The sequence below is a fragment of the Candidatus Defluviilinea gracilis genome, assembly GCF_057138825.1.
In genome coordinates this window covers 1-57,671 of record NZ_DBNHEF010000068.1, presented here as the reverse complement: position 1 = coordinate 57,671, position 57,671 = coordinate 1, and the positions used below count along the sequence as shown (strand labels likewise).

The following is a 57,671-nucleotide window of genomic DNA, read 5'->3' as shown; positions in this document are numbered from 1 at the left end:
TTACCGATAAAGTCTAGTATCCTGACACCGCTCCCCAGGGAACGGTAATTTTTCGGAGGTATTTGTGGCAAAGAAACAAGACACCGGCTACGATGTAGGGTCGATCCAGGCGCTCGAGGGAATCGAGCATGTGCGCAAGCGCCCCGGCATGTACGTGGGCGGCACCGACATCAAAGCCTTGCACCACCTCGTGTATGAAGTGGTGGATAACGCCATCGACGAAGCGTTGGCAGGGTTCTGCACAGCGATCAACATCACCATCCATGCCGATAGCAGTGTGACCGTGGAAGACAACGGGCGCGGTATCCCCGTCGGTCCGCACCCGACGAAAAAAGACGCCAAAGGCAAGGCGATGGAAACGGTCGATGTGGTGATGACCGTGATCGGCGCGGGCGGCAAATTCGGCGGCGGCGGATACAAAGTCTCCGGCGGTTTGCACGGCGTGGGTGTGAGCGCCGTCAACGCGCTTTCAGAGTGGATGACCACCGAGATCAAGCGCGATGGCAAACTCTGGCAACAACAATACAAACGCGGCGTGCCGCAAGGCGCCATCAAACAGATCGGCAAGGTATCGAAGGAAGAAAGCGGCACCAAGCAAACCTATAAATTCGATAAACAGATCTTCACCGAGGATATCGATTACCGTTTCGACACGCTCGTACAGCGCTTCCGCGAAATGGCGTTCGTGACGCGCGGCGTAACCATCCGATTCGTGGACGAACGCAACGACCGCGAGATGACCTTCTACTTCGAGGGCGGCATCACCTCGTTCGTACGCTACCTCAACCGCAACCGCGAGAACCTGCACTCCGTTGTGTACGTGGAAAAAGAGATCGAGAACATCGGCGTTGAAGCCGCCATCCAATACACAGACGCATACACCGAATCGGTCTATTCGTTTGCGAACACGATTAACACCATCGACGGCGGCACGCACCTGACCGGCTTGCGCTCCTCGTTGACGCGCGTCATCAACGATTATGCCCGCAAGAACGGCTTGCTCAAAGACGCCGACCCAAACTTCTCCGGCGACGACACACGCGAAGGACTCACCGCCATCGTTTCGGTCAAGCACCCGGGGCCGCAGTTCGAGTCGCAGACCAAAGTGAAATTGATGAACCCCGAAGTGCAGACGTACGTCACACAGGTGGTGGGCGACGCGTTCGGCACATTCCTCGAGGAAAACCCGCAAGCCGCAAAAGCGATCGTGGCGAAATGTCTCACCTCGGCGCGGGCGCGCGATGCGGCGCGTAAAGCGCGCGATCTCGTCATCCGCAAGTCTGCGCTTGAGTCGCTGACCCTGCCCGGTAAACTGGCAGACTGCTCGGAGCGCGATTCATCGAAGACCGAACTCTACATCGTGGAAGGCGATTCCGCAGGCGGATCAGCCAAACAGGGGCGCGATCGCCACTTCCAAGCCATCCTGCCACTGCGCGGAAAGATCATGAACACCGAGCGCGCCCGCCTCGACAAAATCCTATCAAGCAATGAGATCAAGGCGCTCATCTCCGCGTTGGGCACCGGCATCGGCGATAACTTCGATCTCGAGGGTCTGCGCTATGGGCGCGTGATCATCATGACCGACGCCGACGTGGACGGTTCGCACATCCGCACGCTCTTGCTCACGTTCTTCTTCCGGTACATGCCGCAACTGATCGATGACGGGCATCTCTACATTGCCCAGCCCCCACTGTATCGCATCGCCTACAAGAACAATGTCAAATACGTATACAGCGACAAGGAAAAAGACAAAGCCTTGAAAGAGATCGGCGACAAGGCAAACCTGCAACGCTACAAAGGTCTCGGCGAAATGAACCCGTCTCAACTTTGGGAAACCACCATGAACCCCGAGAACCGCACGTTGCTTCTAGTGACCGTGGACGATGCCGCCGAAGCCGACCGCACCTTCGACATGCTGATGGGCGACGCGGTAGACCCCCGCCGCAAATTCATCCAGACGCACGCCAAGGCAGTGCGAAACCTGGATATTTAGCCAGCGTCTAACGTCCCGCAGGGTCAAACCTGCGGGACGTTTTCTTTTCCGGTCAAGGCTCCACCTTTCCTCTTTGTTATGAAAGTACCATAGTGATAGCCGGGGGAGGTGGAGTAAAATTTTAGAAACGGTCCGTTCATGAACCAAACTCAAAGCCCTAACCAAGTATTCAATCGTATCCTGCAAGCCACCGTCCTGTTCTACCAGGGCGTGGCAGTTGTGGCGTTCATTCTAACCATCGTTTTCGCTGTACGCTGGATGAACCAACCCTTCATCGGCGGATTCTTCGAAAGCACGCTCATCCTCAACGGAACCGGAAAAAACAATCCCGAACAACAGCCCTGGGCGCTCTACAAACAAGGATTCAGCTTCGGCGACCAACTGATGGCGGTGGATGGCAAACCGGTCAGATCCTCCGCGGACATCCGCGACGCGCTCGCTTCATTTCAGACGGGGGATTCGGTCGCCCTCCTGATAAAAACATCCACCGGGGAAACAAAGACCGCCGATATCGTCCTTCAGGTATTTTCCTCCGCTGACCGTTTTGCCTACTTCATTATACCGGCGTTGATCAGCGGCGTATTTCTCTTCGTCGGCTTGTGGATCTTCGGCTTCCGCCGCAATGAACCGGCCGGGCGCGCCTTCTCCATTTTTTCCTCCTCCCTCGGAATTGCCATCGGCACCCTGTTCAACCTCTACACCACGCACGAATTTTCGCCCTTGTGGACTCTCTCCGTTGCCCTCGCCGGCGCATCGTTGATCGACCTCAGCCTGGTCTTCCCACAAGAGGCGCGTTTGGTGATCGGGCGCGCCTACTTGCGAAGCATTGGGTATATCGTCGCCATTGTCCTTTCCCTGCTGGCATTCACGACGCTGTTCGATAGGGTAAACGCCCTGGCGTATGTGGGCGCATGGCAAAAGATCTACTCTTTCACCGGTTTCTCCGGATTGTTTTACTTCGGCAACCTCACCTATCGCGGCTTCTGGACGATCTCACCGGTGGTCAAGAGTCAAGCGCGTACCATCCTGATCGGTTCCTTGTTCGCATTCGTCCCCATTGTTTCCTGGCTGCTACTTTCTTCGTTTAACGATACACCCTTCAACCCCTATTTGTTCCTGTTCATGGTCGCGTTCCCGCTCGTGAACGGATTCGTGATCCTGCGTTACCGGCTCGTACGCACCGATTATTGGATTCGCCAAGGGATCGTATACAGCATCCTGACCGGACTCGTCATCGCCATATACGGCTTGCTGGTCAGCGGCATTGGGTTGATCTTCACCGACCAAATGCCATCGGACAATCCGTTTCTGATCGGCGGGCTGGTCTTTGTGGTAGCCGTCTTCCTCGACCCGGCGCGTACCCGCCTGCAAACCCTGGTAGACAGCGCCTTCTTCCGCGGGCAACGCGCCTACGAAGAACGATTGCGGACCTTCAGCCACGAACTCACCAGCGCGGTGGACTTGTATTCCATCGGTCGCGTCCTGCGCGAACAGATCGCCAGCAGTCTCGTCCCCGATCGCCTGCACATCTACATCTACGATTCATTGAACGATCAATATGCCGCCCTGCCCGGTGTCGACAGCCGCCCCACCAGCGACATCCGCTTCACCTCCGTCAGTCCGCTCGCGCGTCATCTTCAAGCGGAAAAAATTCCGCTCTATTTGGATTCCATCCACGAACCGGTCAATTTAAAAAGCGAAGATTCGCGCCTCGCCATCTTAGGCGCGCGGCTTTTTGTGGCGCTACCCGGCGAGGAGAAACCTGTCGGCTGGTTGGCGCTTGGCAATACGCTCTCCGGCAACGCATACACGCCGCGCGACCTCGACTTTCTCGAAAACCTTGCAGACCAGGCTTCGTTAGCCATTTCGCGCGTGCAAACCGTTCTCGACCTGGAACGGCGCGTGCAAGAGATGAACGCCCTCACTCGCGTTTCGCAAGGCGTGAACATCACCCTCACCTTCGACGACGTGCTCGAGTTGATCTTTGCGCAAGCGACACAGATCATCCCCTCCACACACTTTCACATCACCCTGCACAACAAAGCCGCCAATTATTTTTATTACGGCTTCTGCGTGGATGACCGCGAGCGCGCGCCACACCGTGAAAACAGACCCCTGCCGCCCAGTTTTGGTCTGGGACAAGAGATCATCCGCCGCGGCGCAACCATCCTCACGCAAGATTACTCGCGCGAATGCCAGGCGCGCAACATCACCGCCGCCTCGCCCGGCGTCTACGCATGGATGGGCGTGCCGCTGAACGCCGGCGCGGAGACCATCGGCGCATTGAGCGTCGCCAGCCGCGACGCCACCGTCACCTACACACACGCCCAGCTCGAACTCCTGCAAGCCATCGCCGACCAGACCGTAGGCGCCATCGTCAAAGCGCGCCTGCTCGAAGAGACACAGGAACGCGCCCGCCAACTTTCCACCTTAAACGAAATCACGCGGCAACTCACCTCCACGCTCGAACAGGAACCGTTGCTTCAATATATCCTCGATAACGCCGTCAGCATTTTAAACTGCGAATCGGGCTCGCTTTTCCTCATGGATGACCAGACCGGCGACCTCGTCTTCCGCGTCACGGTGGGACCTGCGGCTGGGAACCTGCTCGGTCAACGCATTCCCGCCGGGGCGGGGATCGTCGGGCGCGCCGTGCAAACCCGCGTGCCGGTCATCGAGAACGATGGGCAACGCTCCGCCATGCGTTTCGATGCCGCCGATAAACAGACCGGGTACCTCTCGCGTTCCCTGCTTGCCGTGCCCATGCTCATCAAAGACCGCGTGCTTGGCGTGATCGAAGTGATCAACCGCAACGACGGGCTTCCGTTCGTGGCAGACGACCAGAACCTGCTCACGGCGTTTGCGGGCCAGGCGGCGGTTGCCATTGAAAACGCCCGCCTGCTCGCCCTCACAGACCAGGAGCTTTCAGCCCGCGTGGAAGAACTCTCGATCATGGGTCGCATCGTGCGCGAGTTAAACGCCAGCCTCGATGTGGACCGCGCCATGAACATTACCCTCGACTGGGGCATGCGACGCTCGAACGCCGAGGCGGGATTGATCGGTATGTTGGAAGGGCAGGAACTGCGTATCATCGCGCAGGAAGGGTACGATGACTTGCTAAACGACGCCAGTGTTGCCTACACCACACTTGAACTGCCCGCCGTCAAGGAGGCGATCGAAAAAGGTCAGCCGAATCAGGTGTCCCTGGTGGGAACCGGGCATCGCGGCGTCTTCCCCGGCGCGCATACCCAGATCATCGTCCCCATTCGCCGCGAAGCCGGTGTCATCGGCTTGATCCTGCTCGAAAGCGTCAGCGACTCGCAGGGCAACCTTGATTTTCTCAACCGCCTGAGCGACAACGCCGCCATCGCCATCTACAACGCGCAACTATACGGCGAGGTGCAACAGGCGAACACAGCCAAAAGCGAATTTGTTTCGCTCGTGGCGCACGAACTCAAAAACCCGATGACCTCGATCAAAGGCTATTCCGAACTTCTCGCCTCGGGCACGGTGGGGCAGATCAACGAAATGCAAACCAACTTCCTCGGCACGATCCGCTCAAATGTTGAGCGGATGTCGGTGCTGGTGTCGGACCTGAACGATAATGCCAAGATCGAAGCCGGGCGATTGAAACTCGATTTCACACCGGTCAACCTTGCCGCCGTGGTGGAAGATGTGTTGCGTTCGACCCGCCGCCAGGTGGAGGAAAAACACCAGGAAGTGGAAGTCAGCATCCCGCCTCAATTGCCGCAAGTTTGGGCAGACCGTATCCGCGTGGGACAGGTGATGACCAACCTGGTCAGCAATGCAAACAAATACACCACCGACGGCGGAACAATCATGATCGGCGCGGAAGAAACCGCCAATCGATGGGACGAGGCTGGCGCGAGGCGTGTGGCGCACCTGTGGGTGCGCGATAACGGCATCGGCATCAGCGCCGAAGACCAGGTCAAGATCTTCCAGCGATTCTTCCGTTCGGATGATATGAAAGCGCGCGAAGCGCCGGGCACCGGACTGGGATTGAACATTACGAAAAGTTTGGTTGAAATGCAGGGCGGGCGCATCTGGTTCGAAAGCGAATACAGGAAGGGAACCACGTTCCACTTTACGGTTCCGATCGCGGAAGGAATCTCGCAGACATGACGTTACATTTTGCGGTCGGGCAGGCGCACGCGTTGAATGGTCGCGAAGCCAGTTTGCAGGCAACCCATCAGGCGTTGAACCGACTCGGTCCCGTCACGCCCACGTTTGGCATGGTTTTTGCATCGCACCAATATCAGGCGCGCGATGTGGTGAGCGGCATCTCGGGTTTGCTGGGCGATACGCCCATCATCGGCATGAGCAGTCCCGTTGGCATCACCAATGAGGGTGCGCATCCGAACTCGGTGGTGATCGCGCTCATGGCGGGCGATGTGCAAGCCGAAACGCACTGGATCCCCGGCTTTGCCCAGTCGGCGCGCGAGGCGGGCGCGAAACTGATGAAAACCGTCATCGATCACAAAGATAACCGCGCCCTGTTCTTTTTTGCCGATGGCTTCAACGGCGATGCCGACCAGTTGTGCAACGCGATCCCCAATGTGACCTTTCCGCTGACGGGGGCGCTCTCCTCCGGGGATATGCATACGGGTCATTCCTACCAGCTGGCTGGTCCGCAAACCGGAGGCGGCGCGCTCACGGCGGCGTTCCTGCGCGGCAACTTCCGCGTAGGTATCGGCGTGGCGCACGGGTGGAATCCGGTCGGCGCGCAATTCCGCGTGACACGTTCGCGCGGCTTTTGGTTGCGCACCTTGGATGGCAAGCCCGCCTCCGAAACCTATGCGCGTTTGTTCGGCTACCCGGCGCGTGATTGGGCATTCCCTCCGCTGAGCCACCTGGCGAGGCTGTATCCGCTGGGCGTGGAACAAGGCGACCAAATGACGATCCGCTCCCCCATCCGTGTGGAAGCGGATGGCAGTTTCCGCATGAACGCGCCCGTCCGCGATGGCACAGACGCGTATTTGCTGGTCGGTAGTCGCGTCTCGTGTGAGAACGCCGCCCACTCCGCCGCGCAACAAGCCTTGAAAGCGCTGGATGGGGCAAAGCCGGTCTTCGCTTTTGTGATGGTTGACCTTGCCTGGGAGATGTTGTTGAAATCTCATCCGGGCGCCGAGGTTGCCGCCTTGCGTGAAATTTTCGGGTCAGCCCTGCCGATGGCCGGCGGGTATTCGCTTGGGCAGATCGTGCCGGGGAAGATGCCTGTGCCGCAGTTATTGAACCAACATATCGTTGTCGTTGCCTTTGGGGAAGATAGTTAAATACGCAAAGTGAACTTTGCGGCACAGACTCCCAACGGGGTATGATTAGGGGTGGAATGAGGAGTAAAAATGAAATTCAAACCGGTTTTCTTTTTATGTTTCATATTGTTGAGCGCTTGCCTGCCGACGCCTGCCGCTCCCCCTAGCGCCTCGGTTGAGCCATCTTTTACGCCGCTTCCGCCGCCAACGTTGACTTCCCTGCCTCTGATTACCGCAACGCCAACCTTCATTTCCACCGAATCGCCGACCCCGTTACCCGTAGGCAACACACCCATCTCGACATCGACACCGGCTCCCGCCAACGCTGGATTTTGCACAGACCCGCAGGTGATGGCGGTGATCGATTCGTTCAAATCCTCCATGCTCAACGAAGATGGTCCGTTATTGAGCCTGCTCGTAAGCCCGGTCAGCGGCATGGATGTCCGTTTCTTCCGCGCTGGGAACGTATTGACCTATTCTCAAGAGCGGGCAAAATTCCTTTTCATATCAACGTATCAAGCGGATTGGGGAGCGCGCCCCGCCGGCGGCGAGAAGGTGATCGGCGCATTCCACGAGGTGGTTGTGCCCGAGTTGCAGAAATTCCTCCAACAAGCCTACACGTTGCACTGCAACGAACTCCGTTATGGCGGCGCAACTTATCAACCCACTTGGGCGTATAACGGAAATTTTTACGCGCTCCACTTCCCCGGTACCGAGGAATTCGGTTTCCTCGATTGGCAAACATGGGTGATCGGCATCGATGACGTGAACGGCGCGCCATACATCTATGCGCTGACACAGTTTTTTTGGGAGCCGTAGATAATATTCGCCTTGTATCCATCGCCTCTATTTCCCTGGCGGACGTTCCCAAACGTCCGCTATTTTTTTCTTATCAGGCATTCCGCAGTTGGCGGGCAGTTGCACTGCCGCCGCCGCAGTGCAACTACGGCGCAACAGGTTCAACTGCGTAAGTCCTGCTCATGTAAGAATTAGTCCAGCCATGTAGACTAAGCATTAAATTTATTGTAAAAACTTGCAATAAGGATTCGATATGTCTTGTGGCTTAGCATACGCTCCCCAACTTCGCTCGCTGGGTTACCGCATCACCCCGCAACGGATGGCGATCCTGCATGTGTTGTGTCACTCGGGGAAGCATCTTTCGCCGCGCGATGTGTATCAAAAGGCGAAAAAAAATCTTCCGACTCTCACCGAGCCTACGGTCTATCGCACCTTGGATTTTCTTGCAAAGAACGGGCTGGCGCGTCCGACCCAAGCGGGTAAAGGACGTTTACGGTATGAAATGGCAAAGGACGAGCACCATCACCTCGTTTGCCGCGTATGTGGCGACGAGATCGAAGTGGAGCATGAACTGCTCGAAAGTATGTATCGCAAAATGGAATCAACCAGCGGGTATCAACGTATTGATCGTCATGTGACTTTCTTCGGGGTGTGCCCGGAGTGTCTGAAAACCTAAACGAGGAGAATACCATGCACTACTCACCTGTAGCCCTTCATATTCCCGACGGATTCTTGTCGCTGGTAGTTTCGCTGATCTGTTGGGCGATCACGGCAGTCGTACTGGCAATGGCTGTCTCGCGCACGAACAGAGCGCTCGGCGAAAAACAAGTTCCGTTGATGGGTATCATGGCGGCGTTCATCTTCGCCGCGCAGATGCTGAATTTCCCGGTTGCGGGCGGCACCTCGGGGCATTTGCTGGGCGGCGCGCTTGCGGCGATCGTGCTCGGTCCGTGGGCGGGGATGTTGGTGATGACGGCGGTCATTGCCGTGCAGGCGTTGTTGTTCCAAGATGGCGGCTTGATCGTCATGGGCGCGAACATTTTGAATATGGGCTTGATCACCGCGATGATCGGGTATGGTTTGTATCGCAGTGTTTCGAATGCAAGCCGCACGACGAAGCTTGTTGTGGCTGGCGTTGCCGCATGGCTTTCGGTGATGGCGGGCGCGCTCGCCACCGCGCTTCAGCTGTGGTTGAGCGGAACGAGCGATCTGCAAACCGTGACCATCGCCATGTTGGGAGTGCACGCGTTGATCGGGGTCGGCGAGGCGTTAATCACCGTTGCCGCGTTGACATTCATCATGCAAACCCGCCCCGACTTGTTGGATGAAACATCCGCTTCGGCGCAGGGTGGGCGTGGATGGGTGATCCCGGGCATTGCTCTTTCAGTGGCGGTTGTTTTGCTTTCACCGCTTGCTTCCGCTCATCCCGATGGGCTCGAACGCGTGGCGAAGAATATGGGCTTCCTTGAACTCGGGCAGTCTGCGCCGTATTCGATCATCCCCGATTACACGGTTCCGTTCCTCGGCACGACAGCGCTTTCCACGATTGTTGCCGGCATCATTGGCGCGTTGGTTGTGCTTGGGCTTTCGATCCTTGCGGGCAGGTCGTTGCAGAAGAAATCGCAAATGAGCAAGTGAGCAAGTAGGCAAATGAGCAAGTAGGCAAATGTGGTCTTGGTTTCGACACAGCTTCGCTAGTCAACCCAGCGGACACGTCCCGCGATGCTTTGTCTTCATGGCGCGAACATCACGCACCACGCCGCTCAGCACGCGCTGGGCTACTCGACCATCAATCGTCAATCCAAAATCGTAAATCGTCAGTCGTAAATCCAAAAATCGTAATTCGCCATGCATTCCGACGCCTTTGACCGTTATCACCACGGACACAGTTTCATCCACGACCTTGACCATCGCGTCAAGGTCGTGGTGACGGTTGGATTCATCCTCTCGAACGCGCTACTCCCCGACGGCGCGTGGACGGCGTTTGCGCTGGCGTGGATGTTTGTGTTGGTCGCAAGTTATTTCTCAGAGCTGGGGTTTGGGTTCACCTTCCGCCGTTCGTTCATTGCATTGCCGTTCGCGCTCGCCGCGATCACTGTTTTATTTTCCATTCCGGGCAAGCCAGTCACATCGTTTCAATTTTTGATGTGGCATTTCACCATCACCGACGCGGGGCTCTTGCGATTCGCGAGCATCGTCATCCGTTCGTGGTTGTCGGTGCAGATGGCGATCCTGCTTGTGGCGGTGACGGAGTTCCCAAAGATCGTCCATGCGCTTCGGCATTTGCGCGTGCCGGCGGTGTTGACTGTGATCATTTCGTTCCTCTATCGTTATCTCTTCGTGCTGGCAGACGAAGTCTTGCGACTGCTGAGGGCGCGCGAAGCCCGTTCGGCGCGCGCGGCAGGCAGAGGGGCGGGAGGAAGCGTGCTGTGGCGGGCGCGCGTCACCGGGAATATGGCGGGGCAATTATTTTTACGGAGTTACGAGCGCAGTGACCGAGTCTACAATGCGATGCGTTCGCGCGGTTACACAGGCGAGTTGATGACGATCCATTCGCATCATGTTCACGCAAGCGATTGGTTGATTGCTTTGCTGTCGTTCGTTTGTCTTATGATCATGCAGGTCGTCGGGAGGGCGTTGTGACCGATATTGTTTCCGTGCGCGATCTGCAATTTTCGTATCCCGATGGTCACACGGCGTTGCGCGGCGTTACGTTCACGCTGTGTGAAGGAGACAAGGTGGCGCTGGTGGGACCGAATGGCGCGGGAAAATCCACGCTGATGTTGCAACTCAACGGAATTCTCACCGGGCGCGGCGATATCGAGATCGGGAACATGCGCCTCACGCGCGACAATCTGCCGGTCATCCGCTCGAAGGTGGGACTCGTCTTTCAGAATCCCGACGACCAACTTTTTTCGCCGACGGTGTTCGAGGATGTGGCGTTCGGTCCGCTTCACATGAGACTGCCCGAAGACGAAGTATTTCGCCGCGTGGACAGCGCGCTCGAATCGGTGCGCATGTCTTCGTATCGCGACCGCTTGTCGCATCACTTGAGCGTAGGCGAGAAAAAACGGATCGCGATTGCCACCGTGCTTTCGATGAACCCAAGCATTTTGATTCTTGATGAACCCTCGGCAGGACTCGACCCGCGCGCGCGGCGGACGCTGATCAATTTACTGCGCGACCTGCCGATCACGATGCTGGTCTCCACGCACGATATGCGATTGGTGGATGAATTATTCCCGCGCACGATCGTGATGGATGAAGGCTTGATCGTGGCGGATGGCGCGACGAAAGAAATTTTGCAAAATGAATCATTCTTGAACGCGCATGGGTTGGAGAAGCCTTGAGGAGAGGTAAACGAGTAGGCAAGTAAACACACAGACAGGGAGTTGAGTGATGTTTTTCAGACTCTTTTGTTTTCGTAATACTTGAATAATAAATTCTCTACCGTACATGAGAAGATTTTTACCGCAAAGCACGCTAAGGTCGCCAAGTTAAAAAGGTTCTCTTTGCGTTCTTTGCGGGTGTCGCATGGCGCCATGGCGACACGTAGCGGCGCACATGTACGGTAGAGAGATAATAAAAAGATGTCTGACATATTTGTGTATGAAAAATTAATTTGCCCTAACAAGATTTATGAGGGAGGAGTAGAATGCCAAAAGTTATTCCATTGGGGGAAACCCAATGAGGAAAGCCAACAAAAGTTCAGATAAATAAATTAGCACAAGTTTCTGGTTACGGATCAAACTCGGGAGGCATCATGTTTGCAGTGAAACCAAGAATCGAAACTGTTTTCCGCATTGTAGTGATCGCGGCGTTGCTGGCGGGCGCTTCAGCGCGGATCGGACATTTCGATCACGCTGAACAACGGCGACCAGTTGGGGGCGCGCGCCAAAGCGAACGGAGACGTGGACGTGTACAAGAACGGTTCACCCCTCGGGACGGTCAGCGTGACCGAGTGGGCGCCTTACTCCGGCGGCGGCTACATCGGCTTGTGGTACTCCAACGCCAGCGGCGCGATCGTAGATGACTTCGGCGGCGGCAACGTCTCTGCGGCGGCAACCGAGACGCCAACGAATACCGCTACGCCTACGCAGACCAACACACCCTCGCTCACTCCGACGATTACCAACACGCCTACGATCACGAGTACTCCCCCTCTTACCCTTACACCGTCGGACACACCGATTCCTTCCGACACTCCGACTGTTACCTTCACCCCGTCTCAAACGCTCACCCCATCACAGACCTTCACTCCGTCCTTCACGCCTACGCTGACGAATACACCTACTTTCACCTCTACCCCCGGACAGCCGCCGCAAGGACCCGTTACCATCACCTACGAATACGACCCTCTCTACCGCCTCACCGAAGCCAACTACTCGACTGGTGATTACTATCATTACACATACGATGCTATTGGGAATCGTCTTTCGCAAGATACACTCGTTGGCGGTCTACCATCCTCAACTGCCTATTTGTATGACGATGCCAATAGACTCGCTTATGTCAATGGCGTTCCATACACTTGGGATGCCAATGGCAACTTGTTGAACGATGGCGTGAACACGTATACCTACGATTCCGCCAATCGGTTGAAGACCTTGAGTAACCAGTCAACAGTGAGCAGTTATCAGTACAACGGACTCGGCGACCGCCTCTCCCAAAACGGAGTGAACTACACGCTCGATTTGAACGCGGGTCTCACCCAAGTGTTGAACGATGGAACAAACCAATACCTCTACGGACTTGGTAGAATCGCCCAAGTGAACACGACCACTGATTACTTCCTCACCGACGCCCTCGGCTCCATCCGCCAATTGACCGATGCCAGCGGCGCGATCACGCTTGCCAAGTCGTATCAACCGTATGGAGGGACGCTTGCGAGCGCGGGGAGTGGGACCAGTCCCTTCGCGTTTACGGGCGAGCAGGTGGACGCGAGCGGGTTGACATACCTGCGGGCGAGATACTATTCCAGCGGCGACGGTCGCTTCCTGACGCGGGATACGTGGGAAGGGGATGCAGACGCACCAATGTCCTATAATGTATGGGCATATGGATATGCAAATCCAATAAATAATATTGACCCGTCGGGTTTGGCGGCGACCCATGTACAGTGTGACCGCATTAATATACTACTCAATCGCATGAGAAAACTCTGTAAAATCGGAAACGGTGATACGAGTGACCCAAATATTAAGGATGATGTTCTAGATGCTCGAGAAAAGTTTTTCAGAGAGATAGCAAAATTAAGCAATAAGGCTAGCCAAGGCTTTGGTGATGGATATTGGTACGCTGCCATAATGTTAGAAACCTTCCTGGACGGAGGTGGTTCTATGAGCATAAACTTAAGTTCAAATTCCTCCTTCCAATCCGATTCAGGTATTCTGAGAGCAACAAAAATAAAAAAATCTACAACATCTGATGATGCAAAAGAGATAACGCCTTTGCTTCATGTATTTTTGAGGAATGTTCGTTTACTAGGAATATGCAATGGAATACTCCCTAACCAAGAAATACAGGGCGCTCCCTACTACTCGGATCCTAACCCCGCTAACCGGGCGGCTCGCCCTTATGATGTAGGTTGGTGGGGTGCTTTTGGTCATGTAATAATAAATGCGCGATATTCTAACAATCGAATTGTGCCAGGTTCCTATGGTTACTGGGTGTCAACTACCGTAACTTATAGCATTGCGGATGAATACAGATGGGGCGGGAAAGCTGGCACGCCATTGCCGCTTGGTCTCATAAGTTGGCCTTGGTCTTGGCGACCAGATAAACTTACATCCATAGTTGGAATGGTGGAAATTCCACATGAGTGGGAGGTGTCGCTCCGAGATGCTAATTATGCACAAGAATATCCTTTTACTATTACCTGGTCTGAAAATTTACAAATATACGTCAGTGAAACATTTTTATCTTATTCAATACCCGATGACAAGATTTTCGATTTCTTGTTACCTTAGTTGATCCTAGATGTGAGTATGGATGAAATGAATCTCAAACAAAATATTAACCGGCTGATATTTATGCTACTAGCAATTCTTACTAGCTGCAATCAGATGTCGGTTAAGCCAACGCCGTCTCCGGAGGTCGAAGCATCGACTTTACCTACTCCAGCATCAACACTAGCCGATCTTTTAAAGGATCTAAAAAGTGACGATGTGGCAGTTAGGCTTTCATCAATATATGCACTTGAAAAGTACGGAGATGCGGCCACGGTTGCTATACCTGCATTGATTGACAATTTATATATCAATGATGCTGATGTCCGAAAGGCGGCTGCTGATGCACTTGGTAAATTTGGGCCAGGTGCCAAATCCGCTATTCCAGATTTGATACATATGTTGCGTAATGATTCTTATTATCATGCGAGGGCGGCAGCAGCTGACGCTTTAGGGCTTATTGGAGATCCTCAGGCTGTTCCAGATCTTGTTGCTACTCTTTTCGAAGAGCAAACATATCAATTGCACAATTTAGAAATATCTTGCGCCGAATCTATCGCTAAAATAACGGGTGAAAAATTTAGAGAGGCGGGTTCTAAAGGAGTGTATAGCATTGACAACAATGGTCTGCCCTTGATAGTAATAGATGCTCGAGAATGGTGGCTGAATGTGGGACAATTCGAAGATTGGAGTAAAAAGTAGAATCTGATCTCATATCACTAAAAGTGGACGCATATCCGCGCCTCGGCAACAAAGCGTGTCAATAACTATTGACCATCTATACGATTCCCTCTACCGCCTCACAGAAGCCAACTACTCCATTGGCGATTTCTACCATTACACCTACGATGCCGTCGGCAACCGCCTCACACACGTAACCACAGTTAGCTGTCCATCGTCCCCGCTCCCGCAAAACGAACGCGCAATCCTTCGACAATGCTCAGGACAAGTCTCCAGTCTCTAATCTCTAGTCTCCCTCTCCCAATTCTCTAATCCTCTAATTCTCCACACGGACTTGGTAGAATCGCACAAGTGAACACAACCACTGATTACTTCCTCACTGATGCCCTCGGCTCCGTGCGCCAATTGACCGACGCCAGCGGCGCGATCACGCTTGCCAAATCCTATCAGCCATACGGAGAAACGCTGGCGAGCGCGGGGAGTGGGACCAGTCCCTTCGCGTTTACGGGCGAGCAGGTGGACGCGAGCGGGTTGACGTATCTGCGGGCGCGGTACTATTCCAGCGGCGATGGTCGCTTCTTGACGCGGGATACGTGGATGGGGGAGTACAACCGTCCGTTGTCCCCGCTCCCACAAAACGCACACCCAATCCTTCGACAATGCTCAGGACAAGCCTCCAGTCTCCAACCCTCCCTCCAAAACCGTAAACCTCCCCCAATTACCCCGCTTGCCCCATCGCCTCCCCCGTGATACACTCTTGATGGAATGTCTAACAACCTCCTGCTCGTCACCGCCGATGCAAGCTTTGCAAAGGCGCTTCACTTGGGGCTGGAGCGGGCAGGGCGTCGCCTTCACCTCGCCAAAACCAGAGGCGAAGCCGTTGTGCGGGCAGATGAGCACAATTGCGCGCTCGCCTTTCTAGACATTGCCCTGGGAGAGCGCGCCATCCACGAAACTGGAACAGCCCTACGGGCGCTCAAACCGACCATAAAACTGGTTCTGTTTTGTGACGAGGATACCCCGCCCACGCTCGATTCGCTCCGCCCATGGGCGCTCCTCCGCAAGCCCTACTACCTACCGGATGTGTTGACCATGATCAACGAAAAATCCACCCCCATCTCAAGCCCCGTTCAAAATCGCCTTGTGCAAACAAGCGACCCCGCCCTGCCCTGGTTGCAGGATGTGACCAAAGCCGCGCAACACCTCACGCGCCTCACGCTTGAATCGGCCGCGCAAGCCGCGCTCATCACTCGCGGCAATGCGATGTGGGCTTACGCCGGCGGGCTCTCACAAGAAGCCGCGAACGAGATCGCCGTCACTGTCACCCGCCGCTGGGAGGGACAAAAAGGAAGCGACCTGTTGCGCTTCATCCGCCTTGAAGCCACCCGCGCTGAACACATGCTCTACGCCACGCGCCTCGCCGACGACGTTGTGCTTGCCCTCGTCTTCGACGCCGAAACGCCGTTCAGCACCATCCGCTCGCAGGCTGGCAAACTGGCCGATTCGCTGGCGCTTTCGGAGGCTGAGGTTGTGGAAACGCCCCCCATGCCGAGCCAGCCCGCCACCGCGTTCGACGCGCCGACTCAATATCTGGATGAAGACGCGGAAGAGGAAATCCCCTCCATCGCGGATATTCTGTCAGACGTCCCCTCCCCAACCCCCGAACAAAAAGTGTACCCGGTCACAACCGACCTTCCGTTTGAAACCCGCCCGTCCACGCCCATCAAATCGAGGCGCTATAGCCGCGAAAGTTCTCCCGCCATGCATGTGGATGAGTTGCTCGGAACGAATCAAAATTTGGAAGAGACGGTGGAACATGCGACGCAAGATTTCAACGCCACCACGCCATCGAAATCCGCGCCGCGCCCGCGCACCCCAATGAGACAACCCATGCCCGGCGAACTGGATGAGACCCGCCCGCACTCGATCACCGAGGTGGCAAGCCGGGTCATGCTCGAACCGCTCACGCCCGGTTTGTATAACCTGCCGTATGCCTGCCTGTTGTTGCCGCGGTTTAGCTCGCATTACCTGACCGGCGATATTTCGGACCGACTGTCGGAATGGTTGCCGCAAATTTGCATCGCGTTCGGCTGGCGTTTGGAATACCTCGCCGTGCGCCCGGAATATATGCAATGGGTGGTGAATGTGCCGCCTTCGAGTTCGCCCGGTTATCTCATGCGCATCATGCGCCAGCAGTTATCGGAAAAGGTATTCATCGAATTCCCGCGTTTGAAGAAGGAAAATCCCTCCGGCGATTTCTGGGCGCCCGGGTATCTCATCATGGGCGGCACGCAACCGCACCCGCCGCAATTGGTGAAGAATTACATCCGGGATACCCGCACCCGCCAAGGCTATTCAGACCCGCCAAGGATTCGCTGATCGCCACGAATCTACCCACAAGATTATTGGAAATTGTGTTCTAAAAATGCCAAGCGCAGAGTATAATCACTTTGCGTTTTATTTTTTATTGCCTCGTTTTTTTTTCGTGAAAATCGTGTCATCCCTTCGGGATTTGGGTGTTGTTTATCTTGGTTCTAGAATCCTTCCATCCCTTCGGGATTATCCTTTTGGCAAAAGAACCCTGGAAAGCTTATAGATTCTCAACGCGAATACTACGAATTGACATATCGCGCGAATAAACCAATTTGAAAAAAACATGAAACAATATCAAGCCAAACGGTGCCAAGTCTCCAATCTCTAGTCTCCAATTCTCCAATTCTCCTCATCAACTAATTTCAGGGCGGGAAGACCCCGCCCCTACGAGAACCTAAAATGCCCCCCACCCTCTACCTCATTGACGGACACGCCCTCGCCTATCGAATGTACTTCGCGTTGACGGCCGTCGGCGGGAGTCAACGCTGGCAAACGTCGAAGGGCGAGCCCACCGCAGGGATCTACGGATTCGCGCGCGAGTTACTTCGTATCATCGAGCAGGAACAGCCCGAATATCTCGCCGTCGCGTTCGATGTGGGCAAAACGTTCCGCGATGAAATTTTCCCCGAATATAAAGGCACGCGCGACAAAATGCCCGATGACCTGCGTCCGCAGATCAAGCGCATCCGCGAGATGGTGGATGCGTTCAACATTCCACGCCTCGAACTCGAAGGCTACGAAGCGGACGATGTGCTTGGCTCGGTTGCGCGTATCGCCGCCGAACAGGGACTCGGCGTGAAGATCGTCACCGGTGACCGCGACCTTCTGCAACTCGTCAATAAACGCACGGCAGTCTATCTCGCGGGCGATGACAAAACGTTCATCAAAGATGAAGATGTTGCTCAAAAACTCGGCGTGCCGCCCAACCAAGTGGTGGACTACAAAGCGCTCGTCGGCGACAAATCGGATAATATCCCCGGCGTGGCAGGTGTGGGCGAAAAGACCGCGATTGCCCTGCTCGAAAAATACAAAACGCTCGACGGCATCTACAAGAACATTGACAAGGTCGAGCCGCGCTGGAAAACCAAACTCGAAGCGAACAAAGAGAATGCCTACCTCAGTTATACGCTCGCGCAGATCAAAACCGATTTGGATATCAAACTCGATCTCGAACACGCGAAGGCGCGCGACTTGAACGTCCCTGCGATTCAAGCCTTTTTCACCGAACTTGAATTCCGCACGTTGTTGAAGACGCTCGAAAAAGTGACGGGGCAATCAACATCATCCGCTTCGTCTGCGAGTGGGACAAACACCCACTCTCCGCTCAGCGCGAATGCAAGTGGACAGATGTCCATGTTTGCGAATGAGCCGCAGGTGGTTGTCTCTCCCAAAGTGGAATCGAATGTCACCGTCCTCATCGTGGACACCGAGAAGAAGCTGGATGATCTCGTCAAAGCGCTGAACAAGGCAAAGGTCATTTCGTTCGACACTGAAACCACCTCCACCGAAGAGATGCGCGCGGACATCGTCGGCATTTCGCTGGCTATTCAAGCGGGCGAAGGATATTACATTCCCATCGGTCACAACGCGGGGACAAATCTTCCGCTGAAGAAAGTTGTCGCCGCGCTTAAAGCGCCGATGACGAATCCGAAAATCGGCAAAGTGGCGCACAACGCGAAATACGATTACATCGTGCTAGCGCAACACGGACTCACCGTCTCGCCGCTCACCTTCGACACGATGCTCGCCGAATTCATCGTTGACCCTTCGTCGCGCAGTCTCGGCTTGAAGAATCTCGCCTTTGTGAAACTCGGCGAAGAGATGACTCACATCGAAGCGTTGATCGGCAAAGGCAAGAAGCAGATCAGCATGGCGGATGTGGCAATCGAGTCCGTTGCGCCGTACGCAGTGGCGGATGCCGAAACGACATTGCGATTGATGCCGCTTGAAGAAAATGAACTGAAACGAGTGGACGGCGAAAAATTGCTCGCAGAAATTGACATGCCGCTCACGCCTGTGCTTGCAGATATGGAAATGACCGGCATCTCGCTCGATCTTCCATTTTTTGCAGAGATGGATAAAGAGTTGACGAAACGACTCTCGCAGATCGAAAAGAAAGTATTCGATTCTGTCGGCAAGCCGTTCAACATCAACTCCACGCAACAACTTTCGGATGTGTTGTTCAAAACGCTCAGGCTCGAACCACCCGATAAAAACAACAAAACCGCCAGCGGACATTACTCCACGGCGGCGGGCGTGCTCGAAGAATTGAGCGGCAAACATCCCGTTGTGGATTGGGTTCTCGAACAACGCGAACTTTCGAAGATCAAATCAACATACGTGGACGCGTTGCCTGTCGCAATTAATCCAAAGACGAATCGAGTCCACACTTCGTACAGTCAGATTGGCGCGGTGACGGGACGACTCTCCTCGAACAACCCGAATTTGCAGAACATCCCGATTCGCACCGAGACGGGACGCCGGGTCCGCAATGGATTCATCGCGGACAAAGGAAATTGGTTAATCTCTGTAGATTACTCGCAGATCGAGTTGCGCATCGTGGCGCACATGGCACAGGATGAAGGGATGCTCGCCGCCTTCCGCGCCGACGAGGACATCCACGCCACCACCGCCGCGGCAATTTACAACGTCGCGCTCGACGCGGTGACCAAAGACATGCGCCGTCACGCGAAAGCGATCAACTTCGGTCTGATCTACGGCATGTCTGCGTTCGGGTTGATGCGCGGCACAGACCTCACGCTGGCAGAGGCGGAGAATTTCGTCAAAGCCTATTTCACAAAATTCCCCGGCGTGAAAAAATATCTGGACGGCATCCGCAAGCAAGCCGCGCAACAGGGATACGTCGAAACGCTTCTCGGGCGGCGGCGATATTTCCCCGCGCTGCAAGGCAGGACCAACCCGCAGTTGAAAGCGCGCGAAGAACGCGAAGCCATCAACGCGCCGATCCAAGGGACAGCGGCAGACATCATGAAGATCGCCATGTTGAAAATCCCGCCCGCGTTGAAAAAAGCAAAGTTGAGCGGCAAGATGCTCTTGCAAGTGCACGATGAACTCGTGCTGGAATGTCCGAAGGATGAATTGGAAAAAACGGCGAAGGTCGTGAAAGAGACGATGGCAGACGCGTATCCGCTGGACATCCCTCTCTCCACTGAGGCGCGGTATGGAGCGAATTGGGGTGAGATGAAGACGATCTAAATCGGTGATAGGCAGAAGCAAAATAAAAACGGTCCCCGGCGCAATGTCCGCGAGACCGTTTTTGTATCTTCAACGAGATGGGGTCAAGCCTTCAAAAGTTTTTTCACAATCGCGTCCACGAATTCCTCTGCTGAATGCAACACTTCAATCGCTTGTTCTTCTGTAATCACTTTGGACTTCTGGTAATCCCCGGCTTGCCGCATGTCAAACGCATGATGGAGAAGCCTGCTCATTTCCCTTGGGAAAATTCCTGCCGCACGAACAACTCATCGAATTTAGCCAGCACCCCCGCATGTTTGTTCGGCTCGACATCCTCGGTCACCAACAACGCCAGCGCGGCGTAAAAGACCGAATAATAGGCGCGGTTCACAATGCTCACAGCGCTTCCGCCGTTTTCTTTCAAGACTTGCGCATCCCGCAGCATCTCACGCGCCAAATCGAGCCGATAATGGATCAAGTCTCTCTTGTACGACTTCTCCTTCGTCATACCGCGATCCCCTCGGTCTTGATGGCGCGATAAAAGGGCAGGAAGCCGAAACGCTTCATCTGTTCTCTCGTGTCGGGGATAATCGAAATGACGCGCCCAGCGTCAAACCCGACCTCCCAGCCGATCCGCGAAGCCAGACGCGTCGTCCGCGCGTCGATCATCGGCAGGATCACCAGCAGGTCAAAATCCGACTCCTTCGTCGCGTCGCCGCGCGCCTGAGAGCCAAACAGGATCACCTGAATAGGTTGACCAAGTTCAGTAGTCAGCCTTTTCCGGACTTCGCGCGCAAGCGCAAGCGCTCTTACTCGTGGGCGTAACTTTGCCATGTTCAGATTATAACCCGTCTCATAACTCAAGAACGGCGTCATTTATTCGCAAATGCCGCTACGACGACGCCTACAACAGAGAAAATAACAATCCATTTGTAAGGGGAAAGATACAGAATCCCTACGGTATAATTGGCGCATGCCCGGAAACGAAGACATCTTCCAAAAAGCGATGAACGATGGACATTCCGCCGCGTGGGATCAGGAGTGGATGAAAGCCGCGTCGGCGTACCGCAAAGCCCTGCAAGAAATCCCCAACCAGCCCAAGGCGTTGAATAGCCTCGGCCTGGCGTTGTTCCAACTCGGCGAGTTCGATGAAGCTATGCAGGTCTACAAACGCGTGGCGCAGATCTCAGCGCAAGACCCCGTGCCCATGGAAAAACTGGCGCAACTTTTGGAACGCACCGGGCATTTAAAAGAAGCCATCGAGGCATCCACCCGCGCCGCCGAACTCTTCCTCAACCAGCGCGATGTGGACAAAGCCATGGAAAACTGGGTGCGGGTCACATCCCTCGACCCTGAAAATATCCTTGCCCATTCCCGCCTGGCATTGGCGCACGAAAAACTCGGCCACAAACCCCAGGCGGTAACGGAATATGTGGCGGTTGCCAGTCTCGTCCAACGCACCGGCAACGTGGAAAAAACCAACGAACTGGTCAACAAAGCCCTGCAAATCCTGCCCGACAGCGCCGAGGCAAAACAGGCGCAAGCGCTTCTTCGCTCGGGACAACTGCTCCCCAAACCCCTGCGCCCCAAAGGCGGGACGGGTCCCATCGCCATGGCGCAAGTTAAACAGTTGGATAAGCGCAAGACCGAATCCGATTCCGAACTCGACCCTGTGGCTGAAGCGCGCCAAAAGTCGCTCACCCGCCTGGCAGAAATTCTCTTCGAATACACCACCGACGATTCCAACACAGTGCAGGCAAAACGCGGCTTGCAGGCGCTCATGCGCGGCACCGGTCAACTTTCGATGCAATCCTCCGAGCAGACTAAAGTGGTCTTGCACCTCGGCGCCGCCATCGACATGCAATCCAAAGGCAACGACGCCCAAGCCGCCGAAGAGTTGGAACACGCCCTCGAAGCCGGGTTCAACCACCCCGCGCTCTACTTCAATTTGGGGTTGCTCCGCTCGAAGATCGACCGGAACGAATCTGCCCTGCGGAATTTGCAAAACGCCGTCAAGCATGCCGAGTTCGGTCTCGGGGCGCGGTTGTTGATGGGGCAGATCAACCAGAAAATGGGGCGCTTCGGTCCCGCCTCCGTCGAATACCTTGAAGCGTTGAAGATCGCCGACGGGCAGGTGGCGCCAGCCGAACAGGCGGATGAGATCCGTCAGATGTACGAGCCGCTCATCGAAGCGCAGACATCCGTCAAAGAAGAAGGGGTCCTGAATCGCTTGTGCGACAATATCAACGATATGTTGATGCGCAAGAACTGGCGCGATCATCTGCGCAAGGCGCGCGAGGAACTGCAACGGACAAACGAGAGCGATATGCCCCTGCCGCTGGCAGACATGCTCATGCAGGCGCAATCGAGCGCTGTGCTCGAAGTGATCAACCATGTCCATCAACTGGCGCGGGCTGGTCAGTTGCGCACCGCCATGGAGGAGGCATACGGCGCGCTTGCACACGCGCCCACCTACCTGCCGCTTCACATCCTGATGGGCGATCTGCTCGTGCGCCAGGAACATACACCGGAAGCGATCGCAAAATATATGACTGTGGCGCAGGCATATAGCGCGCGCGGCGAAACGGCGCAATCTGCCAAGATGTTACAGCGCGTGGTGCAACTCGCCCCAATGGATATGGCGGCGCGCTCGCGATTGATCGATCAACTCATTTCGCGCGGGCAGGTAGATGAGGCCATCCGCGAGTACATCGAACTCGCCGACATTTACTACCGCCTCGCCGAACTCGATATGGCTCGCAAAACGTTCACCACCGCGTTGCGCGTCGTCCAACAGCACAACGTCGACCGCGCATGGAACATCCACATCCTGCAACGCATGGCAGACATCGACATGCAGAGATTAGACTGGAAACAAGCCATCCGCGTTTACGAACAGATCCGCACACTGCGCCCCGACGATGAGGCTGTTCGCAAAAGCCTGATCGATCTCAGCTTCAAATTGGGTCAACCCGCGCAGGCAAACGCCGAGATTGAAAGTTATCTGTCCTATCTGCAATCGAGCAACCGCGACGCGCAGGCCATTCCCTTCCTTGAAGATGTGCTCAACGAACGCCCCAGCGATATGTTGGTGAAACGCGCGCTAGCGCAAGCCTATCAACAAGCGGGGCGGGTGGAGGATGCGGTGGCGCAACTCGACACCGTCGCCGATTCGTTGTTGAGCGTCGGCAAGAAAGAGGAAGCCATGATGATCGTGAATCAGATACTCCTGCTCAACCCGCCGAATTCGGAGCAATATCGTCAACTCTTGAGTCAGATCCAGCAGTGAGCCAATCCCGCCCGCGCATGAGGCGGGATTTTTTTCGCCTCATCCCCAATGTCAATTTGACTCTGCTCATCAGCCTCTCACACGCTGATGCTATAATCGCCCATCGTAAGGCGCGCCTCGCTTTACAATACTCTCATTTCTGGAGGGGCAAGAATGCCTCACACCCAAAACCGCGCCGTCATGAAGTGGCTGACCTACTTTGCCTCCATTGTGGCGTTTCTCATCGTCTTCGGCGGATTCGTCCGCCTCACCCGTTCCGGTCTTTCCATCGTCGAATGGAATCCCATTAGCGGGACCGTTCCGCCTATCGGCGAGCAAGCCTGGCAGGAGGAATTCGCCAAGTATCAGCAAACGCCCGAATACATCAAGATCAACACCGGGATGACGCTCGAAGAATATCAATATATTTTCTACATCGAGTGGATTCACCGCTTCATCGCGCGCTTTGCCGGTCTGGTCTACGCCTTCCCTGTTTTTTACTTCCTGTTCAAGAAAGCCATCCCCTGGAAGGAATTCGGCATCTACTTTCTCATGGGCATGTTGTTCATCTCGCAAGCCTTCGCAGGCTGGATCATGGTCGCCAGCGGACTCGTCGACCGTCCCGAAGTCAGTCACTTCAACCTGACGATCCACCTCCTGCTGGCATTGACTCTGTTCGGTCTCGCGGTGTGGACGATCCTCGGGCACAAATACGGCTTTCACCCAGCGGGCAAGCAAGCGCGCTGGTCTGCCTCCTCGAAGTTCGCCCTGCTGTATTTCATCCTGCTGGTTTTGCAGATCACCTACGGCGGCATGACGGCGGGTCTCAAAGCCGGTCATGTTTCCAGCACGTGGCCCCTCATGTTCGGCAAACTCATCCCGCCCAACCTGTTCAACTCGTTCATCAACATATTCGAAATGCCGCAGACCATCGTCTTCATCCATCGCTGGTTCGCCTTCGCCGTGTTGATCGCCGCGTTCTTCATGTACAACAGCGCGCGCAAGCAGAATTATCAAGACAAGATCAAAAAAGGACTCTTCCATCTTGCGGGCGCGGTCGTTTTGCAGATCACGCTCGGCGTGCTCACGATCCTGTCGTTCGTGAACATCGTCATTGCCCTGCTCCATCAAGCCACCGCCATTGGGCTGTTCGCTCTCGGCGTCTATTTCATCCACCGCCTCCGCGCGTTGGACGCAAAGGAAATCTAACATGAAAAAAATATCATGGGTCATTGCCGCCCTGCTGATTCTCATCCCTTCCATGTCGGCGCTTGCCAAGGGAGAATTCACCTACATCACCGTCAGCGGACCGGGCATCACCGGCGAACTGACCATCTCGAACCCCGTCTTGACTCAAAGCTTCTTTGCCTTTGGCGATTTTTCCAAAGGCGCGGTTGACGCGCCCGCCGATCCCGGCGAAGGCTACCAAATCATCCGCTCGTACGTGGTGAACAACAAAGAGGCGCCGTTCGACAGCCTGCAATATTATCCCTACACCGGGTATGTCTACTACAATGGTATAGGAGAGGGATCGTCCGAGTATGACAAGAAGTGGTTCTTAGCCGACCCGGCGGCGAAAGAGCCGTTCCTCTCCGCCCTCAAACAACGCGCCTTGTTGACGTGGCTTCCGCTGGCTGTGCTGGTTGTGATCCTCGTCGTGTTCTTTGTGGCGTATCGGAAAAAAGCAACTTCCTGATTTTGCGAAAAACATATGAAGAAGAAATCTAAACTGAGCGATGAACTTCGTCCCGAATATGATTTGAAATCCTTGCTCAAAGGAGGTATGCGGGGCAAGTACGCGGCGCGTTACCGCGCGGGAACCAATATCGTGTTGCTGGAACCAGAAGTGGCAAAAGCTTTTCCGAATGAAAAAGCGGTAAACGAGGCATTGAAGTTGGTCATGAAATTGAAAAAAGTCCAAGAAGAAGCCGGGCGATACACAACCAAGTAAAAAAGAACTCCGAGAGCAAGCTGAACTGAACCCCTAAAAGCGGACACGAAAAGAAAGCCCTCCTGTGAGAAAATGGCACAGGAGGTGCTTTTATGTCAGGTAAAAAAGGAATGAAATCGTATCCCGTGGAATTGAAGCTGGAGGCTGTGCGGCTCTACTATGAGGAGGGCAAAACACGAGCTGAGATTACGGAGTTGTTAGGGATTGCGAATGCATCGGCGGTGAAGGAATGGGGTCAGTTATATCGACGCGGCGGAGTCAATGCCTTGAAGAAGCCGAAAGGGCGACCACGCAAGCGTGACAGTGAGCAATCCGAACTGGAACGTTTACGCATGGAGAACGCGCTGCTAAAAAAATTTCATACCGAATTGCGGAAAGAGGCGCTCGCGAAGCGCAATATCGGATTATCTATCACCAACGAGCACAATACCCCGTGAAAGCGATGTGTGAGTTCTTTGGTGTTTCGCGAGCTGCCTACTATGCTTGGGTGGTCAAGCATGGGGAGGTTTGCGACCCAGATGCGAAACGCAAGCAATTGATCCAGGAAGCCTATGAGAAATCTCATAAGACCTATGGCTATCGTCGGATTACGTTATGGCTCCGCAAACACAAAGAAGTACAGATCAACTCGAAAGCGGTTTTGCGGCTCATGAATAGGATGAACATTCGCTCAGTTGCCCGCCAACGCAAAATCTACAAGAAGGTGACTGAATTGGGCACATACCATCGCTATGAGAATGTGCTCAACCGCGAGTTCACAGCCTGCCAACCTAACCAAAAATGGGTCACCGATATTACCTATATTGCTACTCAACAAGGTTGGTGTTATCTATCCACGATCAAAGACCTGTACGACAACTTTATTGTAGCCCATGGCTGTGCGCTCACTCCTTCGGTGGCTCTGGTCCTGCGCACGGTGCGACAAGCCAAACAAAAAGAAAAAGTCACAGTTGGATTGATCCTGCACAGCGATCAAGGCGCGCAATATACCTCGCAGGACTATCATGATGTCCTGACAAAAGAATGTCAAATCACGCCTTCCATGTCACGGCGGGGCAATTGCTGGGACAATGCTCCCATGGAAAACTTCTTTGGACACCTCAAAGAAGAGTACCTGCGACGCTTCAAAAAACCCACCTTTAAAGAAATGGAGCAGCTCATTGACGAATACATCTACTTTTACAACTACGAGAGGATACAATTGAAAACTCGACAGACGCCTTTTGAAACCAGGTGCCTGTCGAGTTGACCGGGCGGGCTTTCTTTTTTTGTCTTGTCTATTGGGTGCAGTCTAAGCCTCGGAGTTCTTTCATCATACGGCAACTGTACTCTTTATCTCAACACGAACATATCCGTCTTTTCGTCGTACGCCAGAATACTCACCTGTCCCTTTTCAAAATTCACTTCGCCCGAAAACGCCAATCGGTATTCATCTGAATCATCTTTGATAAATACTTCCACGAGGCGCGTTCCAGAGTCCACTTCGACGAACTCGAGCGCGGCGATGCGCCCATTGCCGCTGACGCCGGTCGGTTTGAAGACATCTTCGAAGACGGTCTCGCCGTCAATGACAACGCGCACGCTCATGGGGTAATGCGTGCCGCCGAAGATCTTCTCCGGGTCGGCGCCTTCGGGCAGGGTGATTCCCTCGGGGATTTCGGCAAGTTCCACCTTGCCTTTCGCATCCACCGCAATGCGCAAAGCGGATTCGTCCGCCGCCGCCATTCCCGTGCGGATGTCCAACGGCAGGGCGAGCGCAAACAAGCCCAACAACAAAACTGTGCCAAGCAATCCGCCCACCAGCGACGGCGCAAGTTTGTTGCGTTGCTTGATCTCCGGCAGGATCGGTTGAGGTTTATTTTTCTGACCCGCCTCGCTATGCAACTCATCGAGCAGTTTTTCCACAGGCTTCGGGTCGGTCGGCGTGGCTTCCAGCCAATGCAACCCTTCCCCCACCAACGCGGGACGATTGTTTAACCGATTCAGAATCGAATAGGCGTCTTCACGGTTCACATTGTCGTAGTATGGAGACGACAACAGCACAACGTCGCGCGCGCCTTCGTTTGGCAGGGACTTGATCCAATCGATGTTGACCGCGCCAATGCTCGGCAACACCGCTGTGACGACCCGCGCCGAATCCTCCGACCCCCAATCTGTCACGCCGACTGAGGCTTTCTCCTCATTGACGTTTAACTTCGCGGGCAAGCCGCCCAGCGTTTGGGTTCGCTGGCTGGCAAACAACACCGTCACGGGATGCCCGTCTTTCACTTCGCGTTTCAGCGCGCCCTTCACCACGCCAAAGACCTGCTCGCCGTTATAGCCGCCTTTCAAATCCAACGCGTCGACCGGGCACGCGCCCACACAGATCCCGCAAGCCGTGCATTGACTCGCATTCACCACCGCCAGCTTCGGGTATCCCGAATCGTCGTTTCGTTCCACCATACGGATGGCATCATACGGACAATCGGTATAACACAGCGTGCAACCCGTGCATTTCGCGTCGGTGACGATCGCGGGACCATTGTCACGACCGGAGGCAAGCCACGGGAGGAAGAACAGGCTCCCCACAAGCAGGATCGCCAATCCCCAAAAGATGACGTTCCCCCACATATCCGTTAGAGGCAGAAGGATGAGATACAGGCTGTCCACCGGCACCGATTCGACCATGCGATTGAGATCGGCGGGCTGATACGACATGGCGGGCTTAATCAACGAAAGGACGATCAGCCCAACCAACGCCTGAAACGCCGCCCAGCGCGGAGTCCACCAGCGGGCGCGCGAGAGGCGCAAACTGTGAATATTGATGGCAAAAAACGCAATGAGCGGCACGAACAAATGCAGGAACAGGATGATGACGAAGTTCGAAAATGTGCGCGAGGCGAGGTCGGTCGAGATATACGTCAGACCGGAATAGCCCGCGATATTTTTCATCATGAATTCGGTCATCCATTGGGCGCGCTCGTCCCAGATCATCCAATAGCCGAACGTGCCGGTCAGCCACACCATCGCCAACATGATCCAGCCGCTCGTCCACGCCAGCCAGCGCGGACCCCAGAAACGGTCGCCCAAAAACATGCGGCACAAGTGCAGGACGATGAGGATGATCATCGCGTCGGAGGCGTAGCGATGCACACTGCGGATCAACGAGCCGTACCAGGTGGAACTGATCTTCGCCACCGTATCGTACGCCACTTCCGCGCCGGGGCGATAGAAAAGAGTCAGGTACGCGCCGGTGGCGATCAACACCACCAACATAAAGATCGTGAGCGTGCCGAGATGATGGAACGGATTGAAATCCGATTTGACGAAGCGGCTGACGACCCCCTCCACAGAGATCCAACCTTTTTCAAAGGCGCGTATGAAGCGCCGTTCAGAATAGAGTTTTTTAGTCATCGGTTCCTTTGTATCGTTAATGGTTTCAAGTAGCAATTTCGCCCAGCAGACTCACGATTCGACCACCGGGGTTTCTTCGGTCAATAATGGAAATCTATTCATCTTCATCGCATTCGACGTGACGAAGATACTGCTCGCCACCATCGCAAACGCGGAAAACACAGGTTGCAACAGCCCAGCCATCGCAAGCGCAACACCGACGATGTTGTACACCACAGCCCAGCCGAGGTTTTGCCGCACGCGCCGCATCGCCTCGCGCGACAGATCGAACAGCCACGGGATCACGCGCAGATCGTCGCGCATCAACACAATGTCGGAGGCGGAACGAGCCACATCCGCGCCGTGATTCATCGCCAAGCCCACCGTCGCCGAGGCGAGCGCGGGTCCATCGTTAATTCCATCGCCGACCATCGCGGCATTCTCGGCGAGCCGCTTCATTTTTTCATCGGGCGTCAGCGCCGCTTGCACAGGGATTCCCAACACACTCTGCCAGCGTTCGCCCGCGCTTAACTCATCGCCGGTCAACACGCCGAGGGCTAACCCGCGCGATTGCAGTTGATTCAAAACCTCGCTGGATTCATCGCGGATGGTTTCATCCAAAGACAGGATGCCGCGGACTTGCCCTTCCCACCCCGCATAGACGACGACGCGCCCCGCTTCTTTCCACGCCTCAGCCTGGTCGCCGATTTCGTCCGGCATCTCCAACCCTTCGGCAAACATCAGGCGAGAAGAGCCGATTGTAATTTGGTAATTGGTACTTGGTAATTTTCCTGTCACGCCAAACGCGGGAATGGCTTTGAACGATTCAGGCTTGATGAGTTCAACTTGATTCGCTTTGGCATACTCCACGATCGCCTTCGCCAGCGGGTGTTCGGATTCATTCTCGATAGAAGCAACCACTTCCAAAAACCACTTTCCACTTTCCACTTTCTTATTCGATTCATCTTTTCCCAAAAACACACCATGCACTTTCATCGGCAGTTGAGTCAAAGTTCCCGTTTTGTCGAAGAAGACCCGATTCACTTTCGCCAGTCGTTCGAGCGCGGCGGCGCTTCGCAGGATCACGCCCGATTCGGCGGCGCGTTGGAGCGAGAGCCAAAGAGTCAACGGTGTGGCAAGCCCCAACGCGCACGGGCAGGCGATCAGCAACACAGATAGGGCGACGATCAATCCCTTTTCCGCGCCGCCGATGTGACTCCACACGAGGAACGCGATTGCGGCAAGCGTCAACGCGGCGGGCGTCATCCACGCGGAGAGTTTGTCCACCGTTCGTTCGAGCGGAGAACGCGCCCACAACGCCTCGTGAAGCAGGCGTCCGATCTGACCGGCCATGGTCGACTCTCCAACAGCCGTGGCGATCACTTCAAAACTGCCGTCCAGGCTGATCGTCCCGGCTTTGACCACGTCGCCTGCTCGGTGAGTCACGGGTTTGGGTTCGCCGGTCAGCAACGACTCGTCCACATCGCCCTCCCCGGTGGCGATCAAACCGTCCACCGGGAAACGTCCGCCGGGCTTCGCGCGGACGCGCATGCCGGGTTTGAGATCGGCAACACTCACTTCCTTATCCGCTTCACCGGTGACAACCCAAGCGGTCTCTGGAATTTGTTCGAGCAATTTCATCACCGCGGTGTTACTCGATTTATGCGCTTGCATTTCAAGCCAACGCCCCACTGAAACTAAAAAGATGAGCATGGTAGCGGTGTCGAAATACAGCCCGCCATGACCCACGATCAAATTGCGGACGGATAAGCCGAACGCCGAAAACGTTCCGATCATGATGAGGGTGTGGATGTTGGGTTGCCCACGCAGTAAACTCGCAAAACCCGCGCGCAGAATGGGCAAGCCAAGCAGAAGCAACACGGGGATGCTTGTGACCATCATCATCACTTGGAAGAAATCGACGAGCGGTTGCGATTCGGGCGTTGCCCAGTTGAAAATTTCGCGCGCGTAGATCCCCGCGCCCACGATCATGTCGTGCAGTACCATCACGCCGCCGATGAGCAGGCTTGTGAAAAACGCATCTTCCTCATCGTAGGGTTTTTCGTCGGGAAGCGTGGCTCGATAACCGAGCGAGCGGATCCGTTTTTTGAGCGTTTTGGGATTGGTGATCGCGCCATCGAACGTGATGTTGGTTTGCCCCTGAATAAAACTTGTTTCAGCGTTCACCACTCCTTTGGTCCGTTTGAGTTGTTCACTGACCAGCCACGCGCACGAGGAACACCACATCCCATTGAGGCTGAGGGTGATCGTTTCAGCGTTTTCCGCGCTCGCCGTTTTCGTCACGGGCGTTGATGGAGACTCTGCCAGCAATGCCGCCACTTCTCTGCATGAGGGACAGCAGAAGATGTCTCCTTGCTCGTTGGTGAGCGGATGCAGGGTGGTCAATCCGCACAGGGAGCAGGTGGAGAGTAGTTGCGTGGTGGGGTAGTTGGCGAGTTGCATGGGTGTGTGTTATGTGGTGCGAGTTGCAAGGTACAAGTTACGTGATACGAGTTACGGGATACGTGTCTACTTGTTTACGTGGTTACCTATATACATCCTTTACCATACCATCATCTCACCGATCATCAGATGGTCTACCCAGCCGATCACTGCAAACCCGCGCATGGCAAATTGAAAGCCGAAGAGCATCATGACGAAGGCGGCGAGTCCGCGCGACCAGATGCGCGAGTGAGTTTTATTGGCGAGCCATTTTACTGCGAATAAACTGGGAACAGTGGCAATGCCGAAGACAAGCATGTTGAGCGCGCCAAAGACAGCCGACTTGGATGCGATCGCCGTCACTAGCGCGGTGAGGACCAAGCCGCACGGGAGGAGTCCCCAGAGGAGGCCGAGCAGGTAAGAGGTCGGGAGCGAAGCGGTTTTGAAGGCGCGGATGGCGCGTCCCCAGCGTTGAGTCAAAGAAGAGAATAAAAGTTCGGGCGAGGCAGTTAATCCAATAAATGCGGATGCCATGTAAAAGGCGACGAGGGCAAAGAGGATCGAAAGCGCGGCTTGCAGTTTGTCGAGCGACCAGAGGGCTTGACCAAAGGCGCCGAAGATCAAGCCGAGAACCGAGTAGGTGGTGATACGCCCGGCGTGCGCAAGCGCCCAGGCGACTTTATTTTGAAATACGGGCTGGCGGTCGAATAGAATCACAACAGCGCTGCACATCCCCACACAGTGACCCAGACTGCCTAACAAGCCCAACAGCAACGAAGCCAACATTGTTTACCGCAAATGTACAAATATACACGAGAAAACTTCGGAGGTCTTGCGACCTCCGAAGTTTTTTGATTCAAACTATCGGATGAACCACGTGCGCCCGAGGAGCCACCAATTTGTCAGATAGTAGACCGCAAACCAAACGAGGAAGGCAATGACCAATACAAAAGAGCCTTTCGGTTGATTTTGCTTGCTTTCCATATCGTGTTCGGTCAACTTCGTGGATTCAAGCACGGGGTTGTTGTCGCCGGAAACGAGGAGCAGTTTGCTCGCTTCGAGGCGCGGGCCGGTGAGGATGGAGGTCAGCACGATGGCGACGTACATGATGCCGCCGATGACCGCAATGATCGCGCCGATGCCGAAGATGGCAAGCGATAACTCAATGGTGCCGGGGACGACGCCAGCGAAGGTGATGTCCCAGTTGCGGCGCGAAACGCCTTGCAAGCCGCTGACGATCATGCCAAGGGAGACGAGGAGCATGCCAAAGCCAAACACATAGGGTTGCCAGACCGCCCACTTCTTGAGTTTCAGTTCCTTGCGGAAGATGAGCGGGATCACATAGTAGGTGAAGCCCATGAAGGCGGTTGTCGTTCCAGATACCACTGTGGCGTGGAAGTGACCCGGCAAGCGCATGGTGTTGTGAACCAGCAGGTTGATTTGCTCGGTGCCGATCACCACGCCGGTCACTCCGCCGATCCAGCCGAACATGACCATGGAAACGACCAGGGCGGCGAAGCCCGGTTCGCCCCACGGGGCGTTACGGAGCCAGCCAAACAAGCCTTTTCTGAAACCTTTGGCGCGCAACGCAACTTCCAACGCGGCGGGGATGGAGAACGCGTGCATCATCGAACCAAGCACGGCGAGGTACATAGCGTAGGAGGTGTTGACCGCCTTCCACGAGAACGACAGACCCGGGTCCACCAGCAAGTGGTGAGCCGAACCTAAGTTAATGAAGAACAGGTACAACACGAACGCAAGACGCGAGAACTTTTCGTTCACCGGGCGAATGCCAACGGTGATCTGAGCAAGCGAATACCAGATCGAGATCATCGCCGCGAGGTTCACTTGTTGAGCAGGATGCCCGAAACCCCAGAAGAAGTTGCGGTAGATACCCGGATCAAAACTAGGAAGCACGCCCAACGACCAGAGGAACGCCGGCACAACCGCCGCCGCGCCTTGAAGCAGGGTGTAGGTCGCCAGAATGGCGGCGGTCATGAAACCAAAAGCCACAAGCGGCAACGAACCTTCAAAACGCTTTTCGCGTTTGGCGACCACAATGTTGATGAAGAAGGTGATCACCGCGATCAACGCCCCGACCGCGAACAGAATATAACTCAAGTAGAACAAGGGACTGGCTTTGAGCGGCAGGTAGGCTGTATATGCCACGGTGTTCTTCGCGTCGAACAACACGACGAAATTCGCCATCAGCCCGCCGACGGTCATGAGGATGAAACCGAGCCAGGCGGCTTTGGGCGCGGCGTGCCGCGCATTGAGTAACACGGTCGAACCGAAGTGCAAGCCTGCCATCTCGAAAAAGACCATCCAGGCAATGAGCATGTCGATGCCGTGGAGGGTTAGCAAGCGATAGAACCAGGTAGCATCCAGCAGGTGGATCGCCTGCCAGCGCGTGAGCGCGATCAACAGCGCGGCGATCCCGCCGAGGGTCAAGGTGACGACCGCCATCACCGCGTTGGCGATGATCAGGCGTTCGGCGTGCATATCCACTTTTAGGGTGAGGACCGGGCAGGTGCGATAGTCGTCCTTCGAGTCCTTCGCCCAAGGGAATGTAGGCGCAAGAGTTGCCATTGCATCTTCTCCTATTTCACGATGATCTTGCCCACCATGGTGTGGTGACCAAGATAACAATATTCATTACAAACGATGGTGAACTCGCCGGAAGAGGTTGGCGTGATCGTCGCAACGTAATCATAACCCGGCAGAACTTCCAGGTTGATATTCACGGGCTGCAGAGAAAAGCCGTGCGCGTAATCCATGGAGGAAATATGCAGGCGATATTCTTTGCCTTTTTCCAATTGCAGGATGGGATACCACTGCCAGGCGCTGGCGCGAATGTACACGTCGCTGCCGGGCGGCGGCGCCACCACCGGAACGCTGTTCTCCTCCCCCACTTGATACTGGGCTACAAATTCATTCACCGTTGCGGCATACTGTTGCGGCGTAGTGCGGTACGTCTCCGCGGGCACGTTCTGCTTGCCCATGTAATACCAGAGCGGCATCATCACGGTTAAGAAAATGCACCAGACGAGAGCCACAGTGAGCCATGTCTTCTCGAGGCGACCTAACGGCTTCCACCAATTTTGTTCAGGCGCTAACATGATTTCAATTCTCCTTTTGTGATGTTCGGCTAGGGCGCCGGGGGAATGCTCAACAGGTTCGAAATTCCCCACACATTGTAGATCAATGTGCTGATGAGCAAAGACAGCAGGAACAACAACCAGATATTATCGAATATCTTCTGACCCAGCGATACGGGTTCGTGCTCTTGCTTTTCCTTCTTGGACATGGCATTCTCCTTTAGTAGTTGTTCAACTTCCAAAGCCTAAAAATTTGTCCAATCATAGCATTGTAGGTTACAAAACAAATGTGAAGAATGTCACAGGATGTGATATGACATTTATCAGTATTGGACAAAATGGCTCTAGTTATAAAAATTCGCTTCATGTCTCGATGGACGGCTGATCTTCACCTTGCGGTTTTTCGCCTCCGTCAGCCCACAGACAATCATCATGCCGCAGGGGTAACAATTGTCACTTTGACAATCCCATGTAAATCTCATACAATTTATCCATATTCAACCCGGAGGTTAATAATAATGAAGAAGTTCGCTCTACTACTCTCAATCCTTGTGGTCGCCACAATGATTCTGGCGGCATGCGGCGGCGGTGGGAATTCTGAAGCAACAGCCACCCTGGAACCCGTACCGGCCGATTTCGCCGGCAAGACCAACCCGCTCGGAGCCGATGCGGCAACGGAAGGCGCAAAGGTCTTTCAAGTGAACTGTGAACCGTGCCACGGACCGCAAGGCCATGGCGATGGTCCGGCAGGCGCGGCGCTCGACCCGAAACCGAAGAACCTGGGCGAGTTGCAACAACGCGCTTCTGATGATTACTTGTTCTGGCGCGTGAACACCGGCAAGCCCGGCACCTCCATGGCGCCGTGGGCGGGTATTCTCACCGAAGAACAGATCTGGCAAGCGATTGCGTTCGTGCGCACCTTGACGCCGTAATCGTTTTTCAAACAAAAAAAGAGCGCTGCTTTTGAAGCAGCGCTCCTTTTTTGTTTATGAAACTTTCTTCGAATCCTGGATCCGCAACATCACATCATATTTCGCGTCCAACAAATGCTTTGCGCTTATTACAAATCACCAGCGCCTCACGTAAGTTCAGGCGACTGGTCGAGCCGCCTGCCTTGACGCCGCGCAACTGCGTCAAGAACTATTTCCAACCGAGTCTATTTCCTGATTCGCGCATACAGCGCAAAGCCGATCGTGCCAAACGCCAGCCCGGCGACTGAGGCGCCCCACGAGAAAAAGTTCAACATGAAAGTTGATTCGAGAACGTGAATCACCATGAGGAACGGCAGGACGATACCCGTCAGCATCAGGGTCACGCCAAACAAGAGGAGAAAGCGGGGGTGTGTCATTGCGGTTGATACAACCAACACGCCACAAAATGATGCGGCTCAGGCTCAAAGTCTAGCGGCTCTTTCTGGTCGCATAACCCGGCGATCGCCCTGGCGCAACGCGGGTGGAAGCGGCAACCTTTCGGCGGGTTCACAAGACTCGGCGGCTCGCCGGGCGGCACTTCCTTGAACGAATCAGCGTTACGCGCATCGGGGTCGGAGGTGGCGGCGAGCAACGCATGCGTGTACGGATGCAGGGGGTTCTCAAGCAGGCGGCGCGTATCCGCTTTTTCGATGAGATTCCCCGCATACATCACAAAAATACGCTGAGAAAAATATTTCACCGTCGAGAGATCGTGAGTGATGTAGATCACGGAAAGACCGTGAGATTCCTGCAAGGCATGCATGAGTTTCAAAATCTCGACGCGCACCGAGGCGTCGAGCATCGATACTGGTTCATCAGCCACGATCAACTTCGGTTCGCGCAACATTGCCCGAGCGATCACAATGCGTTGCTGTTGTCCACCGCTGAGCATGTGCGGAAATTTCGGCAAAAAGTCATCCACCGGATGGAGCTTCACTTCCGTCATCACTTTGTGGATGCGCGACAACCGCTCCTCCCTGCCCTTCAACCCGCTGATGATGAGCGGTTCTTCCAAAATCGTTTGCACGCTCATGAACGGCGGCAAGGCGCCATACGGATCTTGTTGCACATACCCGATCTTGAAACGGTATTTCTGCAACCCGCCGCCTTGTAGCTCCGAGAGATTTTCTCCATCAAAAACGATTCCCCCGCTGGTGGGCATGTTCAACCCCAGGATGGTTTTCATCAGGCTGGATTTCCCGCATCCCGATTCTCCGACGACTGCCACCGTCTCCCCTTCTGCCAGCTCAAAACTGACGCCATCCACCGCTTTAACATACCCAGCATGCCCAAAGCCAAACCGGCGCAATTCGTACCACACGCGCAGATCCTGCACAGACAGCAACGGTTGTGCCTCGTTGATTTTTTCAATGCTCATCATCGCCTCGCGCAAGTCGGTAATCATGCCTCGGTACTCCTATGGTTGGTTCCGCGATTCTCAAGCGTGCAACCAGCATTTGACGCTTCGCCCATTCTTTTCAAACACGGGCGGTTCTTCGACACATTTTTCAAATCGGAACGGGCACCGCGCCGCAAAACGGCACCCCTTTGGAGGGCTGATCAGGCTGGGCGGCTGGCCGGTAATAAACATCGGGTTCGATTCGCTGCGCAGGCGCGGCACGCTCGCCATCAACATCTGCGAATACGGGTGAAGCGGCGCGGGAAAGAAATCTCTCGCGTGACCGGTCTCCACGATCTGACCGGCGTACATGATGGCAACCTCGTCCGCCAGTTCGCTGGAGGTGGCGATATCATGCGTGATCAAAATAAAGGATGTGCCAAGTTCGTGTTTGATCCGTTTGAGAACGTTCATGATGTTGGCTTGGGTAAGCAGGTCGAGGGCGGAGGTCGGCTCATCGAGGACGATCAGGCTGGGGCTGGTGACGAGCGCCATCGCCAGGGCCACGCGCTGACGCATCCCGCCGCTCAACTCAAAGGGGTAGCGGCTGACAAAATCCTGCGGCACGCCCACATGCTGGAACATTGTTTGCGCGAGGTGCATGGCTTCGGCTTTGCTCAGTCCCAAATGAATGATGGCGGGTTCCGCCACCTGTTCTCCAACGCGGATGACCGGGTTGAGGGCATTCATCGCGGCTTGCGGCACCAGCGAGATGCCCAGCCAGCGGACATTCTTGCGGAATTCCTCATCATCGAATTCCATCACATCCGCGCCCTGCAAGAATACCTTGCCGTCGTATTTATCCACATTGCGCGGCAGGAGGCGGAGCATGGCTTTCGCCAACGAACTCTTCCCGCAACCCGATTCGCCGAGAACGACGACCGCGCGATTCGAGTCGAGCGTGAAATTGACGCCGTCTACGGCTTGCACCGCGCCGCCGCGTGTTTTGAAATGCAGTTCGAGTTTTTCGATCTGAAGGAGTTTGCTCGATGTGGTTTGGTTCATGCGTCTCTCAATTTGGGGTTGAAGATACGATCCAGGGCAAAGCCCAGCATGGCAAACCCCAGGCCAGTGATCATGAGCAGGATGGTCGGTTCCAGGATCCAGTAGTAATAGCCGCGATACAACGCGCCGTTCATATTGGCATCCTGAATGATCTTGCCCCAGGTCGGCAGGACCGGGTCACCCAAGCCCAGGACCGCCAACGAGGCTTCGAGGAAGACAAAGGCTGGCACAGAGGAAACCAGCCCCGGGATCAGCAATGGGATCATGCGCGGGATCAGGTAAAAGAACACGATGCGGATTCCACTTGCCCCATAGGCGCGCGCTGCCTCAATGTACATGGATTGCTTCACCTGGAGAAATATCGAGCGAAACCCCTTGATGGCGCCGGTAAAAATACTCAGGGCAATGGTTGCGCCGAGGATCACCCACAGACTACGCGAGTAGAACGTGCCGATCATGATGAGAATGGACAGGAAGGGGAGAACAAGGTTCACTTCGGTAATGCGTTGGATCAATTCATCGACCCAGCCTGAATACCACGCGCCCAGCGCGGCGATGATCATCGTCAATACCGAGGAACCGAGCGAGGCGATCAAGCCGAACGTCAACGCAACGGGAGCGCCCCACAATAACGGCACCATCAGATCGCGGCGCGCCTGATCGGTGCCCGCCAACCCATAGACCTGACCATGAAAGACGAATTCGGCATCTACGCGCGAGTCGGGCTCAAAGGTGGTGGCGGTGATGAGGAGACGATACTGCCCCTTGACCGGCGAACCAGTTTCACGGTCCGAGAAGAGCGAGGCGATCGTATCGTCCGTTTTGAGGCGGGCTTTGAGTTTTTCATCCTGGGCGAAACGATAGGTAAATTCCTTGCCGATCGCCATGTTTGCGATGCGTATCGTTTGCCCATCGGGGGTGAGCCATTCGAGCGAAACGAATGGTTGCTTCTCGGCGTAGCTCGATTTGAAATACAGGATCATATCCTGCGGGTAGGTATCATAGGTGAAATCGAAGGCATAGTTGGCGAGCAACTCGCCTGTGCCTTCCGCGCCGGGCGTGAATTCGCCGGTCAGGCTTCCATCTCTGGTAGTGACCGAGAACGATTCGGCGTATTGTGTGGACGAGAAATAATTGATCCATGCGGGCGCGGCAAACTTCGGGTTTTGATACCAGACTTCCTCCCCTCCTCGCCACAGGCGGATGGCTTCGCGATACGGAATCTTCAGCATGGCATACACAGCCAGTAACACAAGCAGGAGAACGACGAACGATCCAAACACAGCGGATGGGTAATAAAAAAACTTTTGAATCGAATTTTTCAGCGCGGTCATCTCAGCCCCCAACTTTTACGCGCGGATCAACGAGAGAGTACGTGAAATCGAGCAGAAATACTGTCATGGCAAGCAGATAGGCGTAAATAATGGTCGAGCCGACGATGATAGGAATGTCATATAACCCGATCGCCTGAAAGAGCGCGCGCCCCAGCCCGGGCCACAGGAAGACCGTTTCGGTGATGGTCGCGCCCGTCCATAGCGTGATGATGAGCAGGGCAAAATTGGTGATGATGTTGGGAAGCGTGGGGCGCAAAATATACTTCCGTTCCACATCGCGGGCGGGCAAACCTTTTGCCTTTGCCATATCCACGTAATCTTCGCTGGAGTAAATCAGGAAGAACGTGCGGTAGTTATAAATGCTCAGAAAAAACGAACTTAGCACAAGAGAGAAGGTGGGGAGGATCAAATGTTTAAGCAGGCTCAAGGAGTAATCGAACGGGTTGGAGGGCGGGGGGGAATCCACCATGCCGCCGAAAGGCAACACTTTCAACAATGCCGCAAAGATCAGAATGAGAAAGATGCCGTAAAACCAGGGCGGCACCGCGGAGGTCGGCGATAATGCAACGACCAGTTTGTCCCAAAAATTTCCATACTTGCGGGAAAGATTTAAAGCGAGCAGAATGCTGGAGAAAAACAGGAATAATTGCGAGATGCCCATTAATAACAGCGTGGCGGGCAGGCGCTCCAGCAAGATGAGGCGCACCTGCTTCGACCCCGAGTCGCTGGTCATATTCATGGCGCGCCCCAGGTTCAAGGTCAGCGCGTTCGCAAGATAGCGCGCATTCCGCGCCGCGATGGGCACATCCAAGCCCATGCGTTTTTCCTCCGAGGCGATCTTGTCTTTAATCAATTGCTGGCGAACTTCGAGGTCCATGGCTTGTCCCGCGGGGCTGTTGATGATCGCCTGCGTGACGCGGTCTCGAATCTCTCCGCGCATGATCTCATCCACATAGCCGCCCATATTGGCGATGACGATGGTGAGATAAATGCCAATGATGACGGTGACGAACAACGTCAACAGGCGCGTGATGGAATATCGCAAGATACGGAGCAACGAGCCGTAGCGCGTCGATCTCTGGGAAACCAACGAATCGGTTGTGGGTTGGGTTATCACTGCCATGCATGCCTCGCTCATTTTCTTGAATGAACTCACAGGGACGAAAACGGATCGTCCCTGTGAGTCTTCAATCGTCAAATCCTACGGAACCGCCACAAAATCAAACGAGGTGAACGAAGGGATCGCCACAGGGATCGGCACCACCGCCACTTCGAGCCTGGCTGAGCCAGTGGAGAGTTTCTTCGTTTCCTCCGCGGTCAGCGTCACTTGATACTGACCGTCGGCGACTGCGGTGGCATCGCCCACCGACACGACCGCGCCGCTCGCATCGTACAGGATGTATTTCACCCGCGCGATATCGGAGAGCAGATATGGCTGATCTTTGAAATTGATCGCCACATCGAACGTCGCTTCATCGCCCGATTTGACCTGCCCTGGCCCATCCAGCAGGGTCGTCGCCAACTTTGGCTCGCTAAATTGCGCCCAACGATCGGCGAGATCGGGGAAATCGGCAAACTGCTTAAGGACAACCGATTTTTCCGTGGGAAACGCCTGGTCGAGATAATAGGGACCCGTGCCAACCATATAGTGACCATGATCCGCAACCCATTGCTTGAGGTTGGCGTAGCGGAGGTCGGCTTCTTCTTTGGTCATAAATTGACTCATGGTCGCGGCGTACGGAATATGCGACTCAGCCGCCGCCTGATCGAGATACTTGCCGAGAATTTCGAGGCTCGGGCCGCCCACCCAGTTGGTTTGTTCCACTTCAAGCGTTCCGGCTTTATCTTCCGAATATGCCAGTTCGCCATTCACTTCTGCGAGGTTAGACACTGCCAGCACGGGCCAACTGTTCTCATACCCTAAACCATAAAGGTCCTGAGGCCAGAGAGTTAAGATGTTGAGTTCCGCGTTGGTGTTGTACGTATCGGAATACGCTTCGATGGTCAACGGGTCGGTGGAAACGATGCGATACCCTTTGAATGCCGCGAGCGTGGCGTTGATGCTCAATGCCAGCGCTTCATCGTACATTTTGCTTTCCGGTTTACCGGGGTCGAAACTCTGGATCATGTTCATCACGAAATCGCCCACAGAAAGCGGACTGCCATCGTGCCATTTCACCGTTTCGAACAAATCATCGGGATACACAACCAGGCTTTTGACATTGGCTGTCAGACCGTCGGGATACTTCTCGCCGACTGTGATGAAGCGTTGCTCGGTCGCGTCCCAATCGATCCAGGCGTCGGCGGGAACATCCACTTGGGGCGCCGCAGTCACGGTCAACCAATCGAGACTCTGATTGATCGGCAAACCTTCCTTATAAGTCAATTCGGCACTGGCAATACGCTGAGGATAGGCAAGCCCGGTATACGGATCAGCCATCAAACCGCCCGCGCCGGTGATATTGGAACTGCCCTGCGTGGTCATACGACTGACAAAACCATCCCAGATCCAGTTGCTTCCGGCGACCGAATTCCATGGCTCGGTGAACAGGTCGTTTGTGCCGATCTTCATCGTGCCGCCTTCTTGATCTTTGAAGCGCAAGTTGTACGGACCGACGTTTGTAGATTCGGGACCGGTCGCGAGATCATATGTCACTTGCACATTGTTGGCGTAAGGCGCATAGGTCTTTTGATCAATGACCCATACAAACAGCGAATCTTCCAGCGAAAGTTCGAGCCCGCGCGCCATCATGGCATCGCGTTCTTCCTTCGAGTCGTAATTGCCTTGCGCGAGGTCATCGCCGAGTTTTTGGAATTCGGGATCAGAGACATTCGAGATAAACGGTTCGCTCGCTTGCGTGCTCGTATTTAAGTAACTTTGTTGAATGTTGCCGCTCTCGTCGCGCAGTGAACCCAAACCAGAAACACCATAACCGGCGGTATATAAATTCCATTGACCTTCCGCCGCAACGGTCCCCTGCCAGATCGGGAAGGCTTCGGAAGCGGTCTTATACTGGCGGTCCACGGTAAAGCCGATGCTTTCGAGTTGATTCGATACGTAATCACCCATCGGCTGGCGCGTGCCATCGCCATCGGAACGGATGAGGAAGATCAACGTTACAGGCGCGCCGTTAAATTGCCATTTGCCATCCGCGCCGAGTTCGGCGCCCATGGCGGGCATTTCAGCGTCGATCACAGCCTTTGCGCGTTCCGTATTGAAAGCGTATTTGCTTTCCAAAGCGCGGGCGGTGTCGATCAGGTTGGTGTATTCGACCAACTCTGTGGTGATCGGGAACAGCCGAGGCAGTGAACCACCGGCGTAAATCTCCTGGTTCACATAATTGCGGTCGATCAACCAGTTCAAGGCTTCGCGGATCTTGCGATTCGAAAATGGATTCAACACAGCCGCATCCTCGAACACCGCCGGGTTCAAACTGATCCCGTAATAACCGCCGAGCGATTGCGTGCTGGAAAGACCCGATTCCTGAATCGCGGGGTACACGTCTGAAGCAAGATTGAACGAGAAGAAATCGATCGCGCCCGCCTGAATTTGCGAAAGGGCAGAATCGCCCGCCACGACGGAAATATCAATTTCATCCAACCAACCGCCGTGGCGCGTAGTGGCAGTCGCCGCGGGTTCTTCGGTTGCGGCTGGGGCTTCGGTTACAACGGGCGCTTCGGTTTCCGCCACAGGCGCCTCGGTCTCCGTTGCTTGTTGAGGAGCGCATGCGGCAAGCGCAAGGCTCAACGCCACCAGCAGGCTGAATAGGTGAAATACTTTACTTTTTTTCATGCTCTTCTCTCCTAAAAAATTTGAGTGAATCTTGATGCGAGGAATCAACATGCGCGATATTCTCGAGCCACCTCCTTTGAACCTATAGCGAGCGAGGCGGAAACCCGGTTGCGTAGACCGGGATCCCGCCTGACGCCGACGTATCGCTTTCTTGTGAGGAGATCGTTGAAAGCAAAGCGGATTAGCATGACTAACCTGCGCACATCATACCTACCCCGGAAAATTCAAGCATCCGCCTCGAAGCGTATTTCCCACCCGCATGAGTGATGGTTTGGGTTCCCTCGCAGAGATCATCGAACGTAGTATTCCCCTCGCGCGCCTGATCTGGAAAAACCCCTCCTCCGAGGGATATGGCGCTGTGCCTCCAGCCGAATAAAATCGGCTTCATACACGATACGGAATACGGGTCTATAATTAACACCATGCGCAGGATTTGGACGAGGCGATTCGGTTTCACCATCGGGATTCTGTTGCTCCTCTCGCAGGCTTCCTGCGCCGGGCGGGCAACGCCTCAAACCGCGCCTCAACCTGAATCGCCTGCGACCAGCCTCCCCGTCCGACCGGACCGCCTCTCCCCCGCCGACCTGCCCGCAATCTGCAATTGTGTCCCGCGCTTCGATACGCTCGGCATCGAGCAGGGACTCTCGCAAAGCTCCGGGCGAGTCATCTTTCAAGACCGTCAGGGATTTCTCTGGATCGGCACCGAGGATGGATTAAATCGTTACAACGGGTACAACTTCACCACCTTCAAGCGCGACCCCGGCAACCCCAACAGTATCAGCGACGGTTGGATCAACGATATTGTCGAAGACCACGATGGGTACCTGTGGATCGGCACGCGCCTGGGCGGGTTGAACCGCTACGATCCGCGCGCGGGCACATTTACTCATTTTCAACATACCGAGGGGAATAGCGCCAGCCTGGCAGACGACCATGTGACCGCGTTGCTGATCGACAATGAAAACCAACTTTGGGTCGGCACCTTGAGCGGGTTGGATCGGTTCGACCGGGAGACGCAAACCTTTCACCATATTCCATACCATGTCCCTCAACCCAGCACAAACGACGATCTGATCGTCACTCCAGAGCTGGATTCAGACGCGGAAAAAAACCAGGATGAAGCAAAGCCGGTGACCAGGTCTAAAAAACTGAGTAGCAAAAACATCAGCGCGTTGTTTCAAGATTCTGAGGGATTCATTTGGATCGGCACTCTCGATGGCGGCTTGAACGTGTTTGACCCGCCCTCCGAAACTTATACAAATTATTTGCCAGCGCCCGATTACCCTGGCAGTATCAGTAGCGGTCGTATCACTTCCATCGCGGAGGGGATCGATGGCGATCTGTGGATCGGCACACAAACCGGGTTGAACGTCTTCGACCCGGTGGAAGAAAAGTTCACCTCCTTTATGCACGATCAGGATGAGCCGCAATCGATCATCAGCGACGCCATTAACGTCCTGCGCATCGACGGCTCGGGAAATCTATGGATCGGCACACCCGAGGGACTGGACCGCATGAGCGCGGATCGTTCCCATTTCATCCACTATCGCAACGATCCAACCTTTCAACGGAGTATCAGCAATAACAGTATCCTCGCCATCTACGAAGACCGGGGAGGCGTGCTGTGGTTCGGGACGCACGGGGGAGGGATCAATCGCTACGACCGGGAACGCGACAAGTTCGCCTACTACCGCCACGACCCAGACGACCCGAACAGCCTGAGCGGGAATTTTATCTTTCCCATTTATGTGGATGATGAAGGCTATGCCTGGATCGGCACTTCAGACGCCGGGCTCAACCGTTTCCAATGGGAAACAGGCGCGAACAAAAAATACTATAACAACCCGCAAAACCCGGACAGTATCAGTTCCGATACGATCATCTCGATCTTCCAAGATAGCGATGGCATCCTCTGGGTTGGCACCACCAACGGGCTGGACCGGTACAACCCGGCGCTGAATTCTTTTACCCACTACCGCCGCGACCCCACCGACCCGGAGAGCATCAGCGCCAACTTCGTATACGCCATTTTCGAAGACAGCCGCAAACAACTTTGGGTGGGCACTTTCGTCGGGTTAGACCGCTTCGATAAGACCACCGGCGTGTTCACGCATTTCCGTTCGGACCCTGCCGACGAATCCACATTGAGCGGCGCCAAACCGCTCGCCATTGCCGAGGATAGCCGGGGCTATTTATGGATCGGCACCGCCGAAGCCGGGCTGAACCGCATGGACCCGGTCACCAACGAGGTAAAACAGTATCAGCACAAACCCACCGACCCGTCCAGTTTGAGCGGAGATTCCATCCTTTCCATCTACCTCGACTCGAAAGACAGGTTATGGATCGGCACCGCCGGAACCGGCTTGAATCTATATCACCCCGAAACCGATTCGTTCACTCACTATGTGGAAAAAGACGGACTACCCAACGGGTCTGTGTACGGAATCCTCGAAGACGGGGATGGGCGCCTCTGGATGAGCACCAATTACGGCATCGCCCGCTTCGACCCGGATACCGAAACCTTCCGCAATTACGATCGCGGCGATGGGCTACAAAGCAATGAATTTAACTCGAACGCGTTTGCGAAAGGAAAAAACGGCGAATTTTACTTCGGCGGAATCGACGGCTTGACCGTCTTCCACCCTCTCGAAATCACGGATAGCGCATACCCGCCGCAAATCTCCTTGTTGTCGCTCGACCAGGAGGGCCAGTCGCTTGCCGGCAACTCAAGCGTGGAAACACTGCGCGAGATCACCATCGCCTACCCGCAAACTTCGTTCGAGTTTGAATTTGCCGCCCTCAGTTTCAACCAACCCGGCAAAAATCAATACGCCTACACTCTCGAAGGCTTCGACACAAATTGGCATTTCATCGGCGCCCGGCGCAACGGGCGTTATACCAACCTGCCCGGGGGAACCTACACCCTGCTATTAAACGCCTCCAACAGCGACGGAGTCTGGAGTGAAACACCCACCCGCATTAAGCTGACGGTCATCCCGCCCTTCTGGCAAACCGTCTGGTTTCGCGCGCTCATCGCGGTATTTGCGGCGTTCGTGGTCGCGGGCGGGGTCCGCTTGCGGACAAAATCCATCCAGGATAGAAACCGCGCTCTGGAGCGTCTCGTAAAAGAGCGAACCTTCGCGCTGGAAACCAGAAACCGCGAAATGGAAGCGCTCTATCAGGCAGACGAGCGCATCCTGCGCAACGTCAGTTTGAATCAAGTCTTTCAAACGCTGGTCGATGTGGCAGTGGACATGCTCAACGCCGACCGAAGCGTGGTCTTTGCCTGGGATGAAAAACGAACTCGCGTGACGCCGCGCGTCAGCCGAGGCTTCGCGCCCGCAACGCTCAACGTCCTTGAATTTGAAAAAGGCGAAGGGATGATCGGCGAGGTGCTTGAGACCGGGCAACCGGTGATCGTGCGACAAATTGAGTTGAACGAATTTCAACCGAATATTCGCCAGGCGCTGATCGACGAGGGCATTCGCTCCTTCGCGCTAATCCCCATCACCGTCGATCGGAAAATCGTCGGCGTGTTCAAGGTCGGTTTCACCTCGCCCAACCTGATCGGCGACGACATCACCCGCCTGTTCTCCGCGATCACCCAGCGGGCGTCCATCTCGATCGCCAACATGGAACTCTTCGAACAGACCAAAGACCTGGCGGTCATGGAAGAACGTAACCGCCTCGCGCGCGACCTGCACGATTCGGCAAAGCAAAAAGCATTTGCCGCGCTTGCCCAACTGGGAACCGTCCGCAGTCGTTTGAACGGCAACGGCGACCCGGTCTCGATGCACCTCAGCGAAGCGGAAAATCTCGTCAGCGATGTGATTCAAGAATTAACCTTCCTCGTGCAGGAGATCTACCCGATCGCGCTACAAGAAAAAGGGTTACCCGCCGCCCTGCGCGACTACATCTACGAATGGGAGAACCGCAACGACACCACCATACAGTTGGTCAACCGTGGCGAGCGTCGCCTCCCCCTCGAAATGGAGCAAGCGCTCTACCGCGTGGCGCAAGAGGCGCTTGCCAACGTGGCGCGACACAGCAAAGCTCGCCGCATGGATATTTCCCTCGTCTATAATCACGACTCAGTGCAACTCTCCCTCGCCGACGACGGATGCGGTTTCGACCTTGAAAAAAAATCATACGGCATGGGCTTGCGTTCGATGCGCGAACGCGTAAGCAGTATTCACGGAACGGTGCAAATCCAAAGCGCGCCGGGACACGGAACAAGGATCCTGGTACAGGCGCCAATCAAAAATTGAGAAGGAAGCGGCTATGGCACAAAATAATCAAAACAACCGAATCAGCGTCATCATTGTGGACGATCACGAGGTGGTGCGGAACGGAATCCGTTCCTACATCGAAACCGTAAAAGAATTTCAGGTGGTTGGCGAAGCCGCCTCCGGCGAAGCCGCGCTCAAACTGATCTCTGATTACATCCCCGATATCGTTCTCCTTGATCTTATCATGCCCGGCATGGACGGCGTGGAGACTACGCGGCGCATCAAACAGATCAGCCCGCGCACGCAGATCGTGGTGCTGACTTCCTATCACGAGGATGTGCACATCTTCCCCGCGTTGAAGGCAGGCGCGATCTCCTATATCCTGAAAGATATGAAAATGGAAAAGTTGGTAGAGGCGTTACACCGCGCCGCGCAAAAAGAAGTGACATTGCATCCGCTGGTGGCGGCGCGCGTCCTGCAAAACATCCGCAGTGAGAACGGCGACGAACAGCCGCTCTTCACCGAACTCACCGAACGCGAACTGGATGTGCTGCGCCTGATCGCCAACGGAATGACCAACAGCCAGATCGCGGAGAAACTGGTCATCAGCGAGAACACAGTCAAGGGACACGTGAGCAACATCCTCAGCAAACTGCATCTCGCCGACCGCACGCAGGTCGCAGTGTACGCCTGGCAAAAGGGACTGGTCAACCGCGAGCAACTCGCGCGAAAATAAAGATGTAGAAAAACAGCCACAGCATAACCTGGGGCTGTTTTTCTATATCCTCCAATACTCTCCCCCACCGCCTTCGCGTTTCATCAAGCCCAATCCTACTAATTCGCGCCGCAACGTCGCTGTATCTTCATGATATTGCGCAAGGATTTCATTGACGCGTTTTTCACTGTAGCGCTTTCCCACATCGAACGCTTTCACCACGTAGCGGAGGATGGCATCGAATTTCTTGCGTTGCGACGGAAACGCCTTCAACGTTCCATCGCGGCGGGAATAATCTTTGATCACTTTTTTATCGTAAGCATCCGCATCCACATCCGCGACGACGGTCGAAAGTTCAGCTTGCGAGAACATGCTCCGCGATCTTGCCTCCAGCGTCTTACGATCCAATTGATACACGGTGTAATAACTTTCAGCGCGCGAGGTGACCAACCCCGCCTCGGCGAGCCGCGCCAAATGATGCGATACGGTGGATGGCTTGAGATTCAACAGCGCGGCAAGTTCCTCCACACTGTATGATTTCTCCGCCAGCAGACCGACGATCTTGAGGCGGTTCGCGTCTGCCAACGCTTTGAAAAATGTGACGAGTTCTTCGCTTGAGTTTGTCATGTTTTTTTACTGCGAAGGCTTGCACTGAGCCTGCCGAAGTGGCACGAAGGTCACTAAGGATGGACGAATGATGAGCGGATCGCCTTCTCATAGGTTTTCCCTTTGTGTTCTTTGTGACCTTTGTGGTTAAAAGCTTTCCTTATGCCTCACGGATCCTTGCATTGAGGTTATAACCGCGCTCGTCAAACGGCTGGAGTTTCTCCAGCCAGATCATCTCCAGGATGGTTAACTCATCTTCCAGATTGAAATTCGGATCATCCCTCCGTTGTACTTCTTCCAATATTTCAAAAGCAAATTTTTCGGCGCCCAGTTCATTCCAATCTTGTTGCAGGACTTTATTGGTATGACTGCCAACCTTCAGCATGAATCGATGCCGGTTGAGCGGTCCTTCCAAATTCAAACTGCTTCCAAGCAAAACTTTTCCATTGACAAGATTTTTCACTTGATACACGCCAGAGGGTTTGACGCGCTCCGCATATTCGCGGTTGAGTTCTCTTCTCGATTTCTTATTGTCCATCTTTAACTCTCCAATATTTCGACCCGTTGCTCTCACGCGCCATGAGACCGTGATCCACAAGATCGCGGCGCAGGGAGGCGACATCCACGTGAAAACGGCGCAGGATGGTGTTCACTTCCTTTTCGGTGTAATTTGCGTCGAAGGCGAAAACATCCACGACAAAGTTCAAAAGGATGACCAACTTTTTCGTTTCCAGCGGAAATTCCTTAATCGTTCCATCCGCATTGAGATACGCCTTCAACACTTTGCGGACATCCTCGGGCTGTTCCTGGTATTGCGGGCGACTATCTTTCAACTGTCCCCGCGCCAAAGACTCGACAGCCTTCTCGTCTAATTCGTACATCCCATCCGTTTCGCGGACAATGCCCGCGCGAACAAGAAAAGACAGATGCTGGAGCACGTCTCGCGCCGGGGCGTGCAATTGTTCGGCGATCTCGCTTTGCGCAGCAGGTCCATGCGCCAGCGCGCCGATCACGCGCAAGCGTTCGGCGGACGCCATCGCTTTGACAAAATCCAAAACTTCGGGCTGGGCATTCATGGTTCCGCTCACTTAATCTAATTCGATATTTATCGAATTAGATTTTAATAGGATTCCGTCACACGTCAAGAGCAGAAATGCCGACCCGTTGAGTCCAGCCCGCTATTTTGAATCAGCCGTAAGGGCGATTGATTCGGAGTCCTCAGGTATAATCCGCCCGTAAGAGTCGGTCCCAATCTCATTTTTTGGAGGCGCACGTGGATCTCTCGAAGCACGCTTATTTTGAAGGCAAGATCGTTCCCCTGTCTGAAGCAAAAATTAGCATCGCCGCGCACGCATTTCTGTATGGCACATCAGTGTTCGGAGGCATGCGCGCATTTTGGAACGAGGAGAAGAAGCGTCTCTTCGTTTTTCGCCCCTACGATCATTTTCGCAGACTGTTGCACTCCGCGAAGATGATGTCTATGAAAACGGGGTACGATGAAGAAAGCCTGATTCAAGTGACACTCGATCTTCTCCGAACGGACAACTGGAAGCAGGATATTTATTTCCGCCCCACGTTTTACAAGGCAGACCTGGGCATTGGCGTGCGCCTGCACGATATCAAAGATGAGTTCAGCATCTTTGTCATGGGGTATGAAAAATACGTGAAGAACGACACCGACGCGCATGTGACCTTCTCCTCATGGCGCCGGGTGGACGATAACGTCATCCCTGCTCGCGCTAAAGTGGCGGGCGCGTACGTCAATTCTTCGCTGATCAAGTCGGACGCCATACAATCGGGGTTTGACGAGGCGCTCGTGCTCGATAACAACGGTCACGTTTCTGAAGGCTCCGCCATGAATGTCTTTATGGTACGCGATGGAGCGCTGGTCACGCCGCCCATCACCGATAATATTCTCGAAGGCATCACCCGCAGAACGGTGATCGAACTTGCCCGCCGCGAATTGGGAATCGACGTGGTGGAACGCTCGATCGATCGCACAGAAGTGTATATCGCCGAAGAAATGTTCTTCGCCGGCACCGCCGCAGGCGTGACCGGCATCACAAAGGTGGACCACCGCCCCATTGGAAGAGGCGTAATGGGTCCCGTCACAACTCAACTGCGCGCGCTGGTGGATGATGCCGTGCGGGCAAAGCTTCCAAAGTACGAACATTGGAATGTGGCTGTGTAATAAAAAGCAGGAGACCCATATGGGTCTCCTGTTTTTCAATGGACAAATCGATCGATTACTTATTCTTCTTGAAACGCACCAGAACAAGATTTTTTCCGCAGTCGGCAGACGTGGGGACGGAAATTTGATCGGAAAGCGGCAAGCCATTTAAGTCTACGAGTTGAACATATAGCGCGGTCGAAGCGACCGGGGCGTTGCCCAACGCAAATTCAAAACCCGATGGGCCATATTCCTTGTTGATGCCGCTGACGGTCTGCATCTCGATGGTCTTGCCGTCCAGTATGCCTCGCAACACGATCACCTGACCGTAGATGTGGCTGTTATTAACATCCACCACCGTGCCGCCAATGCCCGCCCAATTGCACGCAAATTCAGGATGCACTACGGTGCTTTCCACCTGTTGGGTTGTGGCGCCGAAGGGAGCTTTGGGTGTGCGGGTGGCGGTGGGCGGTTTGCGCGTGCGCGTGGGCGGAATGAGCGAGAACGGCGTATTGGTTGAAAATGGGGTGAAGGTCGGGCGCGGCGTATCGCTGGCGGTCAGCGCAATGGTTGGGCTGGCAGTCCATGTCGCTTGCAACTGAAGCGGGGTGACGGTGGGCGTGGCTGTTTTCGGTCCCAATCCGCTGGGAGGCAAAATATTCAACTCTGAATTCGGATCGACGAACACCATGCCAAAGTAGATCACAAGACAAACGGTGGAAAGCAACATAAGGATCGAAAGAAAATCCCATACCTCAAGCTTTCGCCCTCCGCCGCGCGATCCCGATTGTTTGCCGTCGAAATTAAAATCATCACTCATCAAATTGCTCCGTATAGCGAAACTACTGCGTCACGATCACAGCGGATTGACGTTGCTCCGCGACCCAATGCTTCAGCGCAAGTTCCTGCAACGATAACAAGGCATCCGGCGAAAGCGGGCGCGCCGGGTCGCGCGCCAGAATTCTCAAAATATGGAAGCCAACATCTGTGGCGATCACATCCGTGTGTTCGCCCACTGCTAAATTAAACGCGGCGTCTTCGATCTCTTTATTGAGCAAATAGCCTCGCGGCACCCAGCCGAGATCGCCGCGCGTGACCGGGTCGGCTTTCAACGCGAGGTCGTCAAAGTCGCTTCCGCCGTTCAATTGCAGGAGAAAACTTCGCGCTGTGTCTTCATTATAGAGCAAAATCTGCTGGAGGTGGACTTGCTCGGCTGTGGCAGGCACGGATGAAATGATTTTGTCACGCATCCAGGCGGATTCGACCGCGCGCTTCAACGCGGACTGGAAGGCTGGGTCGCTGTACCCATGACTCGTTTTCCACGCTTCGAGCGCGTCGGCTCCGCCAAGTTGTTGTGTCAGCGAATCGATGCGCGCTTGCAGGGCGGCGTCATCGAGGGTAAAGCCCTCCGCGCGGGCGGCTTGCGCAAGGAGCATTTGCGCCACGAGATCGTCGATCACCGCGCTGGTTGCCGTCGCCGAATCGGCCGGGGCGCCGAGCGCGGCTTGCGCGTTGATGTAATCCGCCACGTCCGCGTTGAATTCGACGAGGGTGACTCCTTCGCCGTTGACAGTTAACGCAAGCGGCTCTGGTGTGGAGGTCGGAGGCTCAGGCGTGGAGGTTGCTGAGGGTGTGTCAACAGGCTGAACCGTCGAGGGAGAAGCGCATGAAGTGAGTCCGAGCGCGAGGATGAGAAATATCCAGATGAAGTTGCGGCGATGAGGTTGAGGCATTATCCCCCGATTATAAATTAAATATGCAGGGGCAGACTTGCGCGTCTGCCCCTGCATAAATCGATCGTTCGGAGCGCGGACTTGAGTCCGCACACGAAGCGGACTGAAGTCCGCATTCCGGATTGGCTCTTAGTAATCCATTCCACCGGGCGGCATGGCGGGAGCGGGTTTATCCTTCTCGGGCATGTCGGTGATGAGCACGTCGGTGGTGAGGATCATCGAAGCGATGGAGGCGGCATTTTCAAGCGCGCCGCGCACCACTTTGACCGGGTCAATCACGCCGGCTTCGATCATGTCCACATACTTGTTGGTGAGCACGTTGTAGCCGATGTTCTTGTTTTTCTTTTCGGCGGCGGTGCGGCGGACGGTGTCGATGATGACGGAACCATCCTGCCCGGCGTTGGAAGCGAGTTTGCGGATCGGGGCTTCGAGCGCCTTCTTGACGATGTTGATGCCCACGCGGACTTCGCTGTCGTCGTCGCCGTTCTCTTTGGCAAGTTTATCCAACTTGGAGGCGGCATTGATGAGGGAAATTTCACCGCCGGGGACGATGCCTTCTTCCACTGCGGCGCGCGCGGCAGAGAGCGCGTCTTCCACGCGATGTTTCTTTTCCTTCATTTCGGTTTCGGTGGCTGCGCCCACGCGAATGATGGCGACGCCGCCGCTCAACTTGGCGAGGCGTTCCTGAAGTTTTTCCTTGTCGTAGTCGCTGGTGCTTTTATCGATCTCAGAGCGGATTTCCTTGATGCGGCCCTCGATGTCCGCCTTCTTGCCTTTGCCGCCAACGATGGTGGTGTTCTCTTTGTCGGAGACGACTTTCTCGGCGCGACCCAAATCTTGAAGGGTGGCGGTTTCGAGTTTGCGGCCCGTCTCTTCGGCGATCACGGTTCCGCCGGTGAGCTTGGCGATATCTTCGAGCATGGCTTTGCGGCGGTCGCCGAAGCCGGGGGCTTTGACAGCCAGCACGTTCAACATGCCGCGTAGTTTGTTGAGGACGAGTGTGGCGAGCGCTTCGCCGTCGATATCTTCGGCGATGATGACGAGTTCGCGCTTGCCGATCTGCACGAGTTTTTCGAGCAAGGGAACGATGTCTTGCGCGGCGGAGATCTTCTTCTCGTTGATCAACACGTACGCGTCGGAGATCACCGCTTCCATCTTCTCGGTGCTGGTGATGAAGTACGGGGAGAGGTAACCGCGATCGAACTGCATCCCTTCGACGAATTCGGTTTCGAATTGCAGGGACTTCGACTCTTCGACGGTGATAACGCCGTCTTTGCCGACTTTGTCCATCACATCGGCGATCAAGCCGCCGATCTCTTCGTCGGCGGCGGAGTTGGTCGCGACGGAGGCGATGTCGCCCTTGGTATCGATCTTCACCGACATCTTGCGGAGTTCTTCCACGATGGTTTCGGTGGCGAGTGAAATGCCGTGCTTGAGGAGCATCGGGTTGTAGCCGGCTTCAAGCGTCTCCAAGCCTTCTTTGACGATGGCATGAGCCAGCACGGTCGAGGTGGTTGTGCCGTCGCCGGCGATGTCGTTGGTCTTCGACGCGGCTTCTTTAAGAAGTTGCGCGCCCATGTTCTCGAACGGGTCTTCGAGTTCAATTTCCTTCGCAACGGAAACGCCGTCGTGAGTGACGGTCGGGGAGCCGAATTTGCGATCGATCGCCACGTTGCGGCCCTTCGGTCCGAGGGTTGCGCCGACCGCGTTGGCAACCACGTTCATACCGTTCTTGAGTTTGCGGCGGGCGTCTTCTGAAAAGACAATTTGTTTAGCAGCCATAGTAATAATCCTCCGGGTTGTGTGGCGCGCGCTCTAGCGTCTAACGCGCCCGGCGTTAGAGAACGCCGATTACACAGTATGTTTGTTAGCCTTCAACGATGGCTAAAATATCGTTCTCTTTGAGGATGAGCAGTTTCTTGCCATCCACTTTCACTTCGGTGCCGGAATATTTCGCGTACAGCACTCGGTCCCCCACTTTGACGTCCATGGCGATGCGCTTGCCGTCTTCGTCGCGCTCGCCGGGTCCCGCCGCAAGGATTTTGCCTTCCTGCGGTTTTTCCTTTGCGGTTTCGGGAAGGATGATGCCGCCGGCAGTAATATCTTCCTGCTCGATCGGCTCAACGATCACGCGTCCGCCAAGGGGCTTCAACTTCAATTTGCTTGCCATCTTTCTGCCTCCTGATTGGAATTTAGAATATTCATGAAATTAGCACTCTGCTTGCACGAGTGCTAAACGCAATAATACTCATTTCAAGAGGGCAAGTCAAGGGGATTGTAAAAATTCTTATGGAGTTCTGATGCCGCCCCCACCCAGCCCTCCCCCAAAATCCGACGAACCCCAGTCGGATTTTGGGGGAGGTGCCGCTTCAGCGGCGGAGGGGGTCAAGGCGTCGGGGTTGCAGTGACTCCCCCACCCGCTTCACTCGGGACGGGTGAGGCTGGCGCGCCATCGTCAGCCAACGACGCGCAGATGAATTCTCCCGTTTGCACAATGCCGAGGATCGTCTGTTGTGAATCAGCATAATCGTCCGGATTGTTGCGGAGTTCAGTCCGCACATCGTTCAGTACTTTCATCGCTTCGCCGCATTGATTAGCCCTCGGGCGGCTCAACGCGGACAAGACCGACCCATAAGTGTAGTAATAAACAATGGTATTCGGCGAAATCGCAAGCCCCGGCACATCGACCGGGTTCTCGTTGAGGTCGGGGAAACAACGTTCCAGTCCGCGCCCTTTGCACGAATCTTCACCGGAGCAACCATAGGTCGCGCACTTAAAGGAGAAGATCGAACCTTCATAATTCCGGGAGCGAAAGTATACGATCCCCAACTGTCCGTAAATATCGGGGTTCGACGGTTCATATTCCAACGCTTTTTGCACGTTACGCGCGGCGGCAAAATATTCGCCCAACTGTGAATACGTCCGCGCAATGGACAAATGCGGACCCGGGTCTTTGACTTTGATCTGTTCATTAATCCGCACCGCTTTATCAAAATACTCCAGCGACTTTACATACGTGGGACGCGCCGCCTCGATGCCTTGTCTATTTGCAATATCGAACGCAAGGATGCGGTAGTTTGCCCCGGCGCGGGTGTATAGGAACGTAAAATTCGGCTCGATGGCGATCGCCTTGTCCCATTCGGTGATGGCAAGGTTGTATTGACCGAAGGTTTCCAGCACTGCCGCATTCACGCGGTGAACGTCCATGAGGGTATCGTCCTGCGCGAGCGCTTGCTTAATGGTCAAATCCGCCTGGTCCCATTTCTGCTGATCGAGCAACACTTCAGCGTAGTACACCAACGCCAGCGTGTTGGAATTATCCAACTGCAACGCGGTTAATGATTCGGCCTCCGCGTCGCGCAAGAAATCTTGCACTTCTTCGGTGGTGCGAAAGTTGGAGTTGGCGTTCCAGTCCAACGTGAACGCGCGGATGGCGTGCGCGGTGCTATCATCCGGCGCAAGTTCAACGGCTTTGGTCGCCGATTCGAGCGCCTCAGTGAGACGCGCCTTTTTCTGCTCGTTGGTAATGAGGAAGGCAGACGAATACGTTTGGATACGCGCCAGTTTTGCCCACGTTTGGGCGTCGCCGGGGTTCACGTCCACAGCCGCGCGGTAGGCTTGAATCGCCGCGTCCACGTTCCCCGCGCTGAAGTAGGCTTCCCCTTCCAAGATCAACGATGCGGGTGAACGAGTGGGAGTCGGCGTGTTTTGAAAGAGCGGTTGAATGTCTCCACTGCTGATCTGCTGAAGAATCCAGATCCCGCCGAGGAGCATCACCACCCAAATGAACATGCGGTAGATATTCGACTGCGGCTTGCGGTTGAAGAGCGGACGACGCGGTGAAATATTCATGGCGTGGGAGTTGTAGACGGAGGCGCGGCGGAGGTCGCCTCTGCGCTTGCCGGTGTAGATGTGCTGGCGGGCGGGTTGGCAAGATTCTCTTCACAGATGCGAATCATTTCGCCCGCGTTGAACACTGCCGTTTCATCGGTTGGAATCTTGGATTGGATCTCCTGGGCGATCTGTAATGCCTCGCCGCATTGACCGGTACGCGCCAGGGCGAGTCCGTAGGTGTAATAAATCTCCGCCAATCGAATATCATTTCCGACGAGCGAAAGACCTTCGATGGGGCTTCCATCTTCCGCCGCGCCGCCGAAAATGGCGAGGCGCAGTTGCGCGATCGCCTCTTTCCATAGATCGTTTTGATAATACATCACGCCAAAGTTGCCGCGCAAACGCGGGTCCACCGGGTTGTTTTGCACGGCGGTCTCGGCGTATTGCAAGGCTTTAGGCAATTCGCCTGTCCCCGCATAGGTGCGCGAAATATACAGGTCGGGGTAGGGGTCGGCGGGGTTCAGCACATCGGCGCGCGTGAACGCGTCGATCGCCTGAGAGGGCGCGCTGATGGCGCGATAGTTCAACCCGATCCGCAAATGCAAATCGGCGATATTGTCGTTATACGATAATGCCTGTTCGAATTCGCGGATCGCCTCATCGTAATTATCCGTTACCTCCAACAAAATGCCGCGCGCGCGGTGCGCTTCCATGGTGTCGGGGGCGAGAGCCAGCGCCACTTTCGATTCTTCAATCGCCTTTGTAATGTTATCGAACGAGCCAGAGTCGACAAGGATCTCTGTGTAATACGCGTGGACAAGCCCATTATTCGGGTCGATTTGCAACGCTTCCTCGATCCAACGGAGCGCATCGGAAGTATTGCCCTGCGCGTTCGCCGCCCAGGCGCGCACCGCGATCGCCAGCGCGTTGCCGGGGTCGAGCAATAACGCGTTCTCCGCGTTGGCTTGCGCGTCGGCAGGTTTGCCAGCCAACACTTGCACGCGGGCAATGGCAATATATAACGCCGCATCCTGCGGCGACGAGCGGATCGCCTCCTGATACGCCTCGATGGATTGGATGAACTTGCCTTCGGTGGCAAGCTGGTCGGCATCGGTCACGAACGATTCGGCGGAACGGGTGGGCGTTGGGGTCGCCTCGAACGGGTTTGGCTGGGTTGGCAAATAGATTTGATTGAAGTAATAGCCGAATGCCGCCACCAACAGAAAAACGATCCAGCCAAAATAATTTGGGCGGCGTTTGCGGCGGTTCATACTCCACTTACTGCTTCTCGGTAAATACATAATTTCATATTACCATGAAAAAATGAAGGAGCATTAAGGCGAGGAAAGTGGAAAGTGGAAAGTTAGGGCGATTGCATCTAAATTGAGGTAAAAAAGGGCTATCTTGAAGGAGGTAGCCATGACAAAGAAGCCATTGGAGGCGATCGCCGAGCATTTTAGCAAAGTGAGCGATCCGCGGGTGGATCGAAC

49 protein-coding genes are annotated in these 57,671 nt (G+C 55.0%); 24 read left to right on the top strand and 25 right to left on the bottom strand.

The window, feature by feature from the left end; translation table 11 throughout:
- Nucleotides 1-64: 64 nt before the first annotated feature.
- From gyrB to AC16KF_RS11175, 6 genes are all read left to right on the top strand, one after another.
- Nucleotides 65-1,993, top strand: coding sequence for a DNA topoisomerase (ATP-hydrolyzing) subunit B (gyrB, locus tag AC16KF_RS11200; protein ID WP_484037399.1), 1,929 nt, complete (start codon nt 65-67; stop codon nt 1,991-1,993).
- A gap of 138 nt (nt 1,994-2,131) precedes the next feature.
- Complete coding sequence (locus AC16KF_RS11195; protein WP_484037398.1) at nt 2,132-6,136, top strand: GAF domain-containing protein; 4,005 nt, start codon at nt 2,132-2,134, stop codon at nt 6,134-6,136.
- A complete protein-coding gene (locus tag AC16KF_RS11190; protein ID WP_484037397.1) occupies nt 6,133-7,287 on the top strand; it encodes an FIST signal transduction protein in 1,155 nt (384 codons plus the stop codon). The genes AC16KF_RS11195 and AC16KF_RS11190 overlap by 4 nt, the downstream gene beginning before the upstream one ends.
- 69 nt (nt 7,288-7,356) lie before the next feature.
- Nucleotides 7,357-8,085, top strand: a complete 729-nt coding sequence (locus tag AC16KF_RS11185) for a hypothetical protein (protein ID WP_484037396.1) — start codon at nt 7,357-7,359, stop codon at nt 8,083-8,085.
- Nucleotides 8,086-8,317: 232 nt separating this feature from the next.
- A complete protein-coding gene (locus AC16KF_RS11180; RefSeq protein ID WP_484037395.1) occupies nt 8,318-8,740 on the top strand; it encodes a Fur family transcriptional regulator in 423 nt (140 codons plus the stop codon).
- 14 nt (nt 8,741-8,754) lie between these two features.
- Nucleotides 8,755-9,702 (top strand): energy-coupling factor ABC transporter permease, encoded by a 948-nt coding sequence (locus tag AC16KF_RS11175; RefSeq protein WP_484037394.1) that lies wholly within the window; start codon nt 8,755-8,757, stop codon nt 9,700-9,702.
- Nucleotides 9,703-9,762: 60 nt separating this feature from the next.
- Here AC16KF_RS11175 and AC16KF_RS11170 read toward each other — a convergent pair whose 3' ends face one another.
- Nucleotides 9,763-9,918 carry a hypothetical protein gene (locus AC16KF_RS11170; RefSeq protein ID WP_484037393.1) on the bottom strand — a complete coding sequence of 52 codons (156 nt, stop codon included), beginning with the start codon at nt 9,916-9,918 and terminating at the stop codon, nt 9,763-9,765.
- On the opposite strand from AC16KF_RS11170, the gene cbiQ reads away from it, so the two are divergent.
- From cbiQ to polA, 8 genes are all read left to right on the top strand, one after another.
- Complete coding sequence (gene cbiQ / locus AC16KF_RS11165; RefSeq protein ID WP_484037392.1) at nt 9,913-10,707, top strand: cobalt ECF transporter T component CbiQ; 795 nt, start codon at nt 9,913-9,915, stop codon at nt 10,705-10,707. The two genes, AC16KF_RS11170 and cbiQ, sit on opposite strands and share 6 nt — an antisense overlap.
- A complete protein-coding gene (locus AC16KF_RS11160) occupies nt 10,704-11,414 on the top strand; it encodes an energy-coupling factor ABC transporter ATP-binding protein (protein ID WP_484037391.1) in 711 nt (236 codons plus the stop codon). The genes cbiQ and AC16KF_RS11160 overlap by 4 nt, the downstream gene beginning before the upstream one ends.
- Nucleotides 11,415-11,981: 567 nt before the next feature.
- Nucleotides 11,982-14,033, top strand: a complete 2,052-nt coding sequence (locus AC16KF_RS11155; protein ID WP_484037390.1) for an RHS repeat domain-containing protein — start codon at nt 11,982-11,984, stop codon at nt 14,031-14,033.
- A gap of 27 nt (nt 14,034-14,060) precedes the next feature.
- Nucleotides 14,061-14,714, top strand: coding sequence for a HEAT repeat domain-containing protein (locus AC16KF_RS11150; protein WP_484037389.1), 654 nt, complete (start codon nt 14,061-14,063; stop codon nt 14,712-14,714).
- 55 nt (nt 14,715-14,769) lie between these two features.
- The gene (locus AC16KF_RS11145; protein WP_484037388.1) at nt 14,770-14,976 is read left to right on the top strand and encodes a hypothetical protein; all 207 of its coding nucleotides are present in this window, start codon (nt 14,770-14,772) and stop codon (nt 14,974-14,976) included.
- A gap of 68 nt (nt 14,977-15,044) precedes the next feature.
- Nucleotides 15,045-15,443, top strand: a complete 399-nt coding sequence (locus AC16KF_RS11140) for an RHS repeat-associated core domain-containing protein (RefSeq protein WP_484037387.1) — start codon at nt 15,045-15,047, stop codon at nt 15,441-15,443.
- A 15-nt stretch (nt 15,444-15,458) separates the two neighbouring features.
- Entirely contained in the window at nt 15,459-17,072 is a 1,614-nt protein-coding gene (locus AC16KF_RS11135) for a transposase (protein ID WP_484037386.1), read from the top strand.
- A gap of 393 nt (nt 17,073-17,465) precedes the next feature.
- A complete protein-coding gene (polA, locus tag AC16KF_RS11130; protein WP_484037385.1) occupies nt 17,466-20,282 on the top strand; it encodes a DNA polymerase I in 2,817 nt (938 codons plus the stop codon).
- A gap of 83 nt (nt 20,283-20,365) precedes the next feature.
- Here polA and AC16KF_RS11125 read toward each other — a convergent pair whose 3' ends face one another.
- Genes AC16KF_RS11125 through AC16KF_RS11115 form a run of 3 tightly spaced genes read right to left on the bottom strand, consistent with a single transcriptional unit; the run spans nt 20,366 to nt 21,095 of the window.
- Nucleotides 20,366-20,515, bottom strand: a complete 150-nt coding sequence (locus AC16KF_RS11125) for a hypothetical protein (RefSeq protein ID WP_484037384.1) — start codon at nt 20,513-20,515, stop codon at nt 20,366-20,368.
- Entirely contained in the window at nt 20,512-20,769 is a 258-nt protein-coding gene (locus AC16KF_RS11120; protein ID WP_484037383.1) for a HEPN domain-containing protein, read from the bottom strand. Before AC16KF_RS11120 ends, AC16KF_RS11125 begins: the two co-directional genes overlap by 4 nt.
- Complete coding sequence (locus tag AC16KF_RS11115; protein WP_484037382.1) at nt 20,766-21,095, bottom strand: nucleotidyltransferase domain-containing protein; 330 nt, start codon at nt 21,093-21,095, stop codon at nt 20,766-20,768. Before AC16KF_RS11115 ends, AC16KF_RS11120 begins: the two co-directional genes overlap by 4 nt.
- Before the next feature lie 139 nt (nt 21,096-21,234).
- On the opposite strand from AC16KF_RS11115, the gene AC16KF_RS11110 reads away from it, so the two are divergent.
- From AC16KF_RS11110 to AC16KF_RS11085, 6 genes are all read left to right on the top strand, one after another.
- Nucleotides 21,235-23,550: a tetratricopeptide repeat protein gene (locus tag AC16KF_RS11110; RefSeq protein ID WP_484037381.1), complete on the top strand. Its 2,316-nt coding sequence runs from the start codon at nt 21,235-21,237 to the stop codon at nt 23,548-23,550.
- Between the two features lie 153 nt (nt 23,551-23,703).
- A complete protein-coding gene (locus AC16KF_RS11105) occupies nt 23,704-24,738 on the top strand; it encodes a COX15/CtaA family protein (RefSeq protein ID WP_484037380.1) in 1,035 nt (344 codons plus the stop codon).
- Nucleotide 24,739: 1 nt separating this feature from the next.
- Nucleotides 24,740-25,225 (top strand): hypothetical protein, encoded by a 486-nt coding sequence (locus AC16KF_RS11100; RefSeq protein WP_484037379.1) that lies wholly within the window; start codon nt 24,740-24,742, stop codon nt 25,223-25,225.
- A 15-nt stretch (nt 25,226-25,240) separates the two neighbouring features.
- The gene (locus AC16KF_RS11095) at nt 25,241-25,480 is read left to right on the top strand and encodes a hypothetical protein (RefSeq protein ID WP_484037378.1); all 240 of its coding nucleotides are present in this window, start codon (nt 25,241-25,243) and stop codon (nt 25,478-25,480) included.
- 92 nt (nt 25,481-25,572) lie between these two features.
- Nucleotides 25,573-25,917 (top strand): helix-turn-helix domain-containing protein, encoded by a 345-nt coding sequence (locus tag AC16KF_RS11090; RefSeq protein WP_484037377.1) that lies wholly within the window; start codon nt 25,573-25,575, stop codon nt 25,915-25,917.
- A complete protein-coding gene (locus AC16KF_RS11085) occupies nt 25,836-26,729 on the top strand; it encodes an IS3 family transposase (protein ID WP_484037454.1) in 894 nt (297 codons plus the stop codon). Before AC16KF_RS11090 ends, AC16KF_RS11085 begins: the two co-directional genes overlap by 82 nt.
- 83 nt (nt 26,730-26,812) lie before the next feature.
- On the opposite strand, the gene AC16KF_RS11080 is transcribed toward AC16KF_RS11085, so the two are convergent.
- From AC16KF_RS11080 to AC16KF_RS11055, 6 genes are all read right to left on the bottom strand, one after another.
- The gene (locus tag AC16KF_RS11080; RefSeq protein WP_484037376.1) at nt 26,813-28,873 is read right to left on the bottom strand and encodes a 4Fe-4S dicluster domain-containing protein; all 2,061 of its coding nucleotides are present in this window, start codon (nt 28,871-28,873) and stop codon (nt 26,813-26,815) included.
- Nucleotides 28,874-28,924: 51 nt separating this feature from the next.
- The gene (locus tag AC16KF_RS11075) at nt 28,925-31,315 is read right to left on the bottom strand and encodes a heavy metal translocating P-type ATPase (protein WP_484037375.1); all 2,391 of its coding nucleotides are present in this window, start codon (nt 31,313-31,315) and stop codon (nt 28,925-28,927) included.
- A gap of 99 nt (nt 31,316-31,414) precedes the next feature.
- Nucleotides 31,415-32,080, bottom strand: coding sequence for a sulfite exporter TauE/SafE family protein (locus AC16KF_RS11070; RefSeq protein WP_484037374.1), 666 nt, complete (start codon nt 32,078-32,080; stop codon nt 31,415-31,417).
- A gap of 75 nt (nt 32,081-32,155) precedes the next feature.
- The gene (locus AC16KF_RS11065; RefSeq protein WP_484037373.1) at nt 32,156-33,883 is read right to left on the bottom strand and encodes a cbb3-type cytochrome c oxidase subunit I; all 1,728 of its coding nucleotides are present in this window, start codon (nt 33,881-33,883) and stop codon (nt 32,156-32,158) included.
- Between the two features lie 11 nt (nt 33,884-33,894).
- Complete coding sequence (locus tag AC16KF_RS11060; RefSeq protein WP_484037372.1) at nt 33,895-34,413, bottom strand: cytochrome C oxidase subunit II; 519 nt, start codon at nt 34,411-34,413, stop codon at nt 33,895-33,897.
- 29 nt (nt 34,414-34,442) lie between these two features.
- Nucleotides 34,443-34,601 (bottom strand): hypothetical protein, encoded by a 159-nt coding sequence (locus tag AC16KF_RS11055; RefSeq protein ID WP_484037371.1) that lies wholly within the window; start codon nt 34,599-34,601, stop codon nt 34,443-34,445.
- A gap of 309 nt (nt 34,602-34,910) precedes the next feature.
- Between AC16KF_RS11055 and AC16KF_RS11050 the strand changes: the two genes are divergently transcribed.
- The gene (locus AC16KF_RS11050) at nt 34,911-35,324 is read left to right on the top strand and encodes a c-type cytochrome (RefSeq protein ID WP_484037370.1); all 414 of its coding nucleotides are present in this window, start codon (nt 34,911-34,913) and stop codon (nt 35,322-35,324) included.
- A gap of 224 nt (nt 35,325-35,548) precedes the next feature.
- Here the strand turns inward: AC16KF_RS11050 and AC16KF_RS11045 are convergent, their stop codons facing one another.
- The 6 genes from AC16KF_RS11045 to AC16KF_RS11020 form a co-directional block, all read right to left on the bottom strand.
- Complete coding sequence (locus tag AC16KF_RS11045) at nt 35,549-35,740, bottom strand: hypothetical protein (protein ID WP_484037369.1); 192 nt, start codon at nt 35,738-35,740, stop codon at nt 35,549-35,551.
- Entirely contained in the window at nt 35,737-36,768 is a 1,032-nt protein-coding gene (locus AC16KF_RS11040; protein WP_484037368.1) for an ABC transporter ATP-binding protein, read from the bottom strand. Before AC16KF_RS11040 ends, AC16KF_RS11045 begins: the two co-directional genes overlap by 4 nt.
- Nucleotides 36,769-36,801: 33 nt before the next feature.
- Entirely contained in the window at nt 36,802-37,767 is a 966-nt protein-coding gene (locus AC16KF_RS11035) for an ABC transporter ATP-binding protein (RefSeq protein ID WP_484037367.1), read from the bottom strand.
- Nucleotides 37,764-39,101, bottom strand: a complete 1,338-nt coding sequence (locus AC16KF_RS11030) for an ABC transporter permease (protein ID WP_484037366.1) — start codon at nt 39,099-39,101, stop codon at nt 37,764-37,766. Before AC16KF_RS11030 ends, AC16KF_RS11035 begins: the two co-directional genes overlap by 4 nt.
- A gap of 1 nt (nt 39,102) precedes the next feature.
- Nucleotides 39,103-40,224 (bottom strand): ABC transporter permease, encoded by a 1,122-nt coding sequence (locus tag AC16KF_RS11025; RefSeq protein ID WP_484037365.1) that lies wholly within the window; start codon nt 40,222-40,224, stop codon nt 39,103-39,105.
- Between the two features lie 78 nt (nt 40,225-40,302).
- The gene (locus AC16KF_RS11020) at nt 40,303-42,894 is read right to left on the bottom strand and encodes an ABC transporter substrate-binding protein (RefSeq protein WP_484037364.1); all 2,592 of its coding nucleotides are present in this window, start codon (nt 42,892-42,894) and stop codon (nt 40,303-40,305) included.
- A gap of 422 nt (nt 42,895-43,316) precedes the next feature.
- Between AC16KF_RS11020 and AC16KF_RS11015 the strand changes: the two genes are divergently transcribed.
- A complete protein-coding gene (locus AC16KF_RS11015) occupies nt 43,317-47,162 on the top strand; it encodes a sensor histidine kinase (RefSeq protein ID WP_484037363.1) in 3,846 nt (1,281 codons plus the stop codon).
- Nucleotides 47,163-47,175: 13 nt separating this feature from the next.
- Complete coding sequence (locus AC16KF_RS11010) at nt 47,176-47,859, top strand: response regulator (RefSeq protein ID WP_484037362.1); 684 nt, start codon at nt 47,176-47,178, stop codon at nt 47,857-47,859.
- Between the two features lie 42 nt (nt 47,860-47,901).
- On the opposite strand, the gene AC16KF_RS11005 is transcribed toward AC16KF_RS11010, so the two are convergent.
- From AC16KF_RS11005 to AC16KF_RS10995, 3 genes are all read right to left on the bottom strand, one after another.
- Nucleotides 47,902-48,465 carry a DUF2087 domain-containing protein gene (locus tag AC16KF_RS11005; protein ID WP_484037361.1) on the bottom strand — a complete coding sequence of 188 codons (564 nt, stop codon included), beginning with the start codon at nt 48,463-48,465 and terminating at the stop codon, nt 47,902-47,904.
- Between the two features lie 139 nt (nt 48,466-48,604).
- Nucleotides 48,605-48,982 carry a GIY-YIG nuclease family protein gene (locus tag AC16KF_RS11000; protein WP_484037360.1) on the bottom strand — a complete coding sequence of 126 codons (378 nt, stop codon included), beginning with the start codon at nt 48,980-48,982 and terminating at the stop codon, nt 48,605-48,607.
- Nucleotides 48,972-49,532, bottom strand: a complete 561-nt coding sequence (locus AC16KF_RS10995) for a DUF2087 domain-containing protein (RefSeq protein ID WP_484037359.1) — start codon at nt 49,530-49,532, stop codon at nt 48,972-48,974. The genes AC16KF_RS11000 and AC16KF_RS10995 overlap by 11 nt, the downstream gene beginning before the upstream one ends.
- Before the next feature lie 185 nt (nt 49,533-49,717).
- Between AC16KF_RS10995 and AC16KF_RS10990 the strand changes: the two genes are divergently transcribed.
- Complete coding sequence (locus AC16KF_RS10990) at nt 49,718-50,635, top strand: branched-chain amino acid transaminase (protein WP_484037358.1); 918 nt, start codon at nt 49,718-49,720, stop codon at nt 50,633-50,635.
- Nucleotides 50,636-50,690: 55 nt separating this feature from the next.
- Here the strand turns inward: AC16KF_RS10990 and AC16KF_RS10985 are convergent, their stop codons facing one another.
- The 6 genes from AC16KF_RS10985 to AC16KF_RS10960 all read right to left on the bottom strand — a co-directional run bounded on the left by AC16KF_RS10985 (nt 50,691) and on the right by AC16KF_RS10960 (nt 57,452).
- Nucleotides 50,691-51,434, bottom strand: a complete 744-nt coding sequence (locus tag AC16KF_RS10985) for a hypothetical protein (protein ID WP_484037357.1) — start codon at nt 51,432-51,434, stop codon at nt 50,691-50,693.
- Nucleotides 51,435-51,456: 22 nt separating this feature from the next.
- Nucleotides 51,457-52,347 (bottom strand): peptidylprolyl isomerase, encoded by an 891-nt coding sequence (locus tag AC16KF_RS10980; RefSeq protein ID WP_484037356.1) that lies wholly within the window; start codon nt 52,345-52,347, stop codon nt 51,457-51,459.
- 129 nt (nt 52,348-52,476) lie between these two features.
- The gene (gene groL / locus AC16KF_RS10975; RefSeq protein ID WP_484037355.1) at nt 52,477-54,129 is read right to left on the bottom strand and encodes a chaperonin GroEL; all 1,653 of its coding nucleotides are present in this window, start codon (nt 54,127-54,129) and stop codon (nt 52,477-52,479) included.
- 85 nt (nt 54,130-54,214) lie between these two features.
- Entirely contained in the window at nt 54,215-54,517 is a 303-nt protein-coding gene (gene groES / locus AC16KF_RS10970) for a co-chaperone GroES (protein ID WP_484037354.1), read from the bottom strand.
- Nucleotides 54,518-54,732: 215 nt separating this feature from the next.
- Entirely contained in the window at nt 54,733-56,199 is a 1,467-nt protein-coding gene (locus AC16KF_RS10965; protein WP_484037353.1) for a tetratricopeptide repeat protein, read from the bottom strand.
- On the bottom strand, nt 56,196-57,452 hold the full coding sequence (locus AC16KF_RS10960; RefSeq protein ID WP_484037352.1) for a tetratricopeptide repeat protein: 1,257 nt from the start codon (nt 57,450-57,452) through the stop codon (nt 56,196-56,198). Before AC16KF_RS10960 ends, AC16KF_RS10965 begins: the two co-directional genes overlap by 4 nt.
- Nucleotides 57,453-57,671 lie beyond the last annotated feature (219 nt).

Excerpts from the sequence above, each read along its gene's own strand:
- AC16KF_RS11080 (WP_484037376.1), bottom strand. The coding sequence starts at position 28,873 with ATGACTAAAAAACTCTATTCTGAACGGCGCTTCATACGCGCCTTTGAA.
- AC16KF_RS11150 (WP_484037389.1), top strand. The coding sequence starts at position 14,061 with ATGAATCTCAAACAAAATATTAACCGGCTGATATTTATGCTACTAGCA.
- cbiQ (WP_484037392.1), top strand. The coding sequence starts at position 9,913 with ATGCATTCCGACGCCTTTGACCGTTATCACCACGGACACAGTTTCATC.
- AC16KF_RS11040 (WP_484037368.1), bottom strand. The coding sequence starts at position 36,768 with ATGATTACCGACTTGCGCGAGGCGATGATGAGCATTGAAAAAATCAAC.
- AC16KF_RS11185 (WP_484037396.1), top strand. The coding sequence starts at position 7,357 with ATGAAATTCAAACCGGTTTTCTTTTTATGTTTCATATTGTTGAGCGCT.
- AC16KF_RS11000 (WP_484037360.1), bottom strand. The coding sequence starts at position 48,982 with ATGGACAATAAGAAATCGAGAAGAGAACTCAACCGCGAATATGCGGAG.
- AC16KF_RS11030 (WP_484037366.1), bottom strand. The coding sequence starts at position 39,101 with ATGACCGCGCTGAAAAATTCGATTCAAAAGTTTTTTTATTACCCATCC.
- AC16KF_RS11190 (WP_484037397.1), top strand. The coding sequence starts at position 6,133 with ATGACGTTACATTTTGCGGTCGGGCAGGCGCACGCGTTGAATGGTCGC.
- AC16KF_RS11095 (WP_484037378.1), top strand. The coding sequence starts at position 25,241 with ATGAAGAAGAAATCTAAACTGAGCGATGAACTTCGTCCCGAATATGAT.
- AC16KF_RS11075 (WP_484037375.1), bottom strand. The coding sequence starts at position 31,315 with ATGCAACTCGCCAACTACCCCACCACGCAACTACTCTCCACCTGCTCC.
- AC16KF_RS11005 (WP_484037361.1), bottom strand. The coding sequence starts at position 48,465 with ATGACAAACTCAAGCGAAGAACTCGTCACATTTTTCAAAGCGTTGGCA.
- AC16KF_RS11050 (WP_484037370.1), top strand. The coding sequence starts at position 34,911 with ATGAAGAAGTTCGCTCTACTACTCTCAATCCTTGTGGTCGCCACAATG.
- AC16KF_RS11170 (WP_484037393.1), bottom strand. The coding sequence starts at position 9,918 with ATGCATGGCGAATTACGATTTTTGGATTTACGACTGACGATTTACGAT.
- AC16KF_RS11035 (WP_484037367.1), bottom strand. The coding sequence starts at position 37,767 with ATGAACCAAACCACATCGAGCAAACTCCTTCAGATCGAAAAACTCGAA.
- AC16KF_RS11020 (WP_484037364.1), bottom strand. The coding sequence starts at position 42,894 with ATGAAAAAAAGTAAAGTATTTCACCTATTCAGCCTGCTGGTGGCGTTG.
- AC16KF_RS11180 (WP_484037395.1), top strand. The coding sequence starts at position 8,318 with ATGTCTTGTGGCTTAGCATACGCTCCCCAACTTCGCTCGCTGGGTTAC.
- AC16KF_RS10980 (WP_484037356.1), bottom strand. The coding sequence starts at position 52,347 with ATGCCTCAACCTCATCGCCGCAACTTCATCTGGATATTTCTCATCCTC.
- AC16KF_RS11055 (WP_484037371.1), bottom strand. The coding sequence starts at position 34,601 with ATGTCCAAGAAGGAAAAGCAAGAGCACGAACCCGTATCGCTGGGTCAG.
- AC16KF_RS11065 (WP_484037373.1), bottom strand. The coding sequence starts at position 33,883 with ATGGCAACTCTTGCGCCTACATTCCCTTGGGCGAAGGACTCGAAGGAC.
- groL (WP_484037355.1), bottom strand. The coding sequence starts at position 54,129 with ATGGCTGCTAAACAAATTGTCTTTTCAGAAGACGCCCGCCGCAAACTC.
- AC16KF_RS11100 (WP_484037379.1), top strand. The coding sequence starts at position 24,740 with ATGAAAAAAATATCATGGGTCATTGCCGCCCTGCTGATTCTCATCCCT.
- AC16KF_RS11115 (WP_484037382.1), bottom strand. The coding sequence starts at position 21,095 with ATGGCAAAGTTACGCCCACGAGTAAGAGCGCTTGCGCTTGCGCGCGAA.
- AC16KF_RS10960 (WP_484037352.1), bottom strand. The coding sequence starts at position 57,452 with ATGAACCGCCGCAAACGCCGCCCAAATTATTTTGGCTGGATCGTTTTT.
- AC16KF_RS11120 (WP_484037383.1), bottom strand. The coding sequence starts at position 20,769 with ATGACGAAGGAGAAGTCGTACAAGAGAGACTTGATCCATTATCGGCTC.
- AC16KF_RS11045 (WP_484037369.1), bottom strand. The coding sequence starts at position 35,740 with ATGACACACCCCCGCTTTCTCCTCTTGTTTGGCGTGACCCTGATGCTG.
- AC16KF_RS11175 (WP_484037394.1), top strand. The coding sequence starts at position 8,755 with ATGCACTACTCACCTGTAGCCCTTCATATTCCCGACGGATTCTTGTCG.
- AC16KF_RS11060 (WP_484037372.1), bottom strand. The coding sequence starts at position 34,413 with ATGTTAGCGCCTGAACAAAATTGGTGGAAGCCGTTAGGTCGCCTCGAG.
- AC16KF_RS11070 (WP_484037374.1), bottom strand. The coding sequence starts at position 32,080 with ATGTTGGCTTCGTTGCTGTTGGGCTTGTTAGGCAGTCTGGGTCACTGT.
- polA (WP_484037385.1), top strand. The coding sequence starts at position 17,466 with ATGCCCCCCACCCTCTACCTCATTGACGGACACGCCCTCGCCTATCGA.
- AC16KF_RS11125 (WP_484037384.1), bottom strand. The coding sequence starts at position 20,515 with ATGAGCAGGCTTCTCCATCATGCGTTTGACATGCGGCAAGCCGGGGAT.
- groES (WP_484037354.1), bottom strand. The coding sequence starts at position 54,517 with ATGGCAAGCAAATTGAAGTTGAAGCCCCTTGGCGGACGCGTGATCGTT.
- AC16KF_RS11090 (WP_484037377.1), top strand. The coding sequence starts at position 25,573 with ATGTCAGGTAAAAAAGGAATGAAATCGTATCCCGTGGAATTGAAGCTG.
- AC16KF_RS11015 (WP_484037363.1), top strand. The coding sequence starts at position 43,317 with ATGCGCAGGATTTGGACGAGGCGATTCGGTTTCACCATCGGGATTCTG.
- AC16KF_RS11010 (WP_484037362.1), top strand. The coding sequence starts at position 47,176 with ATGGCACAAAATAATCAAAACAACCGAATCAGCGTCATCATTGTGGAC.
- AC16KF_RS11105 (WP_484037380.1), top strand. The coding sequence starts at position 23,704 with ATGCCTCACACCCAAAACCGCGCCGTCATGAAGTGGCTGACCTACTTT.
- AC16KF_RS10965 (WP_484037353.1), bottom strand. The coding sequence starts at position 56,199 with ATGAATATTTCACCGCGTCGTCCGCTCTTCAACCGCAAGCCGCAGTCG.
- AC16KF_RS10985 (WP_484037357.1), bottom strand. The coding sequence starts at position 51,434 with ATGAGTGATGATTTTAATTTCGACGGCAAACAATCGGGATCGCGCGGC.
- AC16KF_RS11025 (WP_484037365.1), bottom strand. The coding sequence starts at position 40,224 with ATGGCAGTGATAACCCAACCCACAACCGATTCGTTGGTTTCCCAGAGA.
- AC16KF_RS11135 (WP_484037386.1), top strand. The coding sequence starts at position 15,459 with ATGTCTAACAACCTCCTGCTCGTCACCGCCGATGCAAGCTTTGCAAAG.
- AC16KF_RS11195 (WP_484037398.1), top strand. The coding sequence starts at position 2,132 with ATGAACCAAACTCAAAGCCCTAACCAAGTATTCAATCGTATCCTGCAA.
- AC16KF_RS11110 (WP_484037381.1), top strand. The coding sequence starts at position 21,235 with ATGCCCGGAAACGAAGACATCTTCCAAAAAGCGATGAACGATGGACAT.